Here is a 41,769-nt window from a genome sequence, read left to right on the forward strand (position 1 = left end):
ATATTAGAAATATTATTGACTAATTAAACTTAAACACTGTTATCTGATTTATATTATGACGATATCAGATTTGTCTAAACATTTTATATTATAAGCGTAACTACAGATAAAAATATCAATCAACATAAGAAATTAATAGGAATACTAAATTATAGAAAGGGTAACTAATTTATTCAGAATTAGTTCTGAATGAATTATGTTAGGGTGAGAATATGAATGTTGGATTAATATTTGCAGGTGGCACTGGGAGCCGAATGAATGTAAAAACTACACCTAAACAGTTTTTGACTTTACATGGCAAAGAGATTATTATACATACGTTAGAGCATTTTGAAGAATGTAAACAAATAGACTCAATTATTGTAGTGTGTATAGAACCTTGGATAGAATACTTAAAAGAGTTGCTTATTAAGTACTCTATAAAAAAAGTAAAATGGATAGTTGCAGGTGGAGAGACTGGACAAGATTCGATATATAACGGAGTTAAGACGATTTATAAGGAATGTCCTCATAATTCTATCGTGTTAGTCCATGACGGAGTTAGACCTCTTATTGATACAAAATTAATTGAGGAAAACATTGCTTGTGTAAAAGAATTCGGTACAGCAATTACAGTTGTTCCATCAATAGAGACGGTTATTATGGTAAACGAGAATGAATGTATAGAAAAAATAGCTGATCGAAAACAATGCATGATGGCAAAGGCTCCACAATCCTTTTATCTAAATGAATTAATGGATGCTCATCAAAAAGCAAGAAAAGAAGGAAAGCATGATTTTGTAGATTCAGCATCAATTATGAGTCACTATGGATATAAATTAAAAACGGTACAAGGTGGTTATGAGAATATAAAAATAACTACACCATCAGATTATTATATTTTTAGAGCACTTAGTGAGGCAAAGGAAAATATACAAATGTTTGATGCTTAGTTAACAACATAACTGGAGGATAGGAAATGAATTCAATAAAAGAATATCAAGAAATGTTTGAGACAGATTGTGAATGGGAGAAGTTTAGAGGAAAAACTTTTTTGATTACTGGAGCAACGGGTTTGATAGGAAGTCATATAATAAAAGCGTTATGTGTGCTAAATAAAGAATTCTCTGCAGAGGATAAAATCCGCATTATAGCTGTTGCAAGAGATGAAAAAAAATTTTTAAGTATCCTTGATGAATATACAGAAGAAACTGATATAAAATTTATTTCCAATAATATAGTGAATCCTTTAGATATAGATGAAGATGTGCATTATATTATTCATGGAGCAAGCGTTACTAGTTCGATGGAATTTGTAAAAAAACCAGTAGAGACATTAAATACAACATTTCAAGGAACAAAAAACATGTTGGAGTTAGGAGCTAAGAAAAATCTTCTTTCTTTTGTTTATCTCTCGTCATTAGAAGTATACGGACAAGTAGATAATGACCTTGAAAAAATTAATGAAAAAAATTATGGTTATATTGATTTTCTAAATGTACGTAGCAGTTATTCAGAAGGAAAAAGAGTAGCAGAATGTTTATGTACTTCATATGCAAAAGAATATAATGTTCCAGTATGTATAGCAAGATTATCACAAACTTTTGGACCAGGTGTTTCCTATAATGATGGACGCATTTTTGCTGAATTTTCGCGTGCTGTAATAGAGCATAGAAATATTGTTCTTCATACTAAGGGAGATACAGAACGAAGCTATTGCTATGTTATTGATGCAGTTGATGCTATTTTAAGGCTATTATTACGAGGTCAAGTTGGAGAAGCCTATAATATAGCAAATAAGGATACGTATATATCCATAAGAGATATGGCAGTACTAGTCTCTAAAAGATATTCCAATTCAAATACTAAAGTTGTTTATGAACTAAGCGAAAATGAAAAATATGGATATAATCCTACCGTAAAGATTAATCTAGATACAGAAAAGATTGAAAAAATTGGTTGGAAACCTAAAGCAAATTTAGAGAAGATGTGTGATAATTTGATTGATGATATGAAGAAAAGAGATTACCATGAAGAAGATTAAGAATACTACATTAATTTCTATTTTATATTATGTTTTCCGTTTGTTTCCTATATCTTCAAAAAAAGTAGTATTGTCTAATTATGTAGGAAAAGGATATGGATGTAATCCCAAATATATAGCAATTGAATTGCTTAAAAGAAATAAGGGCTGGAAACTGGTATGGCTTACGGAAAATATTGAAACTGGTTTTCCAAAAGAAATAGCAGTTGTACAACAGGATACAATAAAAGCAATATTCGAGTCTGCTACAGCAGGAGTTTGGATTGATAATCAGAGAAAATTACCTCACCATAAAAAACGAAAAAAACAAATATTTATAGAGACTTGGCATGGTGGGGGAGGGCCTATTAAGAAAATAGGTGCTGATAATCCAAGTAATGTAGGTAACATACCATATTATAAAACATCACTACACATGGATAAAATTGTTGATGTTATGATATCAAACAGCACTTGCTGTAGCAAAATCTACAGAAGTGCATTTTTGTATCATGGTGAAATATTAGAAAGTGGGTATCCAAGGAATGATATTCTTGTAGATAAGTGGAAAGAGGGGAAGGAACGTGAAAAAGTTTATAGTTTTTATAAACTAGATAACAACGTGAAAACAGTACTCTATGCTCCAACTTACAGAAATAAAAGAGATTTGGAGCCATATTCATTAGATTTGCCTGCAGTATGTAAAGTCCTTAAGGAACGTTTTTCAGGTGAGTGGAGAATTTGCGTACGGTTACATCCATCTATGCAAAAGAAAGCTATAGAATTAGCGTCTGGAGATAATATTATAAATGTATCAAATTATGACGATATGCAAGAGTTGTTGGCAGCAAGTGATGTACTTATCTCTGATTATTCCAGTGTTATAAGTGAATTTGCATTAACTGGAAAACCAGTATTCCTATATTCAACAGATATAAATTCATATGCTAAAGAAAGAGCTTTCTATTGTGATTATAGAAAACTGCCTTTTCCATTAGCAGAAACTAATTCTGAAATGTTAGTTAATATACGAAACTTTAATAACGACGAATATCTAGATAGAGTTAATATATATATGTCTGAAGTTGGTATGATGGAAAAAGGAAATGCAGCAGAACAAGTAGTAGATTGGTTAGAAAAAAAGTGTAGCAAAAGTCAATAGGAAGGATTTGAATAATTACGTGTTAAAATTATTGTTGATCGGATTAAGAAATGGACAAAACTTAGGAGATGTTGTAATTAATGAATGTACAAAATATCTTGTTCATAAAGCACTTGAAAAGTATGGCGTAGTTAATGAATGTACAGTATTAGAATTGGATATGGAGAAAGAAGAGTATGATATTGTCGATAAAGTTGATTGTATTGTTTTTGTCGGTGGTGGTATAGTAAAGTTTAAATACCAGAAATTCTATGAATATATTGATAAAATAACATGCATAGCGGACAAAAATAATATACCTGTTTATTTTCATGCAGTTGGTGTAGAAGGTTATGATAGTGAGGATGATAAATGTAAACTTTTAAAGAAGGCCTTAAATCGAGATTGCGTTAAACAAATAACAGTTAGAGAAAATCATGATATTTTAACTAGTAATTATATTACTAACTCGAATATTAATACTGCTACCGTTTCCGATTCAGCTGTATGGTCACCAGAAACATTCAATATAAATAAAAAACAAGGGACATGTATCGGACTAGGGATGATAAGAGAAGGTATTTTTAGATCAAATGGAATAGATATTGGGTTTGAAGAATTGCTACAATTTTGGTCTGACATAATACATGAATTGAGTATAAGAGGTTTACCGTTCAAATTATTTACAACAGGTTGGCCCTCAGATATGAAGTTTATCGATAATTTCTTTAAAGCTGTAAAATGGGATGAAGATAAGTATAATGAATTGGTTATTTCTGTATCTAGTCCAGAGGAGTTAGTTTCTACAATATCAAAATTTCGAGGAGTAATTGCAGGTAGATTACATGCAAATATAATTTCGTATTCACTAGATATACCATCTGTGGGCCTTGTTTGGAATGATAAGTTAAAGCGATGGGGAGAAAATATTATGTATCCAGAGCGCTTTTTCTCGTATAAACAATGGGAAGCAGAAAAAGTAGTAGATACATTGGTTAAAGGTATTGAGCAAGGGTATACAAGAGTAGATTATTCATCATTTAGGAATACTTCAATGAAATCAATTGAGGATATTATAGTGAGTATGATAGTCAAGAAAATTTAATCGGTATCAAGAAAATCTTATATAATTAATAAGCTGATAAGGGTTTGGGTTACCTTTATAAACCTAATTATATTATAAGGAGAAAGTATTACTTTTAAAATAATACATTAATTAAGATGAAATACGGAATAATAACATATTCACAGCGTCCAATGCGAGACAAAAATTTTGTAACTAGATTAAATATAGGAGATCCTATACAGACCTTGGCAATGAAATATTTATATCAAGAGATGGGAATAAAGGGAGATTTAGTTGAGATTAGTAGATACCATGCTAAAGATTACCAAGGAGATAATGTAATATTACCGTTTCAGTGTTTTAATAGAATTTATAATCAATTTGGTCACCCATATGGAACTTTGCCTGTCTCTGAGGCAATTCATCCCATTTTTTTTAGTTTTCATTTGCATTCAAGAGCATTGGATCATGACATAATACAACAATTTAAGAAATATCAACCTATAGGTTGTAGAGATGAAGAGACTAAGTTGAATATGGAACGAAATGGAATTGAAGCCTATCTAACAGGGTGTGTAACTGCACTCTTACCAAAAAGAATAAACGTTCCCAAAAGAAAAAAAGTTTTTTTCATTGATGTCCCAAATAGTTTAAAACCACATATTCCTGCAGAATTATTGCAAGAAGCTGAATTTCTTGAACATCACATAGTTTTCGAAAGATTATCAGATGATCCAATAATGACAGAAGACGAATATAATGAGTTCTATAGAATCGCTAAGGAAAGATTAAAACGCTATGCAGATGAAGCAACACTAATTGTAACTTCTAGATTGCATGCAGCATCTCCATGTATGGCAATGGGGATACCAGTTATTATGGTAAGTGATAATTGGGATGGTAGGTTTTCATGGCTAGAAAAATATTTACCTCTATATCTTCCATCAGATTTTCATAAAATTAACTGGAATCCTCAACCTGTAGAATATGAGGAAGAAAAAAAAGTTATTATCAATTTACTTAAGAACGCCCTTCTTCAAAATAAAGTAGAAAGAGATAGTTGGTTAGAGGTGGATCAATATTATTGTGATAGAGATCGTATTAAATATAATAGGACAATAATAGAAGAATTAGAGACTTTACCAATATGGAATAAAAGAAATATAAAATTCGGTATTTGGGGACTTAATACACTGGCACAGACAATTAAGAATGTTATCCTTGATCAGAAAAAGGATTGGAAGTTTGTTGCGGCTATTGATAAATCGTCAAATGGTTTCTTTGAAGGAGTTAAAGTAAGCAAGCCGCAGCAAATTCCAGACTTAGACTCAGATATTGTATATTTGGTTATTCCGAAAAATGCACATGATGAAGCTGAGTCTTTATTCAAAAAAAATCATCAGGAAGTTATTTATTTTAGTAACTATAGATTTAATTATTGCAAATATTAATCTAAAATGTACTTAATTAGATTCTAGAGATATACCATACGTCAATGCAAGCTCACCATAAACTTTATTCAATTCCCACGGGTGTTAATCCTTCATAAATAACTCTTTTAAAAGACTCTTGAGAAAAATTCATATCTTTAAGAGTCTTTTCTATTTCAGTTGTATTTCCATAAATACAAATCAAAACGAATAAATCTGAATTATGCGCTTGAAGACTGGATATATTTTTTACTTCTAAAGTATCATTAATTTTCCCAATCTTATCAGGATTACTATCTACAATCCAACCAATCTTGACAGAATCTTTAGACGAATTTAAGTGTGCGATGATTTTTCTTCCAGCACCACCAAATCCCCATATTACTAAAGTTTTATTAGCAATAGAGCGCTTTAAGTCCTGAATAAGCCAATCTTGATAATCGATTAAAGAATAGCGAGAAAGGACTTCTTTCCAGTGTGCATGATTACCCATCCAGAAATCGTAAGATAAGTCGGGTTGATTTGATATCTCATATATATGTACATTTTTGTAACTAGTAGATATTGGATTAACATCACTAGTACTAACTGTATTTATAATTAGAAAATCAATTTTAGCATTAGGATTTAATTGTGTTAATTGTAGTAAGTAATCAATTTAATTAATATTAACATTGGTTCGTACAAATAATATAGAATTTTTTGAATGAAGTAAATTTTTAAAACGCCTTATTCGACGTGTATATTTATCAATAAATTTATTATATTCGTCATCGAATGATTTGTTAGATTCAAAATCATGCAAACTTATAAATCCAGTAATGGAATCCGTGACGAATAGATGTTTCTTGCCTTTGTCTTCTATTATTTAATTTTCTTTTAAAAAGAATTGATTCCAATCATTTAATAAGGTATCGACTACAGCGTTAATATCATTGGTAATTAACCAGTCAAAGGGATTGGATTCAGATCGTAATTTATTTAGACGCATTTGATGTGCGGTCATACAACGTTCGCCTAGGCTACACACCATTTCATATGAGTTTTGTTTTAAAGATGTATTCGTTTCCTGCATATTTAATTCCTCTATTATTTTTAGTTAGTTGGGTTTCCTATCTTTTGTAAATAAGGTATGGTTTATTATATCATGAAAGTAGGGTACCCTCAATATTATTCTTATTTAATACCCTTTATCCTATTATTACATATAAGCTACTTACCTGCTAGGTACAAACTGGATCAATACACCGATTTCATGCCAATTAATAATTTAGCTTATAATGATCATTTTAATCCAATTTTAACACCATCCCTAAAACCCATAACCCCAATTTAATACCACCTCTGTTAATCTATTCATGTAAAAATCAATTAGGAGTGAATTCAGTAGAGTGAATTCCTATTTGTAGTTTGTTAGGAGGAGCATACATGGAAACAGTAATACAGTACATCATATATCTGCTAATATTAATTGCACTAGCCATACCCCTTGGCAGATATATCGGAAAGGTTATGAACGGAGAGAAAGTCTTCTTATCAAGGATAGTTAATCCTTGTGAGAAATTAATTTATCGGTTGTTACATATTGATGAAAGTGAAGAAATGACGTGGAAGAAATATGCCATATCAGCGCTAGTATTTAGTGGGTTATTCTTAGTAGTACTATTTTTGATAATTATGTTACAAGGTATTCTACCATTAAATCCAGAAAAATTAAGCGGAACAAGCCTGGATTTAGCATTTAACACAGCAGTTAGTTTCATTACCAATACAAACTGGCAGGCATATAGCGGTGAGTCACAGTTATCCTACTTTACACAAATGATTGGATTGACAGTTCAGAATTTCGTATCAGCCGCTGTAGGTATCGCAGTATTGTTTGCACTAATTCGAGGATTTACGAGAGTGAAAGCAAATGGAATTGGTAACTTCTTTGTAGATGTTACAAGAACAATTCTTTATGTATTATTACCTCTATCCTTAGTGTTATCAATACTTTTGGTATCCCAAGGCGTTGTACAAAACTTTAAGAGTTATGATACCGTTCAACTTGTTGAACCAGTTACCACAGAAGATGGAACTGTAATAACAGAGGAAGTTGTTCCAATGGGACCAGCAGCAAGCCAAATTGCTATTAAGCAGCTGGGAACAAATGGTGGTGGATTCTTTGGTGTTAACTCAGCACACCCATTTGAGAATCCAACCATATTTTCTAACTTGCTAGAGATGATATCCATATTGTTAATACCAGCAGCGTTATGCTTTACATTTGGAAGAAATATCAAAGACAAGAATCAAGGGAGAGCAATCTTTATAGCAATGATGGCGGTGTTAGTAATAGCACTTGCAAGTGTTGCAGTGAGTGAACAATTTGCAACCCCTCAGTTAAAAGGCTCTGAAAATGGTAGCGGTGAGCAGGTGGCTCTAGGTACCAATCAGCAAGCAGGTGGTAACATGGAGGGCAAAGAAGCCAGGTACGGCATTGCATCTTCTGTTACATGGGGAGTATTCACAACAGCGGCTTCCAATGGTTCTGTAAATTCCATGCATGATTCTTATACACCACTTGGTGGAATGGTACTGATGTTATTAATGATGCTTGGCGAAGTTATCTTTGGTGGAGTTGGTTGTGGTTTATATGGAATGTTAGGATTTGCGATTCTAACGGTGTTTATAGCTGGACTTATGGTTGGTAGAACACCAGAGTATCTGGGAAAGAAGATTGAACCCTATGAGATGAAGATGGCTGTGTTAGTTTGTTTAGCAACACCAGTAGCAATACTTGTAGGTAGTGGGATTGCAACCTTGGTTCCATCGGTAGCAGATGGCCTGACTAATACAGGCGCACATGGATTCTCAGAAGTATTATATGCTTTTGCATCAGCAGGAGGAAACAATGGATCAGCATTTGCTGGGCTTCTGGCAGATACCACGTTTATGAATATTGCCATTGGTTTATGTATGTTATTTGCTAGATTTGTACCTATGATAGCTACTCTTGCTATTGCTGGTAGTTTGGCTAAGAAGAAAAAAGTTGCTTCCTCAGCAGGTACACTTTCCACATCAAACGCCATGTTCGTAGGATTATTGATCTTCGTTGTTTTATTGATTGGAGCATTAAGCTTCTTCCCAGCAGTGGCACTTGGGCCAATTGCTGAGCATTTACAGATGATTTCTTAGGGGAGGGTATAGCAATGAAAGATAAGAAAATGTTGTTACGTGCGTTAAAGGATTCGTTTAAAAAACTATCACCTAAGACACAGATAGCAAACCCAGTTATGTTTTTAGTATATGTATCAGCCATATTAACATCATTCCTTTTTGTATTATCTTGTTTTGGAATTCAAGATGCTTCATCTGGATATATACTAGGAATTACAATTATACTTTGGTTTACCGTTTTGTTTGCTAATTTTGCAGAAGCAATTGCAGAGGGGCGAGGAAAGGCGCAAGCAGATGCATTACGTGCATCGAAAAAAGATGTAGAGACGAAGAAGTTATATACAGTTGATAATAAAGATAAATTTGAAATCGTATCTTCGGCCACATTAAAGAAAGGAGATCTGGTATTTATCCGAGCAGGAGAACAGATTCCTGCAGATGGGGAAGTTATAGAAGGTGCGGCTTCCGTAGATGAAAGCGCTATAACAGGAGAATCAGCTCCAGTTATTCGTGAAGCAGGTGGTGATAGGAGTGCAGTAACAGGTGGTACTATGGTAACTTCTGACTGGATTGTTATTCAGGTAACATGTGAGGCTGGAGAAAGCTTCCTTGATAAGATGATAGCCATGGTTGAGGGTTCTTCACGTAAGAAGACACCAAACGAAATTGCATTACAGATTTTCTTAGTAGCATTAACGATTATCTTTATATTAGTAACTGTATCATTATATAGTTATAGTATTTTCTCAGCAAAGCAAGCTGGTGTAGATAATCCAACGTCCATTACTTCCTTAATTGCATTGTTAGTTTGTCTTGCACCAACTACAATCGGAGCTTTATTATCGGCTATTGGTATTGCTGGTATGAGCCGTTTAAACCAAAGTAATGTACTTGCAATGAGTGGTAGAGCAATAGAAGCAGCAGGTGACGTTGATATCTTAATGCTCGATAAAACAGGTACGATTACATTAGGTAATCGTCAAGCTTCTGAATTTATTCCTGTTGATGGACATACGGAACTGGAGCTAGCAGAGGCTGCTCAATTGGCATCCTTAGCGGATGAAACACCAGAGGGACGTAGTATTGTAATATTGGCAAAAGAAAAGTTTGGGATTAGGGAACGTAACTTAGAAGAGTTACGTGTGAAATTCGTCCCATTTACGGCTACAACTAGAATGAGTGGTGTGGATTTAAAAGATGCCTCCGTTCGTAAGGGAGCAGCAGATTCCATAAAGGATTATGTTAATAATTTGGGCGGCAAATACAGCAGCCAGTGTGATGAAATAGTAAAATCAATAGCCAACAAAGGTGGGACACCTTTAGTTGTTTCAAAGAATGATGAAATCTTAGGAGTCGTATATCTTAAGGATATTATTAAAGCAGGTGTACATGAAAAATTCGCAGATCTTCGTAAGATGGGTATTAAGACAATTATGATCACAGGAGATAATCCTCTAACAGCAGCAGCTATTGCAGCAGAAGCTGGAGTTGATGATTTCTTAGCAGAGGCAACACCAGAAGGTAAATTACAGATGATTCGTGATTTCCAAGCGAAAGGACACTTGGTAGCAATGACAGGTGATGGTACCAATGATGCACCAGCTTTAGCACAAGCAGATGTGGCAGTTGCCATGAATACAGGAACGCAAGCAGCCAAAGAAGCTGGAAACATGGTAGATTTGGATTCTTCACCAACCAAGTTAATTGATATCGTTAGAATTGGTAAGCAATTATTAATGACGAGAGGTAGTCTAACAACATTCAGCATAGCCAATGACTTAGCCAAATATTTCGCCATAATACCAGCATTGTTCCTTGGGTTATACCCTGAATTATCTGCACTGAATATTATGCATCTACATAGTGCCGAAAGTGCTATCTTCTCAGCAATTATATACAACGCATTAATTATAGTAGCACTGATACCACTTGCATTAAAAGGTGTTAAATACCGTGAATTATCAGCAGGAAAATTGCTATCCAGAAACTTAGTGGTATACGGACTTGGTGGTATTATAACACCATTTATATTCGTAAAACTAATCGACGTATTACTAGTTGCAACTGGACTGTTTTGATTTCTTTGCATATAGAGAGTTAATTAAAGTAGAAAAGCAAAACTCTTAATAGTGTAGACCTGCTTCTTATCTAACGTACTATGACTAAGAAACGATAGCGAAACACCTAAAGTACTTAGGTGTGCAGCGTGTTTCGTGTCATAGTACGTTAGCTAAGAAGCCATGAAAGCCTAGATAGAGTTTTGCATTCAAGCAAAAATGGAGGAATTGGAATGAAGTCATTTAAGACATTGCTGAAACAAGCAACAATATTTATACTTATAACCACGATACTATGTGGTGTGATTTATCCGCTTGTTGTAACAGGAATTTCGCAACTATTCTTTAAAGATAAAGCAAATGGTAGTATAATAGAGGCAAACGGGACCAAATATGGAAGCGAGTTACTTGCCCAAAAGTTTACAGAGGATAAATATCTATGGGGACGTGTCATGTATGATAATACAGGAACTTATAAGGATTCTAGTGGAAATGCATTATATTATGCAGGAGCATCTAATCTTACACCCGCAAGTGAAGAATATCGTTCTCTAATTATAGAACGTGTTAATGAAATGAAAGCTTCAAACCCTACTATGGCAGGTCAAGATGTACCAGTAGATTTGGTAACTGGCTCTGGTAGTGGACTTGATCCACATATCAGTGTAGCTGCAGCGATGTATCAGGTAGATCGAGTTGCAACAAGTAGGAATGTATCAAGAGAAGAAGTTGAGAACATTATTGAAAAATATACTACGAACAAATTATTCGGTGTACTTGGTGAACAAGTAGTGAATGTTCTTCAAGTTAACCTAGCCCTTGATGGGATTTTGGAGTAAACGATGGAAGATGGAAGGATAGATCCAGAGGCAATTCTAGACCGAATTGCCTCTGATGAGGAAAATTCAAATAAAGGGAAATTGAAAATCTTTTTTGGCTATGCAGCTGGTATAGGGAAAACTTATGCCATGCTGCTAGCTGCGCATGAGGAGAAAAAAGTGGGTGTAGATGTAGTAGCAGGTTATATTGAACCCCATGCTAGACCAGAAACCATGAAATTACTAAAGGGGTTAGAGTGTTTACTACCTAAAGTAATATCATATCAATCGATTGAACTAAATGAATTTGATATTGATAAGGCGTTAGAGAGAAAACCAGATATTATCCTAGTGGATGAGTTAGCGCATACCAATGCAGCCGGAAGCAGGCACCTTAAGAGATATGAGGATATTCAGGAGTTACTGAATGCTGGAATTAATGTCTATACCACCGTAAATGTGCAACATATTGAGAGTTTACATGATTTAATTGCACAAACAACAGGTGTTAGGGTAAGAGAGAGAATTCCAGATTCCGTATTTGATGAGGCAAACCAAATAGAGATGGTAGATATACAGCCGGAGGAATTAATTGCTCGTCTCGAACAAGGTAAAATATATAAGAAGGACCGTGTAAAGAACGCACTTGGAAACTTCTTTACGGAGGATAATTTAATAGCGCTACGTGAAATTGCATTACGAAGAATGGCAGATTGGGTTAACCAAGAACAGAGTAAATCCATTCATCAACTAGGTAAAGAAGGAACAGCAGGAGAGCATATCCTTATGTGTCTTTCCCCTTCTCCATCTAATGGTAAGGTAATCAGGCAAGCGGCAAGGATGGCAAAGGCATTTCATGGTAAGTTTACTGCATTTTATGTAGAGACACCAGAATCCGCAGATATGGATAAAGAAGATATTCAAAGATTACGGGAGAATACAAAACTAGCAGGCCAATTTGGTGCCAACACGGTAACGTCATATGGTAATGATATTGTAGAACAGATTGCAGAGTATGCTAAGTTATCCAAGGTAACCAAGGTTGTACTTGGGAGAAGCTATAGTAAGAGAAGTCTGTTTTTGGTAAAAGAGAGTTTCTCGGAAAGACTTGCTAAATTATGTCCCTCAATAGAGATATTTCTTATTCCAGATAGTTATGATCAGATGTATCGGAAAAAGAAGAAAAAGAAGACAACTGTTCAGCCTTCTGTAGTAACTATGGATATTATTATGGTAATGTTATTGTTAGGAATTTCAACAGGGATAGCAGAATTGTTCAAACATATGAATTTTCAAGATTCCAACATTGTTATGATATACATACTAGGTGTGTTAGTAACGGCACTAATAACAAGGTATAAACTTACAAGTTACATATATAGTGTTAGTACCGTATTCATTTATGATTTCTTATTTACAGATCCTAGATTAACAATTACGGTACACGACGGTGGCTATGTTATTACTATTATTATCATGTTAATTATGTCCTTACTTAGTTCAACCCTTACACAAAAGGTAAAGAGTGAAGCAAAGATATCCGCAAAGAAAGTTTATCGTACAGGAATATTGCTTGAAACTAGTCAGAAGTTACTGCATAGTAAGAATACGGAAGATATTGCATTAAGAACGATAAGGCAATTGGGAAAATTATTAGACAAGACAATCTATTGCTATATAGGTGATCCAGAGAAGAATCAGCACCCTATTATATATCATAGAGGTAATAATATATCAACACATATACCCAAAACAGAACTAGCAGTTGCAACCTGGACATATAAGAATAATAAACATGCAGGAGCATCAACAACAACTTTACCAGGTGCCAAATGTCTCTATATGGCTGTACGTAATGGCGATCATGTATTTGCTGTGATTGGAATTGAATTAAATGGTGAAGTTATTCAAGCATTTGAACAAGGGATTGTAGTTGCAATCTTGAATGAATGTGCATTCGCTTTTGAAAAAGAAGAACTATTGACAAAGGAACGGGAAGTAGCAATTCGGTTAAAACAGGAACAATTACGTGGCAATTTGTTACGTTCTATATCACATGACTTAAGGACTCCATTAACTAGTATATCGGGAAATGCCAGTATGCTTATTGAGAATTCTGAGCTTTTTACCGAGGATAAGAAGAAAGAAATATATGAATATATTTATGATGATTCCATGTGGTTAATAAATCTAGTTGAAAATCTTCTCAGTGTAACTCGAATTGAGAATGGAACAATGCGATTGGAAGTGGAACCAGAACTAGTCGAAGATGTTATAGCAGAAGCGATGAAACATATTAACCGTAAGGCAAGTGAACACCATATTACGATTGAAGTAGAAGAATTACTAGTGGCTAGAATGGATGCAAAGAGAATAATCCAAGTAATTATTAATTTAATGGATAATGCAATCAAATATACACCACCTGGATCAAATATTGAATTGGAAGCTTATAAAGCTGGAAATAATGTAGCAATCGAAATAAAGGATGATGGTCAAGGCATATGCGAAGAACAAAAAACCAAGATATTTACTATGTTCTACACAGCCAATGATTCAGTTGCTGATGGACGAAGAGGAATGGGCTTAGGCTTAGCGTTGTGTAAATCAATAGTTGAAGCACATGGAGGAAAGATTGACGTATTAGATAATAAGCCTAAGGGAGCAATCTTTCGCTTTACATTGAAGTTAGAGGATTTATCTATGTTTAATTAACTAGTATGATTGAGAGGAGCAAATCTAAATCTGCTTCTTAGCTGGCGTACTATGACTAAGAAACGATAGCGAAACATCTAAAGTACTTCTTAGTGTGTACTTAATCAACATAGGAATGCGAGGCATGGAAGCCGAAGCAAGCCTGAGCTGAGGCAGGATGCCGAATCGAAGGCGGTTCCGTACCTTTTAGACATACTTACAGTACACACCTAGAAGTACTTAGATGAGTAGCGTGTTTCGTGTCATAGTACGCCATCTAAGAAGCTATGAAAACATAAAAAGAGTTTTGCGGTCACCACAACCTAGAGAGGAGGTTTTTAAATGATAAATCAAAAATCCAAGATCCTAGTAGTTGAAGATGATAAGCCCATAAGAAATCTAATTACAACTACCCTTGAAACCCAAGATTATAAGTACATAGTTGCCGAGAATGGCGCTAGTGCTATTCTAGCGGCTACATCTCATAATCCAGATATTATTTTGCTAGATCTTGGTTTACCTGATATGGACGGAGTTGAAGTTATTAAGAAGGTACGATCTTGGTCAATGCTTCCGATTATAGTGATCAGCGCTAGAAGTGAAGATGATGATAAAATCAAAGCATTAGATGCGGGAGCTGATGATTATCTTACGAAGCCATTTAGTGTTGCAGAACTTTTGGCTAGGTTACGGACCACCTATCGAAGGCTACAACATATAAATGGTTTAATAGAAGATACCAATCAATCTTATTTTATAAATGGAGATTTAAAAATCGATTATCCGACTGCGACAGTAACAGTGAGGGATCAGGAGATTCATCTTATGCCTATCGAATATAGTTTGATTTGTCTGTTGGCTAAGAATATAGGTAAGGTACTTACCCATCGTTTTATCTTAGATCATGTTTGGAGCAATGCCATTGAATCGGATAAGTCATCGTTACGTGTTTACATGGCTTCACTTCGCAAGAAATTAGGAACTGGTGATAATACAGAGCAATATATACAGACTCATGTGGGGATAGGATACCGCATGGTTAAAATGGAGAATCCTAAATAGGGCAATATACCCAAATTACTTTGATTATCAAAATATTTTACTTGAAAAAGAATTCATAATAGGTTATAATCTATTTTGCAATAAAGGAAATGTTTGAACACTGCATTTTGTGGGTATAGTGGTAATGTGTACCATTGTTCAAATATAATAGTAAAATAAGTGAGGTGTACTTTCTTGGAAGAACAGAAATCATCAATATTTCCTGCAGGAATAACAGAATTAAAGAATAAGATTGCAGAAAATATTCCATTCATGAGAGAAAAAGAGTCGGAGTATGCAGATAAATATAAGTTAGAGAAACAACATGAAAAAGGAAAATTACATGCCATTGAACGTATTACAATGATCCTAGATAAGGACACGTTCAAAGAAATTGGCTCAAGAGTAACGAATCACAAGAGTTCATTAGGATTACAGGAAGACACATTACCTTATGATGGTGTTATCACAGGGTATGGATTTATTAAAGGTCAAAAAGTGTACATATATTCACAAGACTTTACAGTCATGGGAGGTACACTTGGTAATGAGCATGGAAAGAAGATTGCTCATATAATTGAACTAGCAATTAAGACAAAATGTCCAGTAATTGGTATCAATGATTCGGGCGGTGCTAGAATTCAAGAAGGTGTTAATTCCCTCGCAGGATATGGTGATATCTTCTACATGAATACCTTGGCCTCTGGATATATTCCACAGATTTCAATCATTGCTGGTCCATGTGCGGGTGGTGCAGTATATTCTCCTGGTATCACAGACTTCATTTTTACAATTGATGACGTTAGTAACATGTTTGTTACGGGGCCAAAGGTTATTAAGAGTGTAACGAATGAAACGGTTACAGCAGATGAATTAGGTAGTGCAAGAGTACATTCCACAATAAGTGGGGTAGCTCATTTTAGATATGAAACAGAAGAAAAATGTTATGAAGGTGTACGTAATCTTATAGATACGATTCCACAATATTATGGAGACAAGCGTACCTTTAGGCAAGAACCATATGTAAATAAGAATCAAAAAGCATTGGAATCTATTTTACCTGAGCGTATGACGCAGGGGTATGATATGCGTAATGTAATTAATGAAATGTTTGATAAAGATAGCTTCATTGAAGTACAATCGGAATTTGCAAAAAACGTTGTAGTTGGTTTTGCTAAGCTAAGTAATATTACCGTTGGTATTGTTGGTAGTCAACCAAATTTTGCAGCAGGTGTTCTTGATTGTGATTCAAGTGATAAAGCCGCTAGATTTATTCGTTTTTGTGATTCTTATAATATTCCACTCATTACATTGGTTGATGTACCAGGATTCATGCCAGGTTTAAATCAAGAGATGAAAGGAATTATTAGACATGGTGCTAAGTTGCTTTATGCATATTCAGAAGCAACAACCATCAAATTAACGGTTGTACTTCGTAAAGCATACGGTGGAGCATATATTGCTATGTGTAGTAAACATCTTGGAGCGGACTATGTTTATGCATGGCCAACAGCAGAGATTGCTGTTATGGGAGCAGAAGGTGCTGTTGAGATTATCCATAGCAAAGAACTTAAGACTGTTCCAAAAGGTCAGATTGGACAATTTATTAATGAAAAAGCAGCGGAATATCGTGATTCATGTATGAACGGGGAGTTGGCAGCTAAATACGGATACGTAGATGAGATTATTGACCCATCTGAAACAAGAGAAAGATTGTATTCCGATTTAATTATGTTACGTGGTAAGAGCGAATTAACTGTTGTTCGTAAGAAACATGGTAATATTCCATTATAGCAAGCGCAGCACAAAATAAAATCCCAAGAAGGTGACTCCTATGGCAAATATAAGAGTATACGTCATAGAAGCCACCTTCTTGGGATTATTTTTACGGGTATAAGCCTTTTAAGCCTAAACCTCAGTACTGATTTCTAATAAATCTTTTGATATTTGCTCGACTTTTTGGAAGTTTTCCTCCATGGATTCGGTTGCATTGTTTTGAATCTTTGTAGCCTCCATTATAGAATTTATCTCATCTAGAGAACTATGTACTAATTCACTCATATGGTTAGTAATATCAACCACTTTATCACTGTGGTTCTTCGAGGTCTTGCTACAATCAGATAATTTCTCTGCAGTTTTCTTTGTATCCTCTTGAAGTTTACCTAATTCGTCTGCACGTGTTTGTGCTAATTCAATCTTGCGAATACCATCACCAACTGATTGGCAATTTTGATTTACAGATTCACGAACTAATCGTATTTCCTCAAGGATATTATTAATGATATTAGCTATATTGCTACTAGACTTTTGTGATTCGTCGGCTAATACACGGACTTGATCAGCAACCACAGCAAAACCTCTTCCATTTTCTCCGGCTCTAGCAGCTTCAATTGATGCATTTAGTGCTAATAGATTGGTTTGTCCAGTTATGTTAGTAATTGTTTCTGCAAAATTAGAAATATCAGTAATGCATTTATCTAGATTATCAATGGCAGTATATGTAGAGTTAGCTGTTGTCTCAATTTCTTTCATGCTAGAAACTGCGTCTTTCATGAAATCTACATAAGCTTTGGTCTCATCATAAGTTCTATCTGCTATCGCTATCATGCTATCAGTCTCATATGCCATGGTATCAGCAATATCTTGCATCTGACAGATACTCTCTTGTGTTGCTTCCACTTGTTCAATACTACTTTTACAATCCGCAAGGGTTTTTGTAACAGCTTCTACAATGTTAGTGTTAGCTTGAACATTTTCATTCATTGTGCTTGCTAAATTGTCAACGACCTGTACTAATTGCTTTGAAGAATTCTCACAATTCGATACAACTCTTTTTATATTTTCTGTATTATGTAATGTATTCATCAATGTTCTAGTAGAGTCTGCTAGACTTATGAATACAGCAGACATTATGACATACTCAAGTGTATAGCCTAACATGTGTCCTATTGCATCTGCAAAAATCGCACCTTTTTTGATAAATAAGGAGAGCATTAATGGAACAAATGCGATAATACAGATATTTCGGGTGAATTTTCTATCAAAGTACATACAACTACATGCTAAGGCAAGTCCATATGTCATATAGATACCCATTGAGTTATATGAACCCATTACAGATATAGTAATTGCAATTGAGATAATGCTAACATATTTCAGTATATTCATTGGTATATTCATACGCAGCAGTATGGATGGGCTGACTGTACACATTATACCTAAGATACTCATAATAGCAAGACTTTCATAACTTGTTTTCCATATCTTCAGAAAAGACATTAAAAACAGGATAGGAAATGCTAGGGTCATCCATAGCAAAACTTTTGCTAATTGTTTGCACACTCGTAAATCATTAGTTTCAAAAAAAGATGATGTTTGCTCCATAATTCACTTCTCCTAACGTATTTAGTAATTAACCATAGCCTGTCATGATATTGGTCAATTCAACTAATTATAACATATATTACTATTATTTTAAATGATTTAATATCATATAATACTAATTTATAATTATGCATGTCAACCTTTTCATATATATAGCAGGATGATATAATTAATCAATAGGCTGATAGTAAAGAAAGCAAAAGAGGAGGTTACCAATGATTACGATTACAGCATGTATGATTGTAAAGAATGAAGAAGAAACATTGGAAAGATGTCTGAATAGTTTGAAGAGTCTTGTCGATGAAATTGTAATTGTTGATACTGGGTCTACAGACCGTACGAAGGAAATAGCAAGAAAATATACGGATAAAATATATGATTTCACATGGATACACGATTTCTCAGCTGCTAGAAATTATTCTTTCTCTAAGGCAACAATGGATTATATCTATGTTGCAGATGCGGATGAAGAAATTGATAGAGAGAATCAAGAAAAATTTTTATTCCTAAAAGAGGCCATGCTTCCAGAGATAGAAATCGTTCAAATGTATTATACAAATCAATTAGAATATGGAACCACGTATAATTATGATAAAGAATATCGACCTAAATTATATAAAAGACTTAGAGAGTTTAAGTGGCAAGATCCAATTCATGAGACTGTAACCTTAGATCCAGTTATCTATGATAGCGATATCGAGATTATACATCGTCCAACTGAGTCACATGCAAAACGAGATTTTAATAATTTCTATGTTGTATTGAATAAAGGTGAAAGGTTATCGCCAAAACTAATACATATGTTTGCAAAGGAATTGTTTATAGCAGGTGATGATGAAGATTTCATTAAAGCAGGTACGTATTTTAATGAATGGCAAAAGGACACTACAAGAACACTAGAAGAATGTGTATATATACAGTGTGTCTTAGCGAAATACGCAAGGTTACAAGGAGATATCGAACTACTAATGAAGGTATCACTTAAGAACATAGCATCAAAGTCAAGTTCAGAAGTCTGCTATGAACTGGGAGAACATTATTTTGAGTTAGGTGATTATGAAGAAGCTCTTATATGGTACTATAATGCCGCATACGAGACAGAGTGTCAGCTAAATATACATTATGGAGGCGATTACCCATTAAAAAGATTAGCAGAATGTTATGGTAAGCTTGGTAATGTAGAACAAATGAATGCATACGAAGAACTAGCCATGAATTGGAGCGTGTAGACTCCACATTTGTGCGTTACTACGTTATAAGCCATCTGGTACCCATGAAAGGAGAAAGATTAGAATATGTTATACATTGGAATAGCAGGAATCATTTTTTTAGTTGATTTATTTATTAAGGATTATATCGAGAAGAATAAGAAGATGAATGAGGAAGAAGAAATCTTTAATGGTAATATTATAGTTACAAGATATCATAACAAAGGAGCAATGCTTAATTTCTTGGAGAAGAATACAAAGCTTGTTATATTCATATCAGGTGTTTTATTAGGTGGTCTTCTTCTTTTACTTGGTCTGCTGATTCCTAGAAAAGGTAACAAAGTATTGAAATTTGCCTTAGCTTTATTAGTAGGAGGAGCTTCAAGTAATGTGTATGACCGTGTGAAACGCGGTTATGTCGTAGATTATTTTTCATTCAAATGGCTGAAAAAGGTAGTATTTAATATAGCAGATTTATTCATTATCGTAGGAAGTATCCTAACAGGAATCTGTATGTTCTTTAGAAAAGAAGGTTAATGTTCATAGCGTATTGTTTAAGGCTCTGTTCCATTCTATTATTGGTTTCTACAAATAATAGAAGGAAGGGGGCCTTCTTTTAGTTACAATATCATGAATTTTTCTGTTTTAATTCGTAATTCTTTTATCCTATTCATTATCTTTCTCTTTTCTTGTTTTTCTTGGTGATAGGGTTTTTATAAGTTTCTTCAATTGCTATTGATAAATACTATAGCTAGATATCGGTTTTATGAATAACCAAATATACTGTTCAGTCATTGACTTTAGCACACTAATTTAATACAATATCAAAAATAACCTAAATTAGATGATTATCAAAAGTTAATAAAGCAAAACTCTAATTAACGTAAATCTGCTTCTTAGCTGCCGTACTATGACTAAGAAACGATAGCGAAAAACCTATAGTACTTCTTAGTGTGTACTTGAATAACATAGGAAGGCGAGGCATGGATGCCGAGACAGCCTGAGCTGAGGCAGGATGCCGAATCGAAGGCGTTTCCGTACCATTTGGATAACCTAATATGTACACACATAGAAGTACTTAGGTGTGTAGCGTGTTTTCGTGTCATAGTACGGTAGCTAAGAAGCTATTACACATGTACACAGAGTTTTGCTCTCAATACCTAATAAACACAAGTACATCAATGACTTTCAATGAATAAATATCCCCTATACAAAAATGCAAGGAGGTTCAAAGGATGGAGAAAACATTACTAGAGAAGTTACAAGAAGGTACTATCCTTATGGATGGCGCCATGGGTACATACTATGCAAAGAAGAACGGGGACTCCAATGAGATGGCGGAGTGGGCCAATAAGAATAATCCAGAACTTATCGTTACTATCCATAAAGAGTACATGGAAGCTGGAGCTTCTATCATTCGAACGAATACCTTTGCAATAAATTCAGTTGTTATGGAAATAGATGAGAAGGAACAAAGGGAACTAATTAAGAAAGGGTATCAGTTAGCAAAACAAGCAGTGAAAGAATTCGAACAAGAAAATAATTCTTCCGTATATATAGCTGCAGATATCGGACCAATACCAATCCATGGAGAAAGTACGGGGGAGGAAATCGTAGAAGAATATAAGAGAATATGCGAGACATTCTTAGAAGAAGGCGCAGATATTTTCTTGTTTGAAACATTTCCACAAGTTAACATCTTAAGAGAGGTTGTATCCTATATCAAAGCCACTAAACCAGATGCCTTTATTATTACGAATTTCTGCGTAAATAAGAACGGTTATACAGTAGCTGGTATCCATGGCAATAAACTTCTGAAAGAAATATCGGATATAGAAGAAATCGATATATGCGGCTTTAATTGTGGGATTGGTTCTGGACATATGTATCAGTTTTTGCAGTCAGTACAGTTTCCAACGAATAAAAAGATTGCAGTATTACCCAATGCAGGCTATCCAGAGCAGATGTATAGTAGAATGATATTTAATAATAATATCAGATACTTTGCAGAAAATATGAGTAAGATTCAGCAACTAGGAATATCCATAATAGGTGGCTGTTGTGGTACAACACCTGAGTATATTAAAGCATTGTCTAATGTAAGTAATAGTAATCAAGTTCATAATGGACAGGTAGAAGTAATACAAAGAGATATTCAATCTAAACCTAATAGCAAAGTAGATAAGAATAAGGAAGATAAGAATAAAGAAAATGAGACGAAGCCCATTTCTAGATTTGATAAGGAACTAGAAACTAGAATACATAAGCAGGAAACGTTTCTAGAACGTCTAGAGTCAGGGAAGAAAGTTATCGCTATTGAATTAGATCCTCCATATGATAACAACGATGAGAAGCTTATGAATAGCGTGGAAGCACTTAAGAATACCTCAGCTGATATAATCACCATAGCAGATTCACCAATGGGAAGAAGTCGTGTGGATTCGTTATTAATGAGTTTGAAGATTGCAGCAAAACATGAAGTCCCTGTTATGCCTCATGTTTGTTGTAGAGATAAAAATATGATAGCGATGCGCTCAACATTACTTGGAGCTTATGTGAATGGAATTCGTAATCTTCTTGTGGTTACAGGAGATCCAGTACCAAGTGAGCAACGTTTATCTACAACCAATGTATTTGACTATAACTCCATTCATCTTATGCAGTTTATCAAGCAGATGAATGAGGAACATTTTGCTGATGATCCAATTCAATATGGTGGGGCTCTTAATCCAGGGCTTGGAAGAGTTGATAAGATTGTGGAACGGATGGAACGTAAGATAGAAGCTGGTGCAAAGTATTTTTTGACACAGCCAATATATGACGAAGAAACAATTGAGAAAATTCATTATATCAAGGAGCATGTAGATACTAAGATATTATGTGGAATTATGCCATTCGTAAGTTATAACAATGCTAATTTTATTAAGAATGAGTTTTCTGGAATTCGTGTTCCAGATGAGATTGTTTTACGATATTCAAAAGAAATGGATAAGGAAGAAGCTGAAAATGTAGGAGCTTGTCTTGGTAAAGAATTAGTGAAGAAGTTAGAACCGTATGCAGACGGTTATTACATTATGCTTCCATTCAATCGCGTCTCCATGTTTGAGAAGATGAATCTGCAACTTTAATATATTATTATGGTACAGAGGTTAAGTGACTAAGCTATCTTATTTGTGATATGATAATTCTGAGAACCTATACAACTGTATAGTTACGAAGAATAGGATAAAGTACTATGGAAATCCTAGTATAAATGTAACTAGCATAGTTAAGCTAGAAACTTAGAAAGACAAGGTAAGATAGAATGGATGTAAGTATTTTTGAAGTTGTGGGACCAATTATGATTGGACCATCTAGTTCCCACACAGCAGGTGCTGCGAAGTTAGCACGTATTGCAAGAAATCTTGTGAATCAACCATTTAAGAAGGTAACATTCGGTTTACATGGTTCATTTGCAATGACTTATAAAGGGCACGGTACAGATCGTGCGTTAGTTGCAGGAGTTCTTGGACTATATGAAGATGATGAAGCTTTGGCAGACTCATTTAATTTAGCGAAACAGCAAGGATTAGAATACGAATTTTATCCGATTAATTTAGAGAATGTACATGAGAATACAGTGAAGATTACATTTATATTAGAAGATGGATCTGAGTATTATGTAATTGGTTCTTCTATTGGTGGCGGTCAGATTTTAATCACGAATATTAATGGTTTTAAAACAGAGTTTACTGCGCAATATAGTACAATCATGATTGATCATTATGATAAAAAGGGTATTATTAGTGAGGTATCAGCTATTTTGGCAAATAACCACATTAATATAGCTACTATGCGTCTTAGTCGTAATGCAAGAGGAGAAGAAGCTTTCTGTGTTATCGAAACAGACGATGTGATTGCGCATCATGTAAAAGAATCGATAGAAGAATTAGAAAATATTATTCAAGTACAAGTTATTAATGTTACTGATTAGTAGCAGATTGGAGTAAGAATGTATCATAATTTACAAGAACTTCTGGACATAGCAATGGAGCGTAAAACTCCACTATGGAAGATTATATTAGAAAATGAAATGAAATTATCACAGATGACAGAGGAAGAAGTATTTGCAAACTTAAGTCGCAGACTCAAAGTAATGGAAGCTTCTGCTCATAAAGCAATGAATCAAAATCTGCATGTGGAAGGTAGTCTTATTAATGGCTTAGCATATTCTCAAAATCAGTATGCAAAGCAAGGAAACACATTAAGCGGCGAGTTAATCAATCATGTAATGGCATTAGCCCTATCTTCTAGTGAAGTTAATGTGGCTATGGGTAAGATTTGTGCGGCGCCAACAGCAGGATCTTGTGGAATCCTACCAGCTGTTTTAATAGGTGTAAAGGAAGTTAAAAATCTATCTGAGAGAGAGGTTTTACAAGGTCTATTAACAGCTTCGGGCGTAGGGGCAATTGTTGTGAAGAATGCTACCGTATCTGGAGCAGAAGGTGGATGTCAGGCAGAATGCGGTGTTGCGGCAGCTATGGCAGCGGCAGCAGCAGTAGAGATGTCTGGTGGTGATGCACAGATGGCTATCGACGCATTTTCATTAGTAATCATCAACGTTATGGGGCTTGTATGTGACCCGATAGCAGGCCTAGTGCAAGTTCCATGTGCACAGCGTAACGCATCACAAGCGGTAAATGCTATCATATGTGCGGATATGGCTTTAGCAGGTATGAAATGTATCGTACCAGCGGATGAAGTCGTAGAAGCGATGTATAGAGTAGGAAAGCAGCTTCCTTCTGAGCTAAAAGAAACTGCATTAGGTGGTCTTGCGGCTTCAAAAACAGCAAAGAGGATACAAGAAGATATATTTGGTAGGTAGTATTATTATTCAGGTCAACCAGCAACTAGATATTAGGGAGGATATATTATGAACAATACGGATTTTCTTAAGCTATGTAATTCAAAAATTGTATTACTTGATGGGGCAACAGGTAGTAATCTTCAAAAGGCAGGTATGCAGGTGGGGGTATCTCCAGAAGATTGGATTCTTAAAAATCCAGATGCTTTAGTTAACTTACAGAAGGAATATGTATTAGCTGGTACGGATATCCTCTATAGTCCAACATTCACAGCTAACCGTATCAAACTGGAAGAATACGGATTAGCAGATAAGATTGAAAGTATGAACGCTGAGCTTGTTGGTTTATCAAAAAAGGCAATTCAATTAGCTAAGGAAGAAAATCCGGAACTAAAAGATAAGAATATTTATGTTGCTGGGGATCTTACCATGACTGGTGAGCAATTATATCCAGTTGGTAAGCTTATGTTTGAAGAACTTGTCGATATTTATAAGGAACAAATTAACTGTTTGATCGCAGGAGGGGTAGATTTATTAGTTGTAGAAACAATGATGAGTCTTCAAGAGTGTAGGGCAGCATTAATTGCAGCAAAAGAAATCTGTGACCTTCCTGTTATGGTAACTATGACGTTCAATGAAGACGGACGAACGATGTATGGAACAGATGCAAAGACAGCGGTGACTGTATTACAGAGTCTAGGTGCAGCAGCAGTAGGTGTAAACTGTTCTACAGGTCCAGACCAGATGAGAGATGTGGTTATGACCATGAGAAGATATACAAGTGTTCCGATCATTGCAAAGCCAAATGCAGGTTTGCCAATTCTTATAGATGGGGAAACCGTATTCAATCTTGGACCACAGGAATTCGCTTTACAAGTCAAAGGACTTGTTATGGACGGTGCAACAATTGTCGGTGGTTGTTGTGGTACTACACCAGAATATATTATCAAGTTAGCAGAGCAGGTGAAGGATATAACACCGAATCTGTCCTACAACCCTAAAATTCGCTCTATAACAACAGAGCGAAAAACCGTAGAGATTGATTTGAATGGGAATTTCTTAATTGTTGGAGAACGTATTAATCCAACAGGTAAGAAGGAGCTTCAAGCTGAATTAAGAGAAGGTAAACTTGATTTAGTAACATCAATGGCAGAGGAGCAAGAAGAGAATGGTGCTTCCATATTAGATGTAAACATGGGTATGAATGGAATCGATGAGAAAGAGACAATGCTATCGGTGGTTTATGAACTGACTCAGGCTGTTAATCTACCATTATGTATTGATTCAAGTCATGTTAGTGTGATTGAAGCAGCCCTTCGAATCTATCCAGGACGTGCTTTGATTAATTCTATTTCTTTGGAGAAAGAAAAGTTTGAGAAGTTAATTCCAATTGCTAAGAAATACGGGGCAATGTTTATCTTACTTCCTTTGTCAGATAAAGGGTTACCAAAGGACATTGATGAGAAGAAACAAATTATTGACACCATAACAAAAGAAGCATACTCACAGGGATTAACCAAAGAAGATATTATTGTAGATGGTCTTGTTAATACAATTGGAGCGAATAAACTAGCAGCTATTGAGACACTAGAAACTATAAGGTATTGTAAGGAAGAATTAGAATTAGCTACAATCGTTGGTTTATCGAACATATCATTTGGTCTTCCTGAAAGACAATTCGTAAACAGTACCTTCTTAGCAGTAGCAATACACGAAGGTCTTACAATGGCAATTGCAAACCCTTCTCAAGATTTGCTTGTAAATACTGCATTTGCTACAGATCTGTTATGTAATAAAGAAGAGGCCGACTTACGTTATATCAATCGTGTAACAAGTAGACCAATGACAATTACGAGTACAGTTGCTAATGCAACGAATATTAGAAAGTCTACTGGTAATGGAACATCAGCTTCAGGTTCTTCTACAAGTGAAACTAGAAATAAAGATGAGAATAATAATGGACAATCCACCAATGAATCCATTATCTACACAGATGTAATCAAAGGAAATCGTAAGAGTATACTAGATCATGTTAAGGAAACTCTTGCAGCAGGAGAACAACCTGCCTCCATCGTGGATACTATGCTGATACCAGCAATCAACCAAGTAGGGGATTTATTTGACAAACAGATATATTTCTTGCCACAATTAATTGGTAGTGCAGAAACTATGAAAATGGCTATTGATTATCTAGAGCCAATGTTACAAATTGATCAAACGGATAAGAAACTTGGAACTATCGTTATAGCAACTGTTCAAGGAGATATTCATGATATCGGTAAGAACCTTGTGGCTTTAATGCTGAAAAACTATGGTTTTGATGTAATCGATCTTGGAAAAGATGTATCATGTAGTAAGATAATCGAAACTGCCAAAGAAAAGGATGCTGATATTATAGCACTGTCAGCTCTTATGACAACAACTATGTTAGAGATGAAGAACGTAGTAAAAGCCAACAAGGAAGCTGGATTAAGAGCCAAAGTAATCATTGGAGGTGCCGTAATCACACAAAGCTATGCTGATGAAATCGAAGCAGATGGATATTCTACCGATGCACAGGATGCGGTTAGATTAGTGAAGAGATTATTGGCTGTGTAAAGGATGTAGGTATAAAGCAACTGTGTTGTTACATGCCATGAAGGGGGAAGGACCGATGACTTTACAGCAATTACGATATGCAGTAGCAGTAGCAGAACATTGTTCAATGAGTGAAGCTGCTAAGGTGCTATTTATATCTCAACCTTCCCTCTCTAATGCGATTAAAGAATTAGAGAGGGAAGTAGGAATTAATATATTTACCCGAACAAACAAGGGTATTACGGTATCTTCAGAAGGAGCGGAATTCTTAGGCTATGCAAGGCAAGTTATGGAACAAGCTTCGTTATTAGAAGAGAAATATATGGGGGTAACGCCTAGAAAGGTAAAGTTTAGTGTATCTACACAACATTATTCTTTTGCGGTTAATGCCTTTGTTGATTTGATTAAGGAATATGGACTTGATAAGTATGATTTTCAGTTAAGGGAAACGCGAACCTACGAGATAATTGAAGATGTTAATAATATGAGTAGTGAAATAGGAATTCTGTATTTAAATGATTTTAATTATAAGGTTATTCATAAATTATTGAAGGAAAAGGAATTAGAATTCAATGAACTATTCAAAGTAAACCCCCATGTTTTTATCAGTAAGGGGAATCCACTTTCTAAAAAGGATAAAGTAACGTTAGAAGATTTGGTAGAATGTCCATATCTATCTTTTGAGCAGGGAAATTATAATTCCTTCTATTTCTCAGAAGAGATATTAAGCGCGTTAAGCCATAAGAAATCCATAAAGGTAAGTGATCGCGCAACACTTTTCAATCTCCTTATTGGTCTAAATGGATATACAATAAGCACTGGTATAATTAGTGAAGAATTAAACGGTGAGAATATTGTTGCGGTGCCATTAGATGTGAAGGATGAGGAGATGCGGGTTGGCTATATTGTACATAAAGAGGTAACGTTAAGTAGACTTGGTCAAATTTATATTGATAAATTAAGAGATGCGGTCGGGGAGTCTACTCCAAATTAAACAGAGTTTTAATTAAAGTAATGGATATAGCTTGTTATAGAGAAGAACTATAACAAGCTATATTTTTTTGGAACACCCAGGCTGTTGCTCAAAATATTATCAACAGTTTTTTCGCCCCATTAAGCAACGTAATGCAACATCAAAAAAACAACCTTTACCGAGCTGTTTGGTCAGCTGCGGATACGAAGTGTCCGCAAACTGACAAACTGCGAATAAAGGTTGTTTTTGTTGCTGGTGTGTGAGTTGCTTAATGGGGCGAAAAAACGATCCACAACCCCACAGCAACAGCCGTCCGATTTATTTCGTCAGCTCAAGAAACTCATCAATTTCATCGGAATAGCTTTGTAAGCTTTGTCTCCAGAAATCTGGTTTTGTTAAGTCAATGTCAGCCATCTTAGCTACATCTTCAACACTGCTTACAGTTGTAGCTTTTAGTAATGCACGGTATTTAGGTACGAAATCTTTGCCTTCTTTTTGATACATAGAATATAAACCACGGGAAAAGAGTCCGCCGAATGCATATGGGAAGTTGTAGAAGCTTAGAGATTCTGAATAATAATGACCCTTGTTAATCCACATATAAGGATGTAGAGTAGCTTCTTCTAAGGAATCTCCAAATGCTTGTTTTTGTGCATCTAACATAATCTTTTCTAAATCGGCGCTAAATAAGAATTCATCTTTACGTCTTTCAAATACAGCACTTTCGAATAAGAAACGTGAGTAGATATCACAGATAATCTGAGTTACATCCTGTAATTGGTTTTCAATAAGAACTAATCTGTCCTTACCTGTTGCTTCATGAATGGCAGCATCCATAATAACATTCTCATTAAATGTAGATGCAGTTTCTGCAACTGGCATAGAGTAATCTAAGTTAAGTGGACGATGCTCTTGAATCTGTAAGCCATGGTATGCATGACCAAGTTCGTGAGCTAATGTTACCACGTCACCAAAAGCACCGTCAAAGTTTGATAATACACGGCTTTGTTTGATGAATGGAAGGTTAGCACAGAAAGCACCACCAACTTTACCTTTACGTGGGAAGAAATCAATCCAACTGTTATCGAAGGCTTCTTCAACCATATCAGCAAGATCATCAGCAAAGTTTCTAAAATGTTTTAGAAGATATTCTTTTGCTGATTCTGGTGTATATTCCACATGATTTTCACCAAGTGGAGCGAATAATTCATACCAAGGAAGACCATTTTCATAACCAAGAATAGTAGCTTTTCTCTTCAGATATTCATGGAATTTAGGCATGTACTCTTTCATAGCAGTTAGCATGGCATCAAGTGTTTCCTGAGACATAGAAGCTTGTCTTAATGTCATTGCAAGAGGAGACTCATATCCACGAAGCTCTGCTATTGTATTTACCTGTGATTTGATGTTATTTAATGAGAAGCTAACCGCATCTTTAATCTTATCATAGCAAGCAATTTCTGCTTCATAAGCAGACTTACGTACATCTTTATCCTTGCTATACGCAAGATTACGAATGGATGAAAGTGTTGTTTTTTCACCGTTATAGTCTACTTCAACTGTAGATGTTAGGTATTGTTGTAAGGAACTCCAAGCTGCTCCTGCAGATAAATTAAGTTTCGAAATTACTTCTTCTACATCATCACTAAGTGTATGAGATGCACGGTCTTTTAACTCTTTAAAATAGAATGTATAATCTTTTAATGATTCATCAGAAGCAACAATATTTTCAAGATTAGCTATGTTAGCAATGTATTTATCTATTTTAGCAGAGTCTTTTGAAGTTTTACTAATCTTTAATTGAATACGATTCAAATAAGAAGTAGTTTCGCCATTTGTTGTATCCGTACTTTCTCTAAGTTCTGTATAGGAATACAATTTAGTAATTAGTAATGAGAACTCCTCCATCAATTCAATATAAGAAGTAACCGTATCTTTATCGGATCCTTTGCCAAGATTTTCAGCAAATGTATGAATTTTGTTAATAAGTGTATCGACTTTACCTAGGTCCTGTTGATAAGCAGGATCATCATATCCTTTGTAAAGGACATCTAGTGACCATTCTGTATTCATAATTCCCTTCTTTCTCAAGTTCTGTATAACTTGTGTGTAAGTATTTAGTATTGACCAATAACAATTGCACTATGTAATAGGTATATTTAGTAGCATGTTCTTACATGTTATAGGGCGATTATAGCAATGAAAACTTTAATAGTCAATGGACTTTCTTATATAGCAGGTATAAGTAATAGGGGAAGACATTTCTATGAAAACAAAAATAATTCATATTGTCAGTAAATTAGTTGTGTGATAAGATTATTGACAAAAGGTCAAGTTATAATCACAGAAAGGGAATATACATGGACAAGTCAAAATTGTCAGTTGATATAATAATTCCAACGTACCATCCAGATGACCAATTTTATAAATTGTTAGGAAGGTTATTAAATCAAACAGTGAAAACCTTTGATAAGATGGATGAATCGGATGAAGAATATTTAAATAAAATATTTATATTTAATACTGAAGAAAAGTTTTTTGATAATGAGAAGTTTCAAAAGGTGTGCCAAGGTAGTAATCAAGTAGAGGTTAGACATATTACAAAACAAGAGTTTGACCATGGAGGAACAAGAAATTTTGGAGCTAGCTTATCTACAGCAGATATTATTATGTTTATGACTCAAGATGCCATGCCGGAAGATGATACCTTGATTGAGAATCTCATTAAGCCACTTAAGGAAGAGAAAGTAGCAGTAACTTATGCAAGACAACTTCCTAATGAGCAAGCTGGAGAGATTGAGAGATATACTAGAGAATTTAATTATCCAGGTACAAGCATTTATAAGAGTAAGAAGGATATAGAGAAGTTAGGTATTAAGACATATTTCTGCTCTAATGTGTGTTGTGCATATAAGCGTGAGATTTATATGAAGTTAGGTGGATTCGTTACGCAAACTATATTTAATGAGGATATGATTTTTGCCTCTAAAGTAATTCAAAATGGATACACGGTAGCCTATGCTTCCGATGCGAGGGTGATCCATTCTCATAAATATACGTATCGTCAGCAATTTACTCGTAATTTTGATTTAGGAGTTTCTCAAAGACAGTATAGAGAAATATTTGAGAATATAAAATCAGAATCAGAAGGAATTGCTCTTGTTAAAAAGACTGCAAAACATCTGATAAAGAAGGGAAAGTTCTATTTAATTCCTGATTTAATAATGCAGAGTGGTTTTAAGTTCCTGGGCTATAAAGCAGGTTTACGATATGAAAAACTATCGAATAAAACAATAAGAAGATTTAGTATGAACAAGTCTTATTGGGATAAGTGTGAAAAAAAAGCAGGAAATTAGAAGGGCGGTACAATATGGTTGAGATAATAATGGCAGCATACGATGGAGAAAAGTATATAAAGCAGCAGATTGAATCAATCATGAAGAACACATATGAAGATAAGCATCTGGTAATATATGATGATACAAAGGGAGAACAGACTTCGACTGCTATGACAGATATCCTAGATTCTATGAGGGAAAAATACGGTGATAAAATTACGTATAGGAAAAACACCGAAAATAAAGGCTGTACTAGGAATTTCTTAGAAGGATTACAAGATAGTTTTGCAGAATATATTATGTTTAGTGATCAAGATGATTACTGGAATAAGGATAAAATTGAACTAACCTTAGGGAAGATGAAAGAGCTTGAGAATATATATGGTAAGGATACACCTTTGGTAGTATTTACGGATGCAACAGTAGTAGACTCGTCACTTAACTTAATTCATCTTTCTTTCCATCAATCGAATCATCTGAGAACGAATAAACTAGATTTAGCTCATCTTCTTATGGAGAATAAGCTGATTGGCTGTACTATGATGATGAATCAAGCGTTAAAGGATAAAATCATTGCGATTCCCAAGAATGCAAGAGTTCATGATTGGTGGATTGCACTAGTTGCGTCTGCTTTTGGTAAAATTGGATATCTAGAAAATGCTACAATTTTATATCGCCAACATGAGGATAATGTAATCGGACATCAGGAATATGGCTCGTATATTAAGAGACGTTTGGCAAATCTTAAATCTCAAAGAGAAGTGATTTATGACAACATGAGACAGGCGGAAGAATTCTTAGAAATGTATCACACGTATCTAACAAAACAACAAAATATGCTGATTAGACGTTTTGCTACACTAAAAGATAGAAATTGGTTTTATCGTAGATATGCAATATTACGATATGGCTATAAAAAATCAGGTTTACCGAGGAATATAGGCTTATTTCTTGTAATTTAATGGATAATAATAAAATAACATGTAACAGGGGGAAATTACATGACTAGAAAGCAAAGAAAAAGATTTGTTCGTAAATTTACTTTCATATTCTTGCTGCTCTTGTCTGCAACAACAGGATTTCTACTAGCAGAGGCTAAGATAAAGGTATATGGAGTATTAGACGGATTAAATAGAGAAAGTGGAGAATCCTTATCTGAGGTTGATTTAGAGGATGTTGATTTAGTAGAGGATGACAGAATTATTAATATTCTGTTAGTGGGAAGTGATAAGAGAGCAACTTGGACTGAAACAGGTCGTTCTGATTCTGCAATGATTGCCACTTTGGATTTAAAACATAAGAGGTTGAAATTAACCTCATTAATGAGAGATATGTACGTAACAATACCGGGATACGGAGAAAATCGTTTTAATGCTGCGTATTCTTTTGGTGGAGTAAGTTTAATGTATGAGACGATAGCTAGTAATTTTGGTATACGATTAGACGGATATGCTATAGTTGATTTTTCTGCATTTAAGAAAGTAATCGATACAATAGGTGGGGTCAAAATTACATTAACTGATGATGAATATGAGTATTTGACAACAGCCTATAAGAAGGGCTCTGTACTAGATTTAAAACCAGGAACTAATATTATGAACGGTACACAAGCACTGGCATATTCAAGAATACGTCAGGATGACCAAGGGGATTTTGGTAGAACGGAAAGACAAAGAAAAGTGTTACAAGCAATATTTACAGAGGCTAAAGCTATGTCATTATCGGAATTAATTTCGTTGGCAGAAGAATTAATGCCTTGTGTATCAACGGATTTATCTAATGATCAGATTATGTCTTACATGGAATCTGTTCTAATGCTTGGTACAACGGAAATTGACCAGATGAGAATTCCAGTTGATAATTCTTACGAACAACAAAGAATTAATAAAAAGGCTGTTTTGGTTCCGGATATGGAAACTAATGTGAACGCACTACAGGATTTCATCTATAATTATGATGGGAATTAGGTAGGGAGGCAAAACTCTTGTTAGGTTTGATAGCTTCTTAGCTAACACACTATGACACAAAACACGCTACGCATCTAAGTACTTCGCTATCGTTTCTTAGTCATAGTGTGTTAGCTAAGAAGCAGTTCAAGGTATTGAGAGTTTTGCTGGTTATCTAATTGTCGAAGTTGTAATTATAGAGTGGTGTAGTAAGATAGAAAAACAAAAAAAGAAAACATGGAACCACGAAAACAAAATTAATATATAAGACAAAAACAATAGGATTAATGAGATATGTAGAATATCAGACAAACAACAAGTTGATGAAATAAGAGATAAATACAATCTCAAACAAAACAATATATTAAAGAAATAAGATAAATATAAAAAAAGAAAAACAAAAAAAAAAGAACAAAAAAAGACATAAACTAGAATTAAGGCAAATTATTCATAATGGGGAATTAAATTGAAAGAAAAATGGTTTTTAAAAAATAAAAAGGAAGACTTTATTAGGATTGCGAACGAGCATCACATTAGTGAAGTGTTAGCAAGATTATTAGTGAATAGAGGCCTTGTTGATAGCGAGGATATTAATGTATATTTACATTCTAGTACTGATACCATGCATAATCCGCATCTACTAAAAGATGTTGATTATGCATGTGACATTTTGGTAGAGAAGATTAGTAAGGATACTCGTATTCGTATTGTGGGCGATTACGATGTTGATGGTGTTGTTTCTACTTTCTTGTTATATACAGCCCTTACGCGTGTTGGTGCCAACGTTGATTATGAGATACCAGAGCGTATGAAAGATGGGTATGGGATTAATATTAATATTATTAAAGCGGCTAAGGAAGATGGTATAGATACCATTATTACTTGCGATAATGGTATTGCAGCCATTGAACAGGTTCGTTTTGCCAAAGAGATAGGCATGACAGTCATTGTTACGGACCACCATGATATTCCATTTGTTGAGGAAGATGAGGGAAGGACAGAAGTTTTACCACCTGCCGATGCGGTTGTCAATCCAAAACAGCATGATTGCAACTATCCGTTTCCATCTATATGCGGGGCAGTTGTAGCATTTAAGTTGATCGAAGTCTTATATGAAAGATTTAGTATAGATAGAGAAGAGTCAAAGAAACTACTAGCTTATGCTGCCATTGCGACGGTATGTGATGTTATGGATTTGGTGAATGAGAATCGTGTTATCGTTAAATATGGTTTGAATTTATTAAGAAATACTGATAACAAAGGATTAGAAGCTTTGATGGAGCTTCATCAGATCAATACATTTAAGTTATCCGCTTACCATCTTGGATTTATTATTGGTCCTTGTTTGAATGCTTCTGGTCGTCTTGAAACCGCTAAGATTGGCTTATCTTTATTATTAGAGCAAGACGGGGATAAGGCAAGAAAGGTTGCTACTCAGCTAAAAGAACTGAATGATAAGCGTAAGGATATGACAGCCAGAGGGCTTGAACAAGCGATTGAGATAATTGAGACAACTGATTTAATTAATCACAAGGTATTAGTAGTGTATTTACCAGATTGTCATGAAAGTTTGGCGGGTATTATTGCGGGAAGAATTCGTGAGAGATATCATAAGCCGGCCATTGTATTAACAAAGGCGCATGAAGGTGTGAAAGGTTCGGCACGTTCTATAGAACAATACAATATGTTTGAAGAGCTAACGAAATGTAAAGAATATTTAGATAAATTTGGTGGCCATCCAATGGCAGCGGGATTATCCTTAAAAGAAGAGAATGTGGAACCATTACGTGAAGCATTAAACGAAAGAACAGTACTTACAGAGGAGGATTTTATTAATAAGATTTCTATTGATGTATTGATGCCTCTTGGTTATGTAAGAGAAGAACTTGTGGAAGAATTAGAATTACTTGAGCCATTTGGAAAAGGCAATGAAAAACCCGTATTTGCAGAGAAGAATCTATCCATAATGAAAGCAGATATCTTAGGGAAGAATCGTAATACATTGAAACTAAAAGTAGAGAACCAATACGGTAAGAAAATGGATGCGTTGTATTTTAATCAAGTTGATGAATTTAATGAATATCTTGTTGGCAAATATGGTAATAATGAAGTAGATAAGATATATAAGGGTATTCCGAATGAAATCAGGATATCTGTGGTGTATTATCCGAATATTAATGAATACAATGGTATGAAAACTCCACAAATTATCATACAAGGAATTCAATAAACAGATAGATGATAGGAAATGTTTTGGGCTTGTCAACAAGAATTGACAGTGCTATAATAATATATTGTTGAAAAGAACGTGTTTGTGATAAATGGAGGAACATTAATGAAAAAATTAGAAGATTACGTAGTAAGTATTAACGACTTCCCTGAGGAAGGAATTATCTTTAGAGATGTAACAAGTGTATTACAAGATCGTGATGGACTTAAATTAGCAATCGATTCTATTATGGAAGAATTAAAAGATATAGATTTTGATGTTGTAATTGGACCAGAATCGAGAGGATTTATCTTTGGTGTTCCTGTTGCGTATAATATGAACAAAGCATTTGTACCAGTTAGAAAGAAAGGTAAATTACCTAGAGAAACTGTAGAGATGGAATATGATCTTGAATATGGATCAGCTATTATTGAACTTCACAAAGATTCAATTAAACCAGGACAAAAAGTTGTTATCATTGATGATTTAATTGCTACAGGTGGTACAATTGAAGCTATCGTTAAGTTAGTAGAACAATTAGGTGGAGAAGTTGTTCGTATTGCTTTCTTAATGGAATTAGAAGGTTTAGAAGGAAGAAAGAAATTAGAAGGATATGATGTAGTATCTGTAATCAAATACGAAGGCAAATAAGATTGCCAAGTTGAAGATACCTACCAAAGAAGTGAGCTACGGCTCACTTTTTTAGTAATGCATGACATTATTCTATTATTTTATTGATTTTTTAGACTCTTTTCTTTATAATTATTTAACATAAAAGATTAGTAAAGGTGACAAATAGTATTAGTTACGTAACTATAAATAATCTGACGCAAGAATAGGTGGTGATTTCATGGATAGTAAACAACAACAAGAGGATATAAATATTGTGAGTGATGATTTCTCTGATATTACAGCTCCAGCAGATTTTACAGCACCAGAGGTATTGTATAATAAATTAATTGACACAATACGTGGTTATCACCCATCTGCGGACATTTCCATGATTGAAAAGGCCTATAACTTGGCCTATAACGCACATAAAGACCAAAAGAGAAAATCTGGAGAACCATATATAATTCATCCATTGTGTGTAGCAATCATATTAGCAGAGTTAGAACTTGATAAAGAAACAATAGTTGCGGGGATCCTTCATGATGTGGTTGAGGATACTGTATTAACAACAGAACAGATTACAGAACTATTTAGCGAAGAAGTTGCGTTATTAGTAGATGGCGTTACGAAACTGACACAGCTTAATTATTCGAAAGATAAAGTAGAGATACAAGCAGAGAATCTGCGTAAGATGTTCCTTGCTATGGCAAAGGATATTCGAGTTATTTTAATTAAGTTAGCGGACCGTTTGCATAATATGCGTACGCTACAATATATGAAGCCTGAGAAGCAAAGAGAAAAAGCACGTGAAACCATGGATATCTATGCTCCGATTGCTCAAAGACTTGGTATATCCAAGATTAAAGTAGAGTTAGATGATTTGTCCTTAAAATACTTAGAGCCAGAAGTATATCAAGGATTGATTCAAAAGATTGCTACTAAGAAGAGCGAGAGAGAATCATTCATACAGTCCATTGTAACTCAAGTTAAAAATCATATTCATACTGCGAATATAGAAGCGAAGATTGATGGTCGTGTAAAACATTTCTTCAGTATCTATAAGAAGATGGTGAATCAGAATAAGACTTTAGAACAAATCTATGATTTATTTGCAGTTCGTATAGTTGTAGAGTCTGTGAAGGATTGCTATGCAGCACTTGGTGTCATCCATGAGATGTATAAACCAATACCAGGACGCTTCAAGGATTATATAGCAATGCCAAAAGCTAATATGTATCAATCCCTGCATACGACTCTAATTGGACCTGAAGGAAAACCTTTCGAAGTACAGATTCGTACGTATGAGATGCACCGTACTGCTGAATATGGTATCGCTGCCCATTGGAAATACAAAGAAAATCAAGATGGTAAGAATACAAGAGATAATGAAGAAGCAAAATTATCATGGCTTCGTCAAATTCTTGAATGGCAAAGGGAAATGTCAGATAACAAGGAATTTCTTAGCTTATTAAAGAGTGACCTCGACTTATTCTCTGAGAGTGTATATTGCTTCACGCCAACAGGTGATGTTAAGAATTTACCAAATGGTTCTACTCCAATTGATTTTGCTTACAGTATTCATAGTGCTGTAGGTAACAAAATGGTAGGTGCAAGAGTGAATGGTAAACTTGTACCAATTGAATATAAGATACAAAATGGTGATCGTATTGAGATTATAACATCTCAAAATTCCAGAGGACCAAGCCATGACTGGTTAAGTATAGTTAAAAGTACACAAGCAAAGAATAAAATTAATCAGTGGTTCAAAGCGGAATTAAAAGAGGATAATATAAGCCGTGGTAAAGAAATGATTGTTAGTTATTGTAAGAACAAGAATATTGTTTTAAGTGATCTTCTTAAGACAGAATTCATGTCAAAAGCAATGAGAAAATACGGTTTCCGTGATTGGGATAGCGTATATGCAGCAGTTGGCCATGGTGGACTAAAAGAAGGACAGATCGTTAATAAGCTATTAGAAGAATATAAGAAGAAACAAAAGAAAGAGATTACAGATGAGAAAGTTCTTGAAACAATAGCAGAGGTAAAGGATAGTAGACAAACACCAGTTACTAAATCTAAGAATGGTATTGTTGTAGAAGGAATACATGATGTTGCAGTACGTTTTTCTAAGTGTTGTTCTCCAGTACCTGGTGATGAAATTATTGGTTTTGTTACTCGTGGTCGTGGAGTATCAATCCATAGAACTGATTGTATAAATGTTATGAATTTACCTGAAGAAGATCGAGTTAGATTAATAGATGCAGAATGGTCTGTTACAGCGGATAAAGGTTTAAATGAATTATATACTGCAGAGATTAAGATTTATGCAAACAATAGAAACGGTGTGCTTTTAGATGTATCCAAAATTTTTACAGAAAATAAAATCGATGTTACATCAATGACAGTTCGAACTAGTAAGCAAGGAACAGCTACCATTAATGTAGCTTTCGAGATTCATGGTGTTGAACAATTGAAGATTCTGGTAGGAAAGATACGTAATATTGAAAGTGTACTTGATATAGAAAGAACAACGGGTTAAGTTTAGAAAGCGGGTATAAAGCAGATGAAAGTTGGTAAAATGGAGATTTTAACGTGTGTCGTTGGTCCTGTTAGTACGAATTGTTACATTTTAATAAATCAGGGTTCAAAAGAATGTATCGTAGTTGATCCAGGTAACGATGCGCAAGTTCTTGAAGCAAAGATAGAGAAGGGTGGTCTAACACCAGTTGCCATTCTTTTAACACATGGGCATTTTGATCACATATTAGCTGTAAAAGATATTGCAAGTAAATATGCAATTCCTGTGTATGCCAATAAAGAAGAGCAAGAGCTTTTATTAGATGATAGCATGAATCTATCACTTAGTTTTAATGGAGCATCATTCTCCTTTGATGCAAGTGATTATTTACAAGATGGACAAGAGATTATGTTAGCCGGATTTCATATTGAGGCAATTGCTACACCTGGACATACAAAAGGTGGAATGTGCTTTTACTTCAAAGAAGAGAAGGTTTTAGTAACAGGTGATACATTATTCCGAGGAACAGTTGGACGTACAGATTTACCTACTAGTAATATGGGTCAGATTATTCATTCTGTATGTGAAACATTGAAGCCGGTAGTAGATGATGCAATTGTATTACCAGGTCATGGAGAATCTTCAACAATGGGGTATGAGAGAATGAGTAACCCATATCTTAATGATGATTTTTAAGATTGTGCTAGTAGGTGCAGATGGGTGTAGAATATGATGCAAATAAAATTAATTAATATAGATTTTGAATATGATATACAATCGTTAGCTAAGGCATTCTTTCCTAAAGAAGATATCACATTTGATAATCATAATGAAGCAGATAGCGTGTTAGAAGTATCGTATGACAAGAACCAGATAGGTATTTCATTCAGTGAGAATGGAATACCTATCTTATCGAAATCAGATACTGTTCTTGATGATAATCGTAAAAATAAAAAAAATGTGCTGAAGCGATTATTATATAGTGTGTTATCTGAAGTTACAAAGCAGACCTTACAGTGGGGAACTTTAACTGGGATTCGTCCAACTAAGTTAGCTATGGAAAAATTAGAGCATGGTGAATCGCTAGATCAGATCGAGAATTTTATGTATGAACAGTATCTTTGTAGCAAAGAGAAGATAGATCTATGCATGGACATCGTTACAAGAGAACACAGAATACTTAAGGAAATTGACTATAAGAATGGATACAGTATTTATATCGGGATACCATTTTGTCCAAGTACTTGTCTATACTGTTCTTTTGCCTCTTATTCAGTAGAGAGATTTTCACATCTAGTTGATGATTATATAGATGCGTTATTCAAAGAAATTGAATATGCAAAGAACGCTTGTCCGAATAAACGATTGACAACTGTATATCTAGGTGGTGGCACACCAACAACCTTAAATGAAGAACAATTAGAGAGGTTGTTAATTAAGATTCGTGAAGAGTTTGACTTCACACATGTTAAAGAATTTACTGTAGAGGCAGGAAGACCAGATAGCATTACAAGAGATAAACTCCGAATTCTAAAGGAACAAGGAGTTACAAGAATATCTATAAATCCACAGACAATGAAGCAAGAGACGCTTGATTTAATTGGAAGAAAACATACCGTTGATCAAATTAGAGAATCGTTTGCAATAGCCAGAGAAGAAGGTCATGATAATATTAATATGGATATCATTATTGGATTACCTGGCGAGTGCAAAGAAGACGTGGAAGAGACTTTACGTGAAATTGATATCCTTTCACCAGATAGTTTAACTGTTCATACCTTAGCAATAAAACGTGCTGCAAATTTGAATATATATAAAGATCAATATAAAGATATGGAAGCGGAAGATGTTTCTGGTATGCTTGATTTATGTTTTGAATATACAGGAAAATCTGGGTATCAACCATATTATCTATATAGACAGAAGAATATGGCAGAAAATCTTGAGAACATAGGATATGCGAAAGAAGGCAAAGAAGGAATCTACAATATTTTGATAATGGAAGAGAAACAAACGATATTAGCCCTCGGAGCGGGAGCAGCTTCAAAATTTGTTTTCCCTGACGGATATCGAATTGAACGTGCTGAAAATGTTAAGAGTGTGACTGATTATATAGCAAGAATAGATGAAATGATTGCAAGAAAAGAGAAAATTCTTTCTGAGAATGCAGAGTATCTACGCTAATTGTTTTTAGTACGATTTGAGAAAGAGGTGCAAGGAATGGTTGATTTTCTAACGAAAGAAAGTCTTCAGTGTAATGAGGAAATGGCCTACATAGCTAATGAAGATTTTGTTGAGGGAATTAGGCATGGTATTATAGTAAGTAATTTGGCAAAACTTTTATCTAAGAAGTTGAATATGGATGATGACTATTGCTATGAAATGGCTAAAGCTGGTTTATTACATGATATCGGAAAGTTACGTCTTAGTAAGTACCTTTATGGACGTAAAAAGAATGTTTTACAAGTTGAAGAAATGAAATATGTGAGGATGCATTCCCAGTTTAGTTATGATATACTTAGTAGATATGATTTTTCCCCTATGATGTTAGAAGCGATTTACCATCATCATGAGAATTTTGATGGATCAGGATATCCAGATAATCAAAAAGGCTATGATATTCCAAAGGGAGCTAGAATTCTTCGTACTTGTGATGTGTTTGCTGCATTAGTCTCAGATCGTCCTTACCGAGAAGCGTTTGAACTGGAAACTGCAGTTGAGCTAATGATTGATGAAGTTATGAATTTTGA

30 protein-coding genes and 1 pseudogene are annotated in these 41,769 nt (G+C 34.6%); 27 read left to right on the forward strand and 4 right to left on the reverse strand.

What is annotated here, in order from left to right; all coding sequences use genetic code 11:
- Positions 1-212: 212 nt before the first annotated feature.
- From ACW2QF_RS01615 to ACW2QF_RS01635, 5 genes are all read left to right on the forward strand, one after another.
- Positions 213-932, forward strand: a complete 720-nt coding sequence (locus ACW2QF_RS01615; protein WP_455714245.1) for an IspD/TarI family cytidylyltransferase — start codon at positions 213-215, stop codon at positions 930-932.
- 26 nt (positions 933-958) lie between these two features.
- Entirely contained in the window at positions 959-2,023 is a 1,065-nt protein-coding gene (locus ACW2QF_RS01620) for an NAD-dependent epimerase/dehydratase family protein (protein WP_455714246.1), read from the forward strand.
- Positions 2,010-3,164, forward strand: coding sequence for a CDP-glycerol glycerophosphotransferase family protein (locus tag ACW2QF_RS01625; protein WP_455714247.1), 1,155 nt, complete (start codon positions 2,010-2,012; stop codon positions 3,162-3,164). Before ACW2QF_RS01620 ends, ACW2QF_RS01625 begins: the two co-directional genes overlap by 14 nt.
- Positions 3,165-3,183: 19 nt before the next feature.
- Complete coding sequence (locus ACW2QF_RS01630) at positions 3,184-4,248, forward strand: polysaccharide pyruvyl transferase family protein (RefSeq protein ID WP_455714248.1); 1,065 nt, start codon at positions 3,184-3,186, stop codon at positions 4,246-4,248.
- A 152-nt stretch (positions 4,249-4,400) separates the two neighbouring features.
- Entirely contained in the window at positions 4,401-5,660 is a 1,260-nt protein-coding gene (locus ACW2QF_RS01635) for a polysaccharide pyruvyl transferase family protein (RefSeq protein ID WP_455714249.1), read from the forward strand.
- Between the two features lie 64 nt (positions 5,661-5,724).
- On the opposite strand, the gene ACW2QF_RS01640 is transcribed toward ACW2QF_RS01635, so the two are convergent.
- Both ACW2QF_RS01640 and ACW2QF_RS01645 read right to left on the reverse strand, forming a co-directional pair.
- Positions 5,725-6,132: a hypothetical protein gene (locus ACW2QF_RS01640; RefSeq protein ID WP_455714250.1), complete on the reverse strand. Its 408-nt coding sequence runs from the start codon at positions 6,130-6,132 to the stop codon at positions 5,725-5,727.
- A gap of 165 nt (positions 6,133-6,297) precedes the next feature.
- Positions 6,298-6,714: pseudogene (locus ACW2QF_RS01645) on the reverse strand (DUF1796 family putative cysteine peptidase).
- A 353-nt stretch (positions 6,715-7,067) separates the two neighbouring features.
- Between ACW2QF_RS01645 and kdpA the strand changes: the two are divergent.
- The 6 genes from kdpA to ACW2QF_RS01675 all read left to right on the forward strand — a co-directional run bounded on the left by kdpA (position 7,068) and on the right by ACW2QF_RS01675 (position 17,205).
- Positions 7,068-8,819 (forward strand): potassium-transporting ATPase subunit KdpA, encoded by a 1,752-nt coding sequence (kdpA, locus tag ACW2QF_RS01650; protein WP_455714251.1) that lies wholly within the window; start codon positions 7,068-7,070, stop codon positions 8,817-8,819.
- 14 nt (positions 8,820-8,833) lie between these two features.
- A complete protein-coding gene (gene kdpB / locus ACW2QF_RS01655; RefSeq protein WP_455714252.1) occupies positions 8,834-10,879 on the forward strand; it encodes a potassium-transporting ATPase subunit KdpB in 2,046 nt (681 codons plus the stop codon).
- A gap of 212 nt (positions 10,880-11,091) precedes the next feature.
- The gene (gene kdpC / locus ACW2QF_RS01660; RefSeq protein ID WP_455714253.1) at positions 11,092-11,697 is read left to right on the forward strand and encodes a potassium-transporting ATPase subunit KdpC; all 606 of its coding nucleotides are present in this window, start codon (positions 11,092-11,094) and stop codon (positions 11,695-11,697) included.
- A gap of 3 nt (positions 11,698-11,700) precedes the next feature.
- Entirely contained in the window at positions 11,701-14,391 is a 2,691-nt protein-coding gene (locus tag ACW2QF_RS01665; RefSeq protein ID WP_455714254.1) for an ATP-binding protein, read from the forward strand.
- A 321-nt stretch (positions 14,392-14,712) separates the two neighbouring features.
- On the forward strand, positions 14,713-15,432 hold the full coding sequence (locus tag ACW2QF_RS01670) for a response regulator (protein ID WP_455714255.1): 720 nt from the start codon (positions 14,713-14,715) through the stop codon (positions 15,430-15,432).
- Positions 15,433-15,606: 174 nt separating this feature from the next.
- Entirely contained in the window at positions 15,607-17,205 is a 1,599-nt protein-coding gene (locus tag ACW2QF_RS01675) for an acyl-CoA carboxylase subunit beta (RefSeq protein ID WP_455714256.1), read from the forward strand.
- A gap of 114 nt (positions 17,206-17,319) precedes the next feature.
- Here the strand turns inward: ACW2QF_RS01675 and ACW2QF_RS01680 are convergent, their stop codons facing one another.
- The gene (locus ACW2QF_RS01680; RefSeq protein WP_455714257.1) at positions 17,320-18,795 is read right to left on the reverse strand and encodes a methyl-accepting chemotaxis protein; all 1,476 of its coding nucleotides are present in this window, start codon (positions 18,793-18,795) and stop codon (positions 17,320-17,322) included.
- A gap of 215 nt (positions 18,796-19,010) precedes the next feature.
- Here ACW2QF_RS01680 and ACW2QF_RS01685 point away from each other — a divergent pair, with 215 nt between their 5' ends.
- From ACW2QF_RS01685 to ACW2QF_RS01715, 7 genes are all read left to right on the forward strand, one after another.
- Complete coding sequence (locus tag ACW2QF_RS01685) at positions 19,011-20,024, forward strand: tetratricopeptide repeat-containing glycosyltransferase family 2 protein (RefSeq protein ID WP_455714258.1); 1,014 nt, start codon at positions 19,011-19,013, stop codon at positions 20,022-20,024.
- A gap of 66 nt (positions 20,025-20,090) precedes the next feature.
- The gene (locus tag ACW2QF_RS01690) at positions 20,091-20,540 is read left to right on the forward strand and encodes a signal peptidase II (RefSeq protein WP_455714259.1); all 450 of its coding nucleotides are present in this window, start codon (positions 20,091-20,093) and stop codon (positions 20,538-20,540) included.
- A gap of 698 nt (positions 20,541-21,238) precedes the next feature.
- Positions 21,239-23,131, forward strand: a complete 1,893-nt coding sequence (locus tag ACW2QF_RS01695; protein WP_455714260.1) for a bifunctional homocysteine S-methyltransferase/methylenetetrahydrofolate reductase — start codon at positions 21,239-21,241, stop codon at positions 23,129-23,131.
- Positions 23,132-23,307: 176 nt separating this feature from the next.
- On the forward strand, positions 23,308-23,976 hold the full coding sequence (sdaAB, locus tag ACW2QF_RS01700) for an L-serine ammonia-lyase, iron-sulfur-dependent subunit beta (protein WP_455714261.1): 669 nt from the start codon (positions 23,308-23,310) through the stop codon (positions 23,974-23,976).
- Between the two features lie 18 nt (positions 23,977-23,994).
- Positions 23,995-24,867, forward strand: a complete 873-nt coding sequence (gene sdaAA, locus ACW2QF_RS01705) for an L-serine ammonia-lyase, iron-sulfur-dependent, subunit alpha (RefSeq protein ID WP_455714262.1) — start codon at positions 23,995-23,997, stop codon at positions 24,865-24,867.
- 48 nt (positions 24,868-24,915) lie between these two features.
- Positions 24,916-27,444 (forward strand): homocysteine S-methyltransferase family protein, encoded by a 2,529-nt coding sequence (locus ACW2QF_RS01710; protein WP_455714263.1) that lies wholly within the window; start codon positions 24,916-24,918, stop codon positions 27,442-27,444.
- A 55-nt stretch (positions 27,445-27,499) separates the two neighbouring features.
- A complete protein-coding gene (locus ACW2QF_RS01715) occupies positions 27,500-28,417 on the forward strand; it encodes a LysR family transcriptional regulator (RefSeq protein ID WP_455714264.1) in 918 nt (305 codons plus the stop codon).
- Between the two features lie 297 nt (positions 28,418-28,714).
- Here the strand turns inward: ACW2QF_RS01715 and ACW2QF_RS01720 are convergent, their stop codons facing one another.
- Positions 28,715-30,469 (reverse strand): M3 family oligoendopeptidase, encoded by a 1,755-nt coding sequence (locus tag ACW2QF_RS01720; RefSeq protein WP_455714265.1) that lies wholly within the window; start codon positions 30,467-30,469, stop codon positions 28,715-28,717.
- A gap of 287 nt (positions 30,470-30,756) precedes the next feature.
- On the opposite strand from ACW2QF_RS01720, the gene ACW2QF_RS01725 reads away from it, so the two are divergent.
- From ACW2QF_RS01725 to ACW2QF_RS01765, 9 genes are all read left to right on the forward strand, one after another.
- Entirely contained in the window at positions 30,757-31,752 is a 996-nt protein-coding gene (locus ACW2QF_RS01725) for a glycosyltransferase (RefSeq protein ID WP_455714266.1), read from the forward strand.
- Between the two features lie 14 nt (positions 31,753-31,766).
- Positions 31,767-32,696, forward strand: a complete 930-nt coding sequence (locus ACW2QF_RS01730; protein WP_455714267.1) for a glycosyltransferase family 2 protein — start codon at positions 31,767-31,769, stop codon at positions 32,694-32,696.
- Positions 32,697-32,735: 39 nt separating this feature from the next.
- Positions 32,736-33,701, forward strand: a complete 966-nt coding sequence (locus tag ACW2QF_RS01735) for an LCP family protein (RefSeq protein ID WP_455714268.1) — start codon at positions 32,736-32,738, stop codon at positions 33,699-33,701.
- 445 nt (positions 33,702-34,146) lie between these two features.
- Complete coding sequence (gene recJ / locus ACW2QF_RS01740) at positions 34,147-35,910, forward strand: single-stranded-DNA-specific exonuclease RecJ (RefSeq protein ID WP_455714269.1); 1,764 nt, start codon at positions 34,147-34,149, stop codon at positions 35,908-35,910.
- 105 nt (positions 35,911-36,015) lie between these two features.
- Entirely contained in the window at positions 36,016-36,540 is a 525-nt protein-coding gene (locus ACW2QF_RS01745; protein WP_455714270.1) for an adenine phosphoribosyltransferase, read from the forward strand.
- Between the two features lie 199 nt (positions 36,541-36,739).
- On the forward strand, positions 36,740-39,040 hold the full coding sequence (locus ACW2QF_RS01750; protein WP_455714271.1) for a RelA/SpoT family protein: 2,301 nt from the start codon (positions 36,740-36,742) through the stop codon (positions 39,038-39,040).
- A 24-nt stretch (positions 39,041-39,064) separates the two neighbouring features.
- Positions 39,065-39,715, forward strand: coding sequence for an MBL fold metallo-hydrolase (locus ACW2QF_RS01755; protein ID WP_455714272.1), 651 nt, complete (start codon positions 39,065-39,067; stop codon positions 39,713-39,715).
- A 33-nt stretch (positions 39,716-39,748) separates the two neighbouring features.
- Entirely contained in the window at positions 39,749-41,203 is a 1,455-nt protein-coding gene (gene hemZ / locus ACW2QF_RS01760; protein ID WP_455714273.1) for a coproporphyrinogen dehydrogenase HemZ, read from the forward strand.
- Positions 41,204-41,239: 36 nt separating this feature from the next.
- Positions 41,240-41,769: HD-GYP domain-containing protein (locus tag ACW2QF_RS01765; protein WP_455714274.1), on the forward strand; the 530-nt coding region annotated here is incomplete at its 3' end.

It is taken from the genome of Anaerosporobacter sp. (assembly GCF_965301125.1).

Excerpts from the sequence above, each read along its gene's own strand:
- ACW2QF_RS01615 (WP_455714245.1), top strand. The coding sequence starts at position 213 with ATGAATGTTGGATTAATATTTGCAGGTGGCACTGGGAGCCGAATGAAT.
- ACW2QF_RS01620 (WP_455714246.1), top strand. The coding sequence starts at position 959 with ATGAATTCAATAAAAGAATATCAAGAAATGTTTGAGACAGATTGTGAA.
- ACW2QF_RS01625 (WP_455714247.1), top strand. The coding sequence starts at position 2,010 with ATGAAGAAGATTAAGAATACTACATTAATTTCTATTTTATATTATGTT.
- ACW2QF_RS01635 (WP_455714249.1), top strand. The coding sequence starts at position 4,401 with ATGCGAGACAAAAATTTTGTAACTAGATTAAATATAGGAGATCCTATA.
- ACW2QF_RS01640 (WP_455714250.1), bottom strand. The coding sequence starts at position 6,132 with ATGGGTAATCATGCACACTGGAAAGAAGTCCTTTCTCGCTATTCTTTA.
- kdpA (WP_455714251.1), top strand. The coding sequence starts at position 7,068 with ATGGAAACAGTAATACAGTACATCATATATCTGCTAATATTAATTGCA.
- kdpB (WP_455714252.1), top strand. The coding sequence starts at position 8,834 with ATGAAAGATAAGAAAATGTTGTTACGTGCGTTAAAGGATTCGTTTAAA.
- kdpC (WP_455714253.1), top strand. The coding sequence starts at position 11,092 with ATGAAGTCATTTAAGACATTGCTGAAACAAGCAACAATATTTATACTT.
- ACW2QF_RS01665 (WP_455714254.1), top strand. The coding sequence starts at position 11,701 with ATGGAAGATGGAAGGATAGATCCAGAGGCAATTCTAGACCGAATTGCC.
- ACW2QF_RS01670 (WP_455714255.1), top strand. The coding sequence starts at position 14,713 with ATGATAAATCAAAAATCCAAGATCCTAGTAGTTGAAGATGATAAGCCC.
- ACW2QF_RS01680 (WP_455714257.1), bottom strand. The coding sequence starts at position 18,795 with ATGGAGCAAACATCATCTTTTTTTGAAACTAATGATTTACGAGTGTGC.
- ACW2QF_RS01685 (WP_455714258.1), top strand. The coding sequence starts at position 19,011 with ATGATTACGATTACAGCATGTATGATTGTAAAGAATGAAGAAGAAACA.
- ACW2QF_RS01690 (WP_455714259.1), top strand. The coding sequence starts at position 20,091 with ATGTTATACATTGGAATAGCAGGAATCATTTTTTTAGTTGATTTATTT.
- ACW2QF_RS01695 (WP_455714260.1), top strand. The coding sequence starts at position 21,239 with ATGGAGAAAACATTACTAGAGAAGTTACAAGAAGGTACTATCCTTATG.
- sdaAB (WP_455714261.1), top strand. The coding sequence starts at position 23,308 with ATGGATGTAAGTATTTTTGAAGTTGTGGGACCAATTATGATTGGACCA.
- sdaAA (WP_455714262.1), top strand. The coding sequence starts at position 23,995 with ATGTATCATAATTTACAAGAACTTCTGGACATAGCAATGGAGCGTAAA.
- ACW2QF_RS01710 (WP_455714263.1), top strand. The coding sequence starts at position 24,916 with ATGAACAATACGGATTTTCTTAAGCTATGTAATTCAAAAATTGTATTA.
- ACW2QF_RS01715 (WP_455714264.1), top strand. The coding sequence starts at position 27,500 with ATGACTTTACAGCAATTACGATATGCAGTAGCAGTAGCAGAACATTGT.
- ACW2QF_RS01720 (WP_455714265.1), bottom strand. The coding sequence starts at position 30,469 with ATGAATACAGAATGGTCACTAGATGTCCTTTACAAAGGATATGATGAT.
- ACW2QF_RS01725 (WP_455714266.1), top strand. The coding sequence starts at position 30,757 with ATGGACAAGTCAAAATTGTCAGTTGATATAATAATTCCAACGTACCAT.
- ACW2QF_RS01730 (WP_455714267.1), top strand. The coding sequence starts at position 31,767 with ATGGTTGAGATAATAATGGCAGCATACGATGGAGAAAAGTATATAAAG.
- ACW2QF_RS01735 (WP_455714268.1), top strand. The coding sequence starts at position 32,736 with ATGACTAGAAAGCAAAGAAAAAGATTTGTTCGTAAATTTACTTTCATA.
- ACW2QF_RS01745 (WP_455714270.1), top strand. The coding sequence starts at position 36,016 with ATGAAAAAATTAGAAGATTACGTAGTAAGTATTAACGACTTCCCTGAG.
- ACW2QF_RS01750 (WP_455714271.1), top strand. The coding sequence starts at position 36,740 with ATGGATAGTAAACAACAACAAGAGGATATAAATATTGTGAGTGATGAT.
- ACW2QF_RS01755 (WP_455714272.1), top strand. The coding sequence starts at position 39,065 with ATGAAAGTTGGTAAAATGGAGATTTTAACGTGTGTCGTTGGTCCTGTT.
- hemZ (WP_455714273.1), top strand. The coding sequence starts at position 39,749 with ATGATGCAAATAAAATTAATTAATATAGATTTTGAATATGATATACAA.